The sequence below is a fragment of the Hymenobacter sp. BT491 genome (assembly GCF_014349165.1).
Classification (GTDB): domain Bacteria; phylum Bacteroidota; class Bacteroidia; order Cytophagales; family Hymenobacteraceae; genus Hymenobacter; species Hymenobacter jejuensis.
Map to the genome: position 1 here is coordinate 1,201,816 of NZ_JACSJJ010000001.1, position 57,671 is coordinate 1,259,486.

41 protein-coding genes and 1 other RNA gene (2 of these 42 only partly in view) are annotated in these 57,671 nt (G+C 55.8%); 22 read left to right on the top strand and 20 right to left on the bottom strand.

Annotated elements, in window-relative coordinates:
* Positions 1–1,116: the 5' portion of a sigma-54-dependent transcriptional regulator gene (locus H9I52_RS05150; RefSeq protein WP_187452953.1), read on the bottom strand. Its footprint begins 267 nt before the window's first position; only the first 1,116 of its 1,383 coding nucleotides appear in the window; the start codon lies at positions 1,114–1,116; its stop codon lies off the left edge, out of view.
* Between the two features lie 313 nt (positions 1,117–1,429).
* Here H9I52_RS05150 and H9I52_RS05155 point away from each other — a divergent pair, with 313 nt between their 5' ends.
* From H9I52_RS05155 to H9I52_RS05190, 8 genes are all read left to right on the top strand, one after another.
* Positions 1,430–2,689, top strand: coding sequence for an efflux RND transporter periplasmic adaptor subunit (locus tag H9I52_RS05155; RefSeq protein ID WP_187452954.1), 1,260 nt, complete (start codon positions 1,430–1,432; stop codon positions 2,687–2,689).
* A gap of 103 nt (positions 2,690–2,792) precedes the next feature.
* Positions 2,793–3,482: an ABC transporter ATP-binding protein gene (locus H9I52_RS05160; RefSeq protein ID WP_139513655.1), complete on the top strand. Its 690-nt coding sequence runs from the start codon at positions 2,793–2,795 to the stop codon at positions 3,480–3,482.
* 62 nt (positions 3,483–3,544) lie between these two features.
* On the top strand, positions 3,545–5,911 hold the full coding sequence (locus H9I52_RS05165; RefSeq protein ID WP_187452955.1) for an ABC transporter permease: 2,367 nt from the start codon (positions 3,545–3,547) through the stop codon (positions 5,909–5,911).
* 208 nt (positions 5,912–6,119) lie between these two features.
* On the top strand, positions 6,120–8,537 hold the full coding sequence (locus H9I52_RS05170) for an ABC transporter permease (protein ID WP_187452956.1): 2,418 nt from the start codon (positions 6,120–6,122) through the stop codon (positions 8,535–8,537).
* A gap of 130 nt (positions 8,538–8,667) precedes the next feature.
* On the top strand, positions 8,668–11,088 hold the full coding sequence (locus tag H9I52_RS05175; RefSeq protein ID WP_187452957.1) for an ABC transporter permease: 2,421 nt from the start codon (positions 8,668–8,670) through the stop codon (positions 11,086–11,088).
* 337 nt (positions 11,089–11,425) lie between these two features.
* Positions 11,426–12,031 (top strand): aminopeptidase, encoded by a 606-nt coding sequence (locus H9I52_RS05180; RefSeq protein ID WP_262385972.1) that lies wholly within the window; start codon positions 11,426–11,428, stop codon positions 12,029–12,031.
* Positions 12,028–12,600 carry an aminopeptidase gene (locus tag H9I52_RS05185; protein ID WP_187452958.1) on the top strand — a complete coding sequence of 191 codons (573 nt, stop codon included), beginning with the start codon at positions 12,028–12,030 and terminating at the stop codon, positions 12,598–12,600. Before H9I52_RS05180 ends, H9I52_RS05185 begins: the two co-directional genes overlap by 4 nt.
* 312 nt (positions 12,601–12,912) lie before the next feature.
* Positions 12,913–15,087, top strand: a complete 2,175-nt coding sequence (locus H9I52_RS05190) for a T9SS type A sorting domain-containing protein (protein WP_187452959.1) — start codon at positions 12,913–12,915, stop codon at positions 15,085–15,087.
* 11 nt (positions 15,088–15,098) lie between these two features.
* Here H9I52_RS05190 and H9I52_RS05195 read toward each other — a convergent pair whose 3' ends face one another.
* The 3 genes from H9I52_RS05195 to H9I52_RS05205 form a co-directional block, all read right to left on the bottom strand.
* Positions 15,099–16,310: an acetate/propionate family kinase gene (locus H9I52_RS05195; RefSeq protein WP_187452960.1), complete on the bottom strand. Its 1,212-nt coding sequence runs from the start codon at positions 16,308–16,310 to the stop codon at positions 15,099–15,101.
* Between the two features lie 56 nt (positions 16,311–16,366).
* A complete protein-coding gene (pta, locus tag H9I52_RS05200) occupies positions 16,367–18,460 on the bottom strand; it encodes a phosphate acetyltransferase (RefSeq protein ID WP_187452961.1) in 2,094 nt (697 codons plus the stop codon).
* A gap of 84 nt (positions 18,461–18,544) precedes the next feature.
* Positions 18,545–19,483 (bottom strand): NAD(P)-dependent oxidoreductase, encoded by a 939-nt coding sequence (locus tag H9I52_RS05205; RefSeq protein WP_187452962.1) that lies wholly within the window; start codon positions 19,481–19,483, stop codon positions 18,545–18,547.
* 220 nt (positions 19,484–19,703) lie between these two features.
* On the opposite strand from H9I52_RS05205, the gene H9I52_RS05210 reads away from it, so the two are divergent.
* From H9I52_RS05210 to H9I52_RS05240, 7 genes are all read left to right on the top strand, one after another.
* Complete coding sequence (locus H9I52_RS05210) at positions 19,704–20,342, top strand: (2Fe-2S)-binding protein (protein ID WP_187452963.1); 639 nt, start codon at positions 19,704–19,706, stop codon at positions 20,340–20,342.
* Positions 20,339–21,325 (top strand): FAD binding domain-containing protein, encoded by a 987-nt coding sequence (locus H9I52_RS05215; RefSeq protein WP_187452964.1) that lies wholly within the window; start codon positions 20,339–20,341, stop codon positions 21,323–21,325. The genes H9I52_RS05210 and H9I52_RS05215 overlap by 4 nt, the downstream gene beginning before the upstream one ends.
* A 9-nt stretch (positions 21,326–21,334) precedes the next feature.
* Positions 21,335–23,653 (top strand): xanthine dehydrogenase family protein molybdopterin-binding subunit, encoded by a 2,319-nt coding sequence (locus tag H9I52_RS05220; RefSeq protein ID WP_187452965.1) that lies wholly within the window; start codon positions 21,335–21,337, stop codon positions 23,651–23,653.
* A gap of 36 nt (positions 23,654–23,689) precedes the next feature.
* Positions 23,690–24,871: an XdhC family protein gene (locus tag H9I52_RS05225; RefSeq protein WP_187452966.1), complete on the top strand. Its 1,182-nt coding sequence runs from the start codon at positions 23,690–23,692 to the stop codon at positions 24,869–24,871.
* Positions 24,868–25,503: an NTP transferase domain-containing protein gene (locus H9I52_RS05230; RefSeq protein ID WP_187452967.1), complete on the top strand. Its 636-nt coding sequence runs from the start codon at positions 24,868–24,870 to the stop codon at positions 25,501–25,503. The genes H9I52_RS05225 and H9I52_RS05230 overlap by 4 nt, the downstream gene beginning before the upstream one ends.
* A 63-nt stretch (positions 25,504–25,566) precedes the next feature.
* Complete coding sequence (locus tag H9I52_RS05235; RefSeq protein ID WP_187452968.1) at positions 25,567–26,970, top strand: MFS transporter; 1,404 nt, start codon at positions 25,567–25,569, stop codon at positions 26,968–26,970.
* A gap of 36 nt (positions 26,971–27,006) precedes the next feature.
* Positions 27,007–27,519, top strand: coding sequence for a DinB family protein (locus tag H9I52_RS05240; protein ID WP_139513624.1), 513 nt, complete (start codon positions 27,007–27,009; stop codon positions 27,517–27,519).
* A gap of 137 nt (positions 27,520–27,656) precedes the next feature.
* On the opposite strand, the gene H9I52_RS05245 is transcribed toward H9I52_RS05240, so the two are convergent.
* Together H9I52_RS05245 and H9I52_RS05250 are read right to left on the bottom strand one after the other, a co-directional pair.
* Positions 27,657–29,312, bottom strand: a complete 1,656-nt coding sequence (locus H9I52_RS05245) for an amidohydrolase (RefSeq protein WP_187452969.1) — start codon at positions 29,310–29,312, stop codon at positions 27,657–27,659.
* 122 nt (positions 29,313–29,434) lie between these two features.
* Positions 29,435–30,208 (bottom strand): AMP nucleosidase, encoded by a 774-nt coding sequence (locus H9I52_RS05250; RefSeq protein WP_139513621.1) that lies wholly within the window; start codon positions 30,206–30,208, stop codon positions 29,435–29,437.
* A gap of 187 nt (positions 30,209–30,395) precedes the next feature.
* Between H9I52_RS05250 and H9I52_RS05255 the strand changes: the two genes are divergently transcribed.
* Positions 30,396–30,860 carry a type I restriction enzyme HsdR N-terminal domain-containing protein gene (locus H9I52_RS05255; protein WP_187452970.1) on the top strand — a complete coding sequence of 155 codons (465 nt, stop codon included), beginning with the start codon at positions 30,396–30,398 and terminating at the stop codon, positions 30,858–30,860.
* Between the two features lie 33 nt (positions 30,861–30,893).
* Here H9I52_RS05255 and H9I52_RS05260 read toward each other — a convergent pair whose 3' ends face one another.
* The 4 genes from H9I52_RS05260 to H9I52_RS05275 all read right to left on the bottom strand — a co-directional run bounded on the left by H9I52_RS05260 (position 30,894) and on the right by H9I52_RS05275 (position 35,651).
* Positions 30,894–32,810, bottom strand: a complete 1,917-nt coding sequence (locus tag H9I52_RS05260; RefSeq protein WP_187452971.1) for an LTA synthase family protein — start codon at positions 32,808–32,810, stop codon at positions 30,894–30,896.
* Positions 32,811–32,832: 22 nt separating this feature from the next.
* Entirely contained in the window at positions 32,833–33,432 is a 600-nt protein-coding gene (locus H9I52_RS05265) for an SMI1/KNR4 family protein (RefSeq protein ID WP_187452972.1), read from the bottom strand.
* A gap of 128 nt (positions 33,433–33,560) precedes the next feature.
* The gene (gene ald, locus H9I52_RS05270; RefSeq protein ID WP_139513613.1) at positions 33,561–34,688 is read right to left on the bottom strand and encodes an alanine dehydrogenase; all 1,128 of its coding nucleotides are present in this window, start codon (positions 34,686–34,688) and stop codon (positions 33,561–33,563) included.
* 177 nt (positions 34,689–34,865) lie between these two features.
* Positions 34,866–35,651, bottom strand: coding sequence for a DUF1573 domain-containing protein (locus H9I52_RS05275; RefSeq protein WP_187452973.1), 786 nt, complete (start codon positions 35,649–35,651; stop codon positions 34,866–34,868).
* 372 nt (positions 35,652–36,023) lie between these two features.
* Between H9I52_RS05275 and H9I52_RS05280 the strand changes: the two genes are divergently transcribed.
* The gene (locus H9I52_RS05280) at positions 36,024–38,438 is read left to right on the top strand and encodes an alpha-ketoacid dehydrogenase subunit alpha/beta (RefSeq protein WP_187452974.1); all 2,415 of its coding nucleotides are present in this window, start codon (positions 36,024–36,026) and stop codon (positions 38,436–38,438) included.
* 81 nt (positions 38,439–38,519) lie between these two features.
* Here the strand turns inward: H9I52_RS05280 and H9I52_RS05285 are convergent, their stop codons facing one another.
* On the bottom strand, positions 38,520–39,074 hold the full coding sequence (locus H9I52_RS05285) for a hypothetical protein (RefSeq protein ID WP_187452975.1): 555 nt from the start codon (positions 39,072–39,074) through the stop codon (positions 38,520–38,522).
* A 125-nt stretch (positions 39,075–39,199) separates the two neighbouring features.
* On the opposite strand from H9I52_RS05285, the gene H9I52_RS05290 reads away from it, so the two are divergent.
* Positions 39,200–40,201: an acyl transferase gene (locus tag H9I52_RS05290; RefSeq protein WP_187452976.1), complete on the top strand. Its 1,002-nt coding sequence runs from the start codon at positions 39,200–39,202 to the stop codon at positions 40,199–40,201.
* A gap of 144 nt (positions 40,202–40,345) precedes the next feature.
* Positions 40,346–40,684 (top strand): hypothetical protein, encoded by a 339-nt coding sequence (locus H9I52_RS05295; protein WP_222940405.1) that lies wholly within the window; start codon positions 40,346–40,348, stop codon positions 40,682–40,684.
* A gap of 147 nt (positions 40,685–40,831) precedes the next feature.
* Here the strand turns inward: H9I52_RS05295 and H9I52_RS05300 are convergent, their stop codons facing one another.
* Positions 40,832–41,989, bottom strand: coding sequence for a sigma-54-dependent transcriptional regulator (locus H9I52_RS05300; RefSeq protein WP_187452977.1), 1,158 nt, complete (start codon positions 41,987–41,989; stop codon positions 40,832–40,834).
* Positions 41,990–42,310: 321 nt separating this feature from the next.
* Here H9I52_RS05300 and H9I52_RS05305 point away from each other — a divergent pair, with 321 nt between their 5' ends.
* Together H9I52_RS05305 and H9I52_RS05310 are read left to right on the top strand one after the other, a co-directional pair.
* Positions 42,311–43,594 carry a PQQ-dependent sugar dehydrogenase gene (locus H9I52_RS05305; RefSeq protein WP_187452978.1) on the top strand — a complete coding sequence of 428 codons (1,284 nt, stop codon included), beginning with the start codon at positions 42,311–42,313 and terminating at the stop codon, positions 43,592–43,594.
* 8 nt (positions 43,595–43,602) lie between these two features.
* Positions 43,603–44,055, top strand: a complete 453-nt coding sequence (locus tag H9I52_RS05310; RefSeq protein ID WP_139513601.1) for a c-type cytochrome — start codon at positions 43,603–43,605, stop codon at positions 44,053–44,055.
* Positions 44,056–44,195: 140 nt separating this feature from the next.
* On the opposite strand, the gene H9I52_RS05315 is transcribed toward H9I52_RS05310, so the two are convergent.
* The 6 genes from H9I52_RS05315 to H9I52_RS05340 all read right to left on the bottom strand — a co-directional run bounded on the left by H9I52_RS05315 (position 44,196) and on the right by H9I52_RS05340 (position 52,389).
* Positions 44,196–46,841 (bottom strand): membrane or secreted protein, encoded by a 2,646-nt coding sequence (locus H9I52_RS05315; protein WP_187452979.1) that lies wholly within the window; start codon positions 46,839–46,841, stop codon positions 44,196–44,198.
* A 79-nt stretch (positions 46,842–46,920) separates the two neighbouring features.
* Positions 46,921–47,304: RNase P RNA component class A (rnpB, locus tag H9I52_RS05320), an RNA gene on the bottom strand.
* Between the two features lie 19 nt (positions 47,305–47,323).
* A complete protein-coding gene (locus H9I52_RS05325) occupies positions 47,324–47,857 on the bottom strand; it encodes a hypothetical protein (protein WP_187452980.1) in 534 nt (177 codons plus the stop codon).
* A gap of 32 nt (positions 47,858–47,889) precedes the next feature.
* Positions 47,890–49,761 carry a M1 family metallopeptidase gene (locus H9I52_RS05330; RefSeq protein ID WP_187452981.1) on the bottom strand — a complete coding sequence of 624 codons (1,872 nt, stop codon included), beginning with the start codon at positions 49,759–49,761 and terminating at the stop codon, positions 47,890–47,892.
* A gap of 439 nt (positions 49,762–50,200) precedes the next feature.
* Positions 50,201–51,289 (bottom strand): Smr/MutS family protein, encoded by a 1,089-nt coding sequence (locus H9I52_RS05335; RefSeq protein ID WP_139513595.1) that lies wholly within the window; start codon positions 51,287–51,289, stop codon positions 50,201–50,203.
* Positions 51,290–51,459: 170 nt separating this feature from the next.
* On the bottom strand, positions 51,460–52,389 hold the full coding sequence (locus H9I52_RS05340) for a DUF2279 domain-containing protein (protein ID WP_187452982.1): 930 nt from the start codon (positions 52,387–52,389) through the stop codon (positions 51,460–51,462).
* A 239-nt stretch (positions 52,390–52,628) separates the two neighbouring features.
* On the opposite strand from H9I52_RS05340, the gene H9I52_RS05345 reads away from it, so the two are divergent.
* Positions 52,629–55,493: an alpha-amylase family glycosyl hydrolase gene (locus H9I52_RS05345; RefSeq protein WP_262385944.1), complete on the top strand. Its 2,865-nt coding sequence runs from the start codon at positions 52,629–52,631 to the stop codon at positions 55,491–55,493.
* Between the two features lie 81 nt (positions 55,494–55,574).
* Here the strand turns inward: H9I52_RS05345 and H9I52_RS05350 are convergent, their stop codons facing one another.
* Both H9I52_RS05350 and H9I52_RS05355 read right to left on the bottom strand, forming a co-directional pair.
* Entirely contained in the window at positions 55,575–56,426 is an 852-nt protein-coding gene (locus H9I52_RS05350; protein WP_139513593.1) for an N-acetylglucosamine kinase, read from the bottom strand.
* Between the two features lie 377 nt (positions 56,427–56,803).
* Positions 56,804–57,671 carry the 3' portion of a SusE domain-containing protein gene (locus H9I52_RS05355; protein WP_187452983.1) on the bottom strand. 194 nt of this gene lie beyond the right edge of the window, so the window shows 868 of its 1,062 coding nt (coding positions 195–1,062); its start codon lies off the right edge, out of view — the gene reads right to left on this strand; it ends in the stop codon at positions 56,804–56,806.

Consider the following 57,671-nt stretch of genomic DNA (forward strand, 5'->3'; position numbering starts at 1 on the left):
CTGCAACTCGCGGATGTTGCCGGGCCAGTTGTGCTGCTTGAGTTTTTTGAAAGTAGCTGGCTCAAATTCCGGCGTTGGCTTGTGGTTGCGGGCCGCGTACAGGCCCGCAAAGTGCTTGGCCAGCAGCAACACATCGTCGCCGCGCTCGCGCAGGGGCGGCAACGTGATTTCGACGGTGTTGATGCGGTAAATCAGGTCTTTGCGAAACTGGCTTTTGGCAGCCAACTCGTAAATGAGCACGTTAGTAGCCGAAATCAGCCGAATGTCGATGGGCACGGGCGTATTGCTGCCCAGCGGAATCACCTGCCGGTTCTGCAACGCCGTCAGCAATTTGGCCTGCTGCGGCAGCGAGATATTACCGATTTCATCCAGAAACAGCGTGCCGGTCGAGGCGGCCTCGAAGCGGCCTACGCGGTCGTCTTTGGCGTCGGTAAACGAGCCTTTCTTGTGCCCAAACAGCTCGCTTTCGAAAATGCCTTCGCTCATGGCCGCCAAGTCCGCCGTGACGAACGGTTTGGTGGCGCGAAAAGACCGTTGGTGCAAGGCCTTGGCGGCCAATTCTTTACCCGTGCCGTTTTCGCCCAGCAACAGCACGTTGGCCTCGGTGGGCGCTACCTTTTCAATTTTATGGAAAAGGTCCTGCATGGGCTCCGAGTTGCCCAGCATGGCCGCGTCGGCGAAAGAGGCCGGACGCTTGGGCGCGTTGCTGGCGGGCCCGGTTTTGCGGATCTTGTTTTGCAGCGTGGCTTCCAGCGTTTCCAGGAATTTCTCGTTGTGCCAGGGCTTCACGATGAAGTCGGTAGCGCCAGCTTTGAGCGACCGCACCGCCGTGCTGATTTCGCCGTGCGCCGTGATCATGATGACGGTGGCGTCTTTGTCGCGCTCCAAAATGCGGCCGAGCCAGTACAAGCCCTCGTTGCCGGTGCCCAGATTGCTTTTGAAGTTCATGTCCAGGAAAATGACATCGAACGCCTGCTTGCTCAACACCGACAGCAGGTTCTCCGGGTTACGCTCCGTGACGACTTCCTGCACCTCTGTTTTGAGCAGCATCTTGACCGCAAACAGAACATCTCTGTCGTCGTCGACTACTAGAACGCGCGCCTTATTAAAAGCCATTGGAACTACTGCGATTGAAGAATTAAATATCTGCTTTGGAAGCGTGAAAGCTCTGTTTCCAAAAGCCTATCATAAACTGTACTAAGATAAAATAACCCGCTTTGGAGCTTTCTGAGCCGGATTTTTCTTGACCCGTCCGCTTGGGTGTATCGCTACCGGACAGCAAGTTGTATCAAAAGCGAACACTACAACCATCGGGTGCAAAGCCTTGTTTCATAATATATTGATAATCAAGTAATTATACAAATGGCATAATCCTTACTTGATGCAGCAGGAAGGCGTTTGCGAAGACAAGCAAAGCCTTCGGATAATCATGGACGTACCCATTCAAAAGAAAACCTGGACGCTTCGCAAGCTGCTGCTCTCGGGGGGCGTGATTTTGGTGCTGGCGCTGCTGGCCGCAAGTTACTTTTCCACGGCGGGGCCCAGCAAGCTGAACGTCGACCCGGAGCGCATCACCATCAGCGAAGTTACGAAAGGTAGTTTCCAGGAGTTTATCCCGATTGACGGCACCGTGATGCCGATCAAAACCATCTACCTCGACGCCACCGAAGGCGGCACCGTGAAGAGTATGCTGGTAGAAGACGGTGCCACGCTCACGCCCGGCCAGCCCATTATTCAGCTCGCCAACACCGACTTACAGCTGGAGATGGTGAACCGCGAGACGGCCGTGTTCGACCTGATGAACAACCTGCAAAACACGCGCAACCTGATGCAGCAAAACCGCATTCAGCAGCTCAACCAGTTTGCCGATGTGGAATACCGCCTCAAGGAAGCCAAGCGCATTTACGAGCTGAACAAGACGCTCTACGAACAGAAGGTGATCTCGAAGCAGGAGTTTTCCGAAAGTCAGAACAACTACCAGTACCAGGTGCGCAAACGGCTGCTCACCCAGCAAACCCTCAAGCAGGATTCGGCGGCGATGCGCCAGCAAATCAACCAGATGCAGGAGTCGGTGGGACGCATGCAAAGCAACCTGGCCCTGATGCACAAGAAGATGGACGACCTGACCATCAAGGCGCCGGTAGCCGGCCGGATCACTTCGCTGAATGCGGAAATCGGCGAATCCATTTCGCGGGGGCAGCGCATCGGCCAGGTGGATATGCTCAACGGCCTGAAGGTGCGCGCCAACATCGATGAGTACTACATCTCCCGCATTTTTCCGGGGCAGAAAGGCGAGTTTACCCTCGATGGCAAGCGCTACGAGCTGAGCGTCAAGAAGATATACACGCAAATCAACAAGGGCCTGCAAGTCGATATGGAGTTTGTGGGGGCGGCTCCACAGGGCATCCGCCGCGGCCAGACCTTGCAGGTGCGCCTAGCGCTCAGCGACCAGACCCAGGCCGTGCTGGTGCCCAAAGGAGGCTTCAACCAGAAAACCGGCGGCAACTGGATTTTCAAGGTCAATGAAAGTGGCACCAAAGCCTACAAAGCCGACATCCGGCTGGGCCGCCAAAATCCCGAATACTACGAAGTGCTCGAAGGCTTGAAGCCCGGCGATAAAGTCGTGACTTCCAGCTACGAAGGCTACGAAGACATGGGCGAACTAGTGCTCAAGGAGAAGCAAGAATAAAAATCCAACGGCACCGCGCCGTTTTGAGCCAACTGATAAACTACTGATCATAAGATCCTTATAAAACATCAACCTACGCCAACCCACAGTAACGCTGACCGCCATGATTCAGATTGAAAACCTCGAAAAAGTATACCGCACGGAGGAAGTAGAAACCAAAGCGTTGAACAAGGTATCCCTCGCCGTGAACGAAGGAGAGTTTGTCGCGATCATGGGGCCGTCGGGGTGCGGGAAGTCTACCTTGTTGAATATCATTGGGTTACTGGATGAGCCTGATGGCGGCAGCATCAAGTTTGCGGGCACCGAAATCGCGCATTACAGCGAGCGCAAGCGGGCCGAACTGCGCAAGAAAAACCTGGGGTTTGTGTTCCAGAGCTTCAACCTCATTGATGAGCTCACAGTGGTCGAAAACGTAGAGCTGCCGTTGATTTACCTGGGGGCGAGCGCGGCCGAGCGCAAAGAGAAAGTCGATCGGGTGCTGGAGAAGATGCAGATCATGCACCGGCGCAATCACTTTCCGCAGCAACTCTCAGGCGGTCAGCAGCAGCGCGTGGCCGTGGCGCGGGCCGTCATCAATTCGCCCCGCCTGATTCTGGCCGACGAACCCACCGGCAACCTCGATTCGACCAACGGCAACGAGGTGATGGAGCTGCTCACGGAGCTCAACGAAGCCGGCACCACCATCATCATGGTGACGCACTCCGAGCACGATGCCCGCTACGCCCACCGCGTCATCCGGCTGCTCGATGGCGAAGTGGTGATGGAAAACGTGCACAAGCAGTTTACGACTTGAGTGCCAAGGGTTTTTAGTTAAAGCTCTTATTGTGAGCGGCTTATATTTTATTCATACGGCGCATGTTTAAGCACTCGCTTTTGCTCATCTACCGCGGCTTTGTGCGGTCTAAAACCACGTTTTTCATCAACCTAGTCGGGTTGTCGACGGGTTTGGCGTGTGCTTTGGCCGTGTACCTGTGGGTAAACGATGAATTGAGCTTTGACAAGTACCACCAAAACGAGGGCCGGCTTTTTCGGGTGATGGAAAATCAGCGCACGCCCGAAGGAATAAATACCCGCGACGGAAATACTCCACTTTTGGCCGAGGCGCTACAGGCTGAAATGCCCGAAATTGAGTATGCTGCCGCCGCTACGCCCCCTAATTTCTTTCCCAAGTTTACCCTGGTAGGCAAGGAGAAAAGCATCCGGGCCGTCGGGAAATATGCTGCCAAGGGCTTCTTCCGCATTTTCACTTATCCGCTGATTCAGGGCAACCCAGACCAGGCATTGGTAGACAAGAACGCCATTGTTCTTTCCGCTGAGTTCGCCACCATGTTGTTCGGAACCCCGGCGAATGCCATTGGAAAGTCGCTCGAATGGCAATTGGCCGATCTCAAGCAGACGTGCGTGGTGTCAGGGGTTTTTGACCGCATCCCACCCAACTCTTCCGAGCAGTTTGACTTTGTGCTGTCTTTCGATGCCTTCAAAGACATCATGAAAATAGGCCACAATGTTGACTGGGCTGATGCAAACGGCCCGTTCAGCACCTTTGTCGTGCTGCAGGAAGGCGCTAATTCAGAGCAGTTTAACAACAAGATCGCGGGGCTGCTCACGCGTAAATCGGCCAAGAACGCCAACCGCACGCTTTTCATCGAGCCATATTCGGCTAGTTACCTCCACGGCGAGCACAAAAACGGCGTGAGCGCAGGCGGACGCATCGAGTACGTCAAGCTGTTTTCGGCCGTTGCTGCTCTCATCTTGGTGATTGCCGGCATCAATTACATGAACCTTGCAACGGCGAAAGCTTCGCGGCGGCTCAAGGAAATAGGCGTCCGCAAAACATTGGGCGCAAGTCGGGCCACGCTCGTAGTGCACTTTCTGACCGAATCGGTGCTGACGGCCTTTTTAGCCCTGATTATAGCTGTGGTGCTTGTGCAAATAGCGCTGCCTCAATTCAATGAAATTACCGGCAAGCACCTGACGCTTGCCCCGAAGCTGAGCGTCATGGCTGCCTTTCTGGCAATTGCGCTGCTCACGGGGCTGCTGGCGGGCAGCTATCCTGCTTTCTATTTGTCGGGGTTCAAGCCGGCTGCCGTATTTCGAGGCACCTTGATGAATTCGGTAGCCGACTTATGGACGCGCAAAGGACTCGTTGTGTTTCAGTTTACGCTGTCGGTGCTGTTCATCGTGTGTGTGCTGGTCATCCATCGGCAAATCGCGTTTGTCCAAGCCAAAAGCCTCGGCTACGACAAAAGCAACGTCATTTATTTCGAAACGGGTGGTAAGTCAGCTCAGCAGCCGGGCGCCTTTCTGGCCGAACTCAAGCGGTTGCCAGGTGTGGTAAATGCGTCGGGCATGTGGGGCTTTTTTGTGGAAATGGGTCCGCACGGGCCGGGGCCAGAGGTAGAGTGGGAGGGCCGGAAAGTAGCCACGAACAACCTAGGCGTAAACTACGACCTGCTTGAAACGCTGGGTATTCAGATCAAGGAAGGGCGCAGCTTTTCGCGGAAGTTTCGTTCCGACAGCCTAAAAATCATCGTTAATGAAGCTCTAGTGGCGAGGTTGGGGTTGCAGCACCCGGTCGGTACAGCCCTGGGCACGGCGCAGATTGTGGGGGTGGCCAAGGATTTTCACTATGCCTCGCTGCACGAAAAAGTAGAGCCCTTTATTTTTCGCTTGGAGCCCCAAGCAGCTGGTACCGTGCTCGTTAAACTTGCCGCCGGGCAGGAGAAAGAGACCATCAACCGCCTTCGTCGATTCTATCAGCAATTCAACGCTGGCATGCCCCTGGATTACCAGTTCCTCGATGCAGCTTACCAGGCCCAATATGCTTCCGAGCGGCGTGTTGCACTGCTTTCACGCTACTTTGCCGGCTTGGCGATTGTCATCTCCAGTTTGGGCCTTTTGGGCTTAACCACTTTCACCGCCGAGAAAAGGCGCAAAGAGATTGGCGTTCGCAAAGTGCTAGGAGCCAGCCAAGTAAGCATTGTGTATTTGCTGTCCATCGACCTGGCCAAACTTGTGATAGTGGCGATCGCACTGGCCTTGCCCCTCAGCTACCTGGTGGTACGGCAGTGGCTGAACAGCTTTGAGTATCGGATACCCTTGGAAATCTGGTACTTCCTCGGCGCAGGCTTCCTGGCGCTGCTGGTGGCATGGATTACTGTCGGAACGCAAGCTGTGCGTGCCGCCCGAGCTAATCCGGTGCTCTGCTTGCGAGACGAGTAAGTCGGCTTTCTTGTTGATGTAATTGCTTGATGATAAGATCTTTATAAAAAGATTTGTGATGTTGCTTGTCAGGTAAGGATTTGCAGTACTGACATGCGGACCGCCAAGGCCCTTCTCTCAAGGGGTTATACAGCCAGCTTCAACAAAATCACTAGTCAGTTTTGACGTGTGCCTCCGGCGCCACGCTACACCTTCAAGCATCCTGGTTATGTTTAAGAATTACCTAAAAGTTGCTTACCGCAACTTGGTCCGGCACAAGGGTTTCTCGTTTCTGAACATTGCCGGCTTAGCGCTGGGCCTTACGGCTTGCCTGCTCATTGGCCTGTTCGTGCACGACGAATTGCAGTACGATAAGTTCCTGCCGGGCGGCGAGCGGGTGTACCGCGTTTATACGGAAGGCACCGAAAGCGAAACGCCCGCAACCATGGCCTCCGTCCCGCCGATGTTTGCCACTGCCATGCAGCAGGAGTTCCCGGAGGTAGAGCAGAGCACGCGCATCTTGATGTATTCGGGAATTGGCCTGCTTGAGGTAGGCGACAAGAAGCTCTACATCGAAGATGGCCTCATCGCCGATTCCACATTCTTCGATGTGTTTCCGCTGCCCTTCCAGTATGGCGCAGCGGCGCACGCCTTGGATGCTCCGGCCTCGATTGTGCTGGCAGACGACGTGGCCAAACGGTTTTTCGGCAACGAAAACCCCGTTGGCAAAGAAATCAAGATGAACAAGCAAACGCTGCTGGTAAAAGGCGTGTTGCAGAATACCCAGGCCAAATTCCATCTCAAGGTTAACTATGTCGTTCCGTTATCGCTAGCCGAGATACCCGCCAAGCGCATGAAAAGCTGGGGTTGGCAGCAGTTTTACACCTATGTGCGCCTCAAGCCGGGTACCGACAGCAAGCAAACCCAAGCCAAGCTACAGGACTACATCACCCAAAAGGTGCAGCCACAAATGCCTAAGGATGACCCTATTAAGTTTGTGCCGCACTTGCAGCCGCTCCAGGATATTTACTTGTATTCGGCCAGCTTCAAGTATGACTTAGGGCCCCGAGGCAACATCACCTACGTCAAGGCGCTCAGCATCATCGCGGCCTTCATCCTGCTGATCGCGTGCTTCAACTTTGTGAATCTGGCTACCGCCAAGTCGGTGCAACGGGCCAAGGAAGTCGGCATCCGGAAAACCATTGGCGCCAGCCAGCAGCAGCTTATGCTGCAGTTTTTGATTGAAACCGTGTTGCTGACCTTCATCAGCGTGGTGATTGCCACAGTCCTGACTTCTTTGTTGCTGCCAACGCTCAATGAGTTTACCGGCAAACAAATGACCTTCAATCTGTTTGCCAACCCCACTATTGCCCTGATTCTGTTGGTGCTAACGGTGGTGGTAGGCGTGGTGGCCGGCTTTTATCCGGCCTTGGTATTATCGGGTTTCAAGCCGATTAAAGTATTGAAGACGGCAGTCGTAAGTGAAGGCATGTTTGGGCGCGTGCAGTGGCTGCGTCACGGATTAATTGTTATTCAATTCTCGCTCTCTATTTTCTTAATTGTAAGTGCCATTATCGTCTTTTTGCAAGTAGAATACTTATATAATAAAGATTTAGGTTTTAATCGGGATCAGATTATGTTTTTCCCCATGCGCGGCGAAAACATGAATAAAAATTATGAAACATTTAAAAATGAGTTGCTAAAATCTCCGGGCGTTACTTCGGTATCCATCGGGTATGGATTTCCGGGCGATGCCGTTGCTGGCGACGCAATTACCGTCCCGACGAAAGGCGAGCAGAAGCCTTATCCGGTTACCCAATTGATGGTGGATTATGATTATCTCAAAACCCTGGGCTTGCAGCTCGTAACCGGCCGGAATTTCTCCAAAGAGCTCACCACCGATAAAGATCACGCTTTCATTATCAACGAAACGGCGGTTAAGGAATTGGGCTTTGGCACGCCGGAGCAAGCTTTGGGCAAAACGCTCCTGTGGGAAATTAAGCCCGATTCGCTCAAGAAAGGTCAAATCATTGGCGTGGTGAAAGACTTTCATTACAAAAGCCTGTACGACCGCGTAGAGCCGGCCGTGCTACAAATTAATTCCGCGGATTACTGGAAAGTAGCGGTAAAACTAAGAGCCGATAATATTACTAGCTCAGTGAATGGCGTGAAAGAAGTATGGAATAAATTCGCACCCGATTATCCGATTGAATATAAATTCTTAGACGAGAATTTTATTAAAATGTATAAGGCAGAAGATAAGCTGAAATCACTGCTTTGGGTATTTACGGGCATTGCGGTTTTTGTAGGCTGCCTGGGCTTATTTGGGCTGGCTACGTATGCGGCCGAACGTCGGAAAAAAGAAATTGGCATTCGCAAAGTACTCGGGGCCGATACCTCAACCATTGTGGCTTTGCTGTCGAAAGAATTCCTGAAGCTGGTGATGGTAGCGGCAATTATTGCCTTTCCCGTAGCGTGGCTGGTGATGCGCAAATGGTTGGAAGACTTTGCATACCGCATCAATATTCCGCTGTGGGTTTTCCTGGCAGCGGGCGTGGCGGCGGTAACCGTGGCGTTCTTAACCATTAGCTATCAGGCCATTAAGGCTGCTACCACTAATCCCATCAAGAACTTAAGAACCGAATAAAACATAAGTATTTGGTTAACAAGTATTTGTGTTCTGTTCAGTGGGATAGCGCATGCCAGAGATGCGCTGCGCTGCTCCTGATTTTCTTTATCAACGCTTGGGTTTGAGCCCACCTTCAGTTTCCACTGCCATGTTCAGAAACTATATCAAAATCGCCTTCCGCAATCTGTGGCGCAACAAGGCGTTTGCGGCTATCAACATTTCCGGGTTGGCCCTTGGGATAGCTACTTGCCTGATAATCATGCTGTTTGTGCGAAACGAGCTGAGCTACGATCGCTATAATGAAAAGGCCGACCGGATGGTGCGGGTGGTGTTTCGGGGCTCGGTGCAGGGCGAGAAAATGAAGGAATCGAGCGTGATGCCGCCCGTAGCCCGGACGCTGCTCGCCGAATACCCGGAAGTAGAGCAGGCCACGCGCTTGAGCTTGGGTGGGGCACCGCGCATTACCTACGGCGACAAGTCCTTCAAGGAGCGGGACATCGCCATGGTCGATTCCAACTTCTTCCAGGTATTCACCATCCCGCTGCTGCAAGGCGACCCCAAAACGGCTCTGGTTCAGCCGAATAGCATCGTTATTTCGCGGGCCACGGCGCAGAAGTATTTCGGCAAAGCCAATCCCATGGGCAAGGTGCTGACCTTCAAAGACTGGAACAAAACCTACAAAGTGACGGGTGTTTTCGACAAGGTGCCCATCAACTCGCACTTCCATTTCGACATTTTCGGGTCCTTGGCCAGCGTTCCGGATGCCAAGTCATCGTCGTGGATGACATCTAACTACATCACTTACTTAGTGTTGCCCGAGGGCTACGAGTACAAAAAGCTGGAAGCCAAGCTCCCGCAGATGGTGGAGAAATACCTGGGGCCGCAGTTGCAACAGGCGATGGGCATGAGTTTCACGCAGTTCCGGCAGAAGGGCAACGACCTCGGCCTGTTTCTGCAACCCCTGACGGATATCCACCTACGCTCTGATTTTACCAATAATCTGGAGCCGGGCGGCGACGTGCGCTATGTGTACATTTTCGGAGCCATCGCGGTGTTTATGCTGCTGATTGCCTGCATCAACTTCATGAATCTTTCAACAGCGGGCGCCTCCCGTCGGGCACGCGAGGTGGGGGTACGGAAGGTATTGGGGTCGGTGAAAAGCCAGCTGGTAGGGCAGTTTCTGCTGGAATCTATCCTGCTGACAATGATAGCGTTGGCGCTAGCACTCGTGCTGATCGTGATGGCGTTGCCGGTATTCAACGAGTTGGCAGGCAAAGAATTAGGCCTAGACTTCACTACTGATCCGTGGCTGGTGCCGGGATTACTACTGTTTGGGGTGCTGGTAGGCATTTTGGCCGGCAGTTATCCGGCTTTTTTCCTGTCGTCCTTCAACCCGGTGGCAGTGCTGAAGGGGAAGTTTACGTCGGGTAAAGGCAGCATTGGGCTGCGAAGTGGGCTGGTGGTATTTCAGTTCTGTATTTCGATAGTGCTAATTATCAGTACCACAGTGGTTTACCAGCAGCTTCACTACATCCAAAACAAGAAGCTGGGCTACGACAAAGACCACGTATTGGTGCTGCCGGAAACGTGGGTGCTGGGCAAGCACGCCGAAGCGTTTCGGCAACTGCTACTGCAAGACCCCAGGGTGGTGAGCGTGAGCACTTCGGGGTATCTGCCGGCGGGCCCGAGTTTCTCCAACAACTTCTTTGTCTCGACGGATGACAACCCGGCGCAGCTCACCAAGACACTTCGCTACGAAGTTGATCCCCAATACATTCCGACGCTAGGCATTCGGCTGGCGGCGGGCCGCAATTTCTCCAAAGCGTTTTCAACCGATACGGCCGCGGTTATTCTCAACGAAATGGCCGCCCGGACGTTTGGCTGGGGGAAAAATGCACTCGGCCACACGCTGTCGCGCTCCGACAACCAAGGCAAAAAGCGGACGTTTCGGGTGATCGGCGTCATCCGGGATTTCCATTTCAAATCGCTGCACGAGCCTATTTCGCCCTTGCTCATGACGCTGGGCGACAACTCTGGCTCCGTGATTGCGAAAGTCAAAACGCAGGACATTGCGGGCTTACTAGCTTCCCTGAAAAAGCAATGGAGCAGCTTTGTACCCGAAGAGCCTTTCTTGTATTCGTTTATGGATGAGCGCTTTATGCAAACCTATGAAGCGGAAAGGAAAATCGGGCGCATCCTCTACATCTTCGCCGGCCTGACCATTTTCGTCGCCTGTCTGGGCCTGTTTGGGTTGGCTACGTTCACGGCCGAGCAGCGCACCAAAGAGATCGGTATTCGCAAAGTGCTAGGCGCTTCGGTGACCAACATTGTGGGCCTGCTGTCCCGCGATTTCCTCCGGCTGGTGCTCATTGCCAATCTCGTGGCGTGGCCGTTGGCTTGGTGGGCCATCAACAAATGGCTCCAAGATTTTGCCTACCGCGTCAGCATCGGATGGTGGGTGTTTGCATTGGCGGGCGTAGCCGCCTTACTTATCGCGCTGCTTACAGTTAGTGTTCAAGCCACGCGGGCTGCCATAGCTAATCCAGTAAAGTCGCTGCGAGCTGGATAGAAATGGGTTAAAATATTGATTATTAACGGTTTAAATATATAGCTGGTGCACTGTAAGAATCCATTTCTATCGTTGTTTGGGTTTGACAATGTATATCGTTATTTATACTCACTAAAAAATGTTATAAATTAAAACAAATAAATGCAATATTTAATAAGTGTATACATTCGGCCATCAATCTGGCGTTTCCATCGGCTGGCCTGAGAACCTTCTGTTAAAGGCCATTGGTCAAGGAAAGTCGGTGGGGGCATCGTGTTGGAGCGTTGGGTTTTTCACAACCTAACCCACCCATAACACGGTACAAAAACTACTGCCCATTGCCACTGCGCTGGGTCTGCTGCTATTAGCCAGCCCGGCCTTTGCCCAGCATTACGAGAAGATTGCCAAACAGATTGTAAACGCCTCGGCCGGCGTGAAGCCTGGAGATGCCGTTATTATCTCGGGCGGAGTGCATACCCTGCCGCTGATGGAAGCCGTGGCCGTGGAAGTGGCCCGCGCGGGCGGTCAGCCCAACATGTGGATCAGCACCGACAAAACAGTGCGCGCCGTGAATATGGAGACGCCTGAGGCGGCCATCCAAGCCAACAAGTTTAGCAACATGTCGCTGCAGGCAGATGTGCTCATCAGCTTGCCCAGTGTGGAGGATAGCCGTGCAGTAATGGCTGGCATGACTCCGGCCCGAGGAGCTAAATTCAGCCAGGCCGCTGCCGCATCCGGCTACGCGCAGGAACTTGACGCCAGCAAGCTGCGCGGCGTGTCGGTGAGCTATCCGAGCAAGAGCCTCGCGGCAGCGCAACAGCTCGACTACGCCAGCCACGAGCAAATGATATGGAGTAGCATTGGAGCCGACTGCTCGTCCATCGCCATGCAGGCAGACAAAATAAAGCAGCTACTGGCCACTGGTAAAAAATGCACATTACCTCGCCAGCCGGCACAGACATGACAGTGGATCTTGCCAGCCGCCCCGTATTTGCCGATGATGGGAGCCTATCGGCTGCCGATCAGCAAGAAAAGCTGATCCTGAACCGAACGGCAAGCTTGCCCGACGGACTAGTTTATGGTACCTGCCAGGAAACCTCGGCTACGGGCCGCCTGGCGTTTGCCAACGACGAAATTTCCGCAGGCAAGCCCCTAAAAGGCTTTAAAGCAGACCTGAAAAATGGGCAGGTTGAAAATGTACGGGCCGAGGTGGGCGCCGATGCTTTCAAAGAAGGGTTTGCTACTGTGGGGGCTTCGGGATTACAGGTAGGAAGGTTTTCCATTGGGCTGAATCCGGGGATGAAAATAGACGACGAGAAGGTATACCATCCGGCTTCGGCAGCAGGCATGGTGTTCGTGAGCACAGGCAATAATGCCCTGTTCGGCGGCCAGAACAAAACGCTGGGTGGTTACAGCTTCCCCATCGCCAACGCCACAGTTGACGTCGACGGCAAAGTGATCGTGCGCAACGGCCAGCTCGTGTCGCCGACCATAGCCAGCTCGAAGCCCGCGCCGAAGAAAAAACAGAAGTAACTAGCAGCACGCACTCTGCCGCGTTTTAAGGGCCATCTGATGTTTCATTGGCTGGCCCCTTTTGTCGTTTAGATGACTATGGAGTTATCCTAATGCTAACCGGGATGCAGTTGACGAAAGGCCGCTGCTCAAATGACGTAGCTTACAAAGCATTAAAGAGAGGGCGCAAACCCAATCTTTGTCAAATAGATAGCTCCCACTATAGATATATTAGCTACTCTGCTATCAAAACTATGAAAAAAAATTACAAAATATTTATATTATATGCAGCTAAATATCCTTTATTTTACATAATAATCTTGAAACATTACTATGCGCAGTTTTTTTGTCTTTATAGTTTGCCTTTTTGCTAATGCCCTGATTTTAGTCAATTCGGCTTATGCTACCACCTATTACGTAAGCACAAATGGCAACGATGAAAGCGATGGCACTTCCGTTGGGAGTGCGTGGAAAAGCGTTAATAAAGTGAATCAGGCAACGTTGCAGCCGGGGGACCGGGTATTGTTTGAAGCAGGCCACACCTTTTCGGGGTCGTTACAGCTGCACAATAGCGGTACTACCGCTCAGCCAATTATTGTTAGTTCGTATGGCAAAGGCCCTGCAACAATCAGCAGTGGCAACGATCAAGGGTTTGGGGCCTATAATGTGGCTGGAATTGAGCTGCGGCGGATAAATTTTATGGGTGCAGGCCGGCTTGATAATGCAGCAGTGGGTGTGTATTTCGCGGTCAGAAGCGCTGATACCCATCTGACCCACCTTGTGCTGGACAGTGTAGATGTATGTGGTTATCAATCCCTTGGAATTTTCATCGCCGGTGAAAACGGCACCAGTGGCTATGCTGACGTGCGAATAACCAACTCCTCTATGCACGAAAACGGAGACACTGGCTTGTACGTCTATGCCAAGGAATTGGGAGCGCATCGCAATTGGTATGTGGGCAACTGCAAATCCTACGATAATTCCGGTATAAGTACGATCACATATACAAATACTGGCAGTGGCATAACTTTAGCCAATATTGATGGTGTGCTCGTAGAAAAATGCGAAGCGTACAACAACGGGTGGCTGAACGTGCAAGCTGGTTCCGGACCGATTGGGATTTGGGCTTACTGCTGCAACAACCTCATTATACAGTTTTGTGAGTCCCATCACAACCGCACGAGTACCATTGATGGCGGTGGATTCGATCTGGATGGCGGCTGCACGAACGCTATCATGCAGTACAATTATTCGCATGATAATCAGGGCGTGGGATATGTTCTGGCCCAATACGAAGGCGCGCCCCCCTGCCATGACGTAACTATTCGCTACAACATAAGTGAGAACGATGCACGCAGTTATGCGGCATCCATTACGTTATGGGCATCGGGAAATAGTAGTGGCATAGACAGAGCCCACATCTACAACAACACCATCTACGTTACGCCTTCGCCTAACAAGCAACCGGTAGCCATATGGATTTTGAGTTCGGGCATTAGAAGCACTGCATTCCGTAACAACATTATTCAAACGACTGGCGGTCTGCCATTTGTGTTTGACGAGGGCGGCGAAGCTGTATTTCAGGGAAATTGCTACTGGGGTAGTGGTTCGGCCGGATGGTGGCGGCAGAAGTCTTCGGTATTTCAAAGCCTCGCCGATTGGCGCACCAGTACAGGTGCCGAACGCATCGGCAATACCGACATCGGCCTAGAAACCGATCCGCAGTTGGTTGCTCCCGGCGCAGGGGGAACCAATCCGGGCGATCTGAGCCGGTCGATGAATGCCTGGAAACCTTACCAATTACAGCCCACTTCGCCAATGATTGGGGCCGGGCTGGATTTGAACCAGTTTGGCATTTCGCCGGGGCCACGCGATCTCTACGGCTTGCCTACACCAGCTGCCGGCTTGCGCGGAAATATCGGTGCTTATGAAGGCAGCGGGCGCCCGTTGCCGGTCGAGCTAATTAGCTTTCAAGCCGAAGTAAAATCCAGCCAGGCATCATTGCGGTGGGCGACGGCCAGCGAGCGAAGCAGCGCTTTTTTCGAAATTCAGCGCTCTCTGGATGGCAAAACGTTCAGTGGAGTAGGGCAACTGGCAGCTGCCGGCACAAGCTCCACCGTGCGCTTCTACCAATGGGACGATTCGCAGCGGCTTACGCAGGCCACGTATTACCGCCTGCGGCAAATCGACCTGGATGGCTCTTCGCACTACAGTAAGGTGGCCGTCGTTTCGCCCAATTCCTCCGCGCAACATGCCATCAGTGTGTTTCCCAACCCCGCAGCAAAAGGGCAGTTGCTCTACCTCGACCTAGCTAAGTTTTCGGGCCAGAGTGTGCAGATCCGCGTTGCCGATTTGATGGGGCAAACTATTCATCATCAACGGGTTGCAGCGGACAATACAGCAGCAAACGTACCGCTCCAACTGCCCGCCCAAACTTCGCCAGGAACCTACGTTCTCTCTGTAACTTCCGGCAAGCAAACAATCCATGCCAAGTTTATAATAAATTGATATACAAATAGTTACGGAGCGGTGGTGCTGGATAGCAACGCCTGGCACTGCTTGGCGATTTCCAACTCCTCGTTGGTCGGGATTACCAGGATTTTGGCCCTCGAATCGACGGTGTTGATTTCTCGGTTTTGCTTGCTGCGCACCTGGTTTTTTACTTCGTCGAGGTGCAGACCCAGGAAGTCGAGGTTTTGGCAGACGCGGTGCCGCAACAAACTGTCGTTTTCGCCTACGCCAGCCGTAAACACGATGGCGTCGAGGCCGTTGAGCACAGCCGCGTAAGCTCCGATGTACTTGCGGATGCGGTACGCATACAAATCATAGGCGAGGTTGGCCCGCTCGTCGCCCTGCGCGATGGCCTGGCTGATGTCGCGCATGTCGCTTAGGCCGGTGAGGCCCAGCATGCCGCTGCGCTTGTTGAGCAGCGTGCTCACTTGATCGGCGTCGTAGCCAAGCTGGGTAATGAGGTGAAAAATAACCGACGGGTCGAGGTCGCCGGACCGGGTGCCCATCACCAACCCACTAAGCGGACCAAAGCCCATGCTGGTATCCAAAGAGCGGCCGCCAGCCACGGCGGCCATGCTGCACCCATTGCCCAAATGAATGGTAATAAGCTTAGCATCAGACTTCCGTAAATACTCTGCGGCTTGTTCGGCCACGTACTTATGGCTGGTGCCGTGAAAGCCATACACCCGAATTCCGTAGTCGGTATACAAGGTTGTGGGCAAGGCGTAGCGAAAAGCCGGCTCAGGCAGCGTCTGGTGAAAAGCAGTGTCGAAAACGGCCACTTGCTGGGCCTGGGGGAAAATCTTTTCGGCCACTTCAATGCCCATATAATTGGCCGGGTTGTGCAGCGGCGCGAGTGGAAACAGCTTTTTAATCTCCTCTTTCACCTGCGGCGTAATGACTGTGGTCGCGGCAAAGTGCTCGCCGCCGTGTACCACCCGGTGCCCCACCACCTCAATTTCTTCCGGCTTCCGGATAACGCCGATCTCGCTGTTAGTCAGTAGCTCGACGGCTTCCCGCAGGCCCGCTTCATGGTCGGGCAGGTCGAGCGTGCGCTGCACTGCTTGCTCTTGTTCGCCCGCAAAAACCTTGTGCGTGACCAGCGAATTCTCCAAGCCAATCCGCTCGATCAGGCCGCTGCAAATGGGTTGCTCAGTAGGCAGCCGAAAAAGCTGGTATTTGATGGAACTGCTGCCCGAATTAACGACAAAGATATTCATTTGATAATCAAGGGTTTGTGTGGTGTATGGGGCTGTTGCATGGGTCTCACCACTACTCACTCTTTTTGGCTTTGGATGGCCGTGATTATCACTGTGTTAAATACATCTTCCACGGTGCAGCCGCGGCTCAGGTCATTGACGGGCTTGTTGAGCCCTTGCAGTACGGGCCCAATGGCCAAGGCGCCGGTTTCGCGCTGCACGGCTTTGTAGGTGTTGTTGCCGGTGTTCAAATCCGGGAAAATCAGCACGCTGGCTTGGCCCGCTACCTCCGATTCGGGCAACTTTTGTTTGCCCACGATAGGATCGACGGCGGCGTCGTATTGGATCGGGCCTTCTACCTTCAAATCGGGGCGTAGTTGCTTAACGAGTTGCGTCGCACGGCGCACTTTTTCCACATCGGCGCCTTCCCCGGACGTGCCGGAAGAGTACGAGAGCATCGCAATACGGGGCTCAATACCAAAGCGTTGGCTGCTTTCGGCCGACGAAACGGCAATTTCGGCCAGTTGCTCGGCCGTGGGGTTGGGGTTCACGGCACAGTCGCCAAACACGGCCACGCGGTCGGGGAGGCACATGAAAAACACCGACGACACGATGGAAACGCCCGGCTTGGTTTTGATGAACTGCAACGCCGGCCGGATGGTGTGCTGCGTGGTATGCACCGCGCCCGACACCATGCCGTCGGCGTGGCCTTTGTACACCATCATCGAGCCGAAATACGACACGTCGCGCAGCAGATCGCGGGCCATGTCGAGGTTCACGTTTTTGGTTTTGCGTAACTCATAGAAGGTCTGCACATAGTCGTCATAGTGCTCAGAATGAGCCGGATCGACAATGTGCAAATACGCCGTGGGCATGGTCAGGCCGAGCCGCTTGAAGGACGCCGTGATCTCGCTGGGGTTGCCCAGAATGGTCAGCTCCACGATTTCTTGGTTGAGCAAATGAGCAGCTGCTTTCAGAATGCGGTCGTCGTTGCCTTCGGGCAGCACAATGTGGCGCCGTTGCTGCTTGGCCCATTGCAGCAGCCGGTATTGAAACATGTGCGGCGTAATGCCCGCCGACTGGAAGTTGATCATTTTCTCTTCCAGCGCCCGCACGTCCACGTAGCGTTCGAAGGTGCTGATAGCCAGCTGAATCTTCTTAGTATTGTCGGGCGTAATGCGCGACTGAATGTTGCCCAACATCGTGGAGGTCAGGAAGGTACCGGTCTTGACGGCGATAATCGGAACCACCGTTTGCAGACCTTTAATCAGGCGCAGTACAGGCTCATCGGGCTCGGTGTCGGCGGAGAGCACGATGCCCGCCACGCGCGGATAGCTGGCCGAAACATTGGCCTGCAAAGCGCAAATGATGATGTCGCCGCGGTCGCCGGGCGTTACAATCAACACGTTGTCCCGCAGGTAGTTAAGAAAATTTGGCACCTGCATGGCACCCGTCACGAAGTTATCTACCTGATTGTCAAGCAGTTCTTCGCCAAACAACAGCTTCCCGCCCAGATTCTCATAAATCTCGCGCATGGTGGGATTGAGCAGCTTTTTGTCTTCCGGGATAACGGCCAGAATCACGTCGGAGGGCAGCTGCGCCCGCAGCAGGGCTTGTACATCTTCGATTTGGGCGGGCTGCACTTTGTTGGCAATGGCCGCCAGCACCTGCACTTCGCGGGTTTCGAAGCTGCGCAGCACCGTCAGCACGGCGTTTACGATCTGCGCGGTGGTTTTGCCCGCGCCCGAAATCACGATGACCACCGGCGTGCCCAGGTTCTTGGCAATCGAGATGTTGGTATCGAATTCAAAGGCTGTGCCCTCGCCTACGAAGTCGCTGCCTTCCACCACAGTGAAATCGTAGCTGTCTTCTAACTGCTTGAATTTGTAGATGATACGGTCGATGATCTCGCCCTGGCTACCGGCTTCCACGAGGCTCATCGCCTCGGCGCGGGTGTAGGCGTAGGTGGCGTCGTAGGCGATGGGCAGGTTGAAATGGGTCAGCACCGTATCGATGTGCGCGTCCTTCTTCTCGCGTGGGTCGTCGTTGATGATCGGTTTGAAGTAGCCAACTTTTTGCGCCTTGTTAAGCAGCATATTCACCAGCCCCAAGGCAATGATCGACTTACCGCTAAAGGGCTCTGCCGTGGCAATAAAGATGGTTTTGGTCATACCGAAAGTCGTTTGTTCGCGGAAGTTTGGCTATACGTAGGTGCCGTTGAGCAGGTGCGGGCGCGCCACTATCCTGGAAGCGGGTCAATATCCTCTGGCCAACTCAACTGGGTTTTCCAGGGGCTCGCCGTGGCGGAAGTGGTGCAGGTTGCGCCGCAATATCGCAATGCGGCCTTCGTCTTCGTAGGGTTGGCCGCCGGCGGTGTGCTGGGTCAGGATGACATTGGGCAGGCGCCACAGCGGACTGTCGGTCGGCAGCGGTTCGGTAGCCGTTACGTCAAGCACGGCCCCGCCGAGCTGGCCGGCTTGCAGCGCAGCTAGCAGGGCCGCTTCGTCGGTGGTGTTGCCCCGGCCTACGCTGGCGTACACGCTGCCTGCGGCCATGGCGGCTACCAGCTCGGCCGAAAAGAAATTTTCGGCACTTCCTGGTAAGCAGTTAATAATCAGATCAATATGTGGAAGCGCATTTTGCAGTTCTTCCTTCGAATGCAAGTGCGCCTGCGGATTGTGGCGGGCCAGCAGCTGCACCTCGCACCGAAAGCCGGAGAGCTGTTCGCGCACGGCCTGCCCGATGGCGCCGGCGCCCAGAATCACCACGCGCTTGCCACGTAGCAGGTTTAGCTTCGCCCGGATCGGGGTGCCTACCCAGTGTTGTTGGGCCTGCAACACAGCCAGCTCGTTGAGGTGGCGATACAGCCCCAGAATGCCCGCCACGATGGTTTCGGCGCAGGGCCACGCGAAAAAGTCGCCCATGTTGGCCACCGCGATGGGCAGGTGCAAGTCGCGGTAGCGTTCAAAACCCGCCGAATCTATCTGCCAGAACCTCAGGCCTTTGGGAGCGCCATCGGCAAACCACGCCATCGGCGGGTTGCCCAGCAGCAGGGTGGCGCTTTGGAAGGCTGATTTTTGCTCTTCCTCCGGGAGTTCATTTCGAAAAATTGCGGTAATGCCTTCAGCAGCAAGCTCTTGGCGCAGGTGGTTGCGGCGGGCTTCGGAGAAAACGGAGTAAACAAAAAGGCGCATAAAAAGCAAGCTACAACCTGAGAATCAGGCTTTAGATGAGTTTATCCTTACGCAGGCGTCCGGGCTGCGACTGTGTAAGATTTGACCGCAGACCGCCTTGGCTAGCCAAAACGACAATTTCTTTGTTAAGCTTCCAATCGGTTTCCTGCAATCCGCGAGGCAAATTATTATCTTCGGAAACCCAGCTTTCCTTGTGACCTTACTTTAAACTGCTTCCGCTATGCAGAACGATTCCGATTTTGGCGCTACTTCGGCTGCGGCTCCCAACGACGGGACGCGGCGTACGTTTATCAAACAAGCATCGGGCATCCTGGGATTGGTGCTGGCGCCGCCCGGCCTGGCGGAAGTAGAGCGGCTGGCGGCTGCCGACTCGAAAGAGGTGAAAGGCGTGAGCGAAATGTCGCTGAAAGTCAACGGAGCGACCCACACCTTCCGCGCCGAGCCCCGCGTCACGTTGCTGGATGCGCTGCGCGAAAATCTCGGCCTGACGGGCAGTAAAAAAGGCTGCGACCACGGCCAGTGCGGCGCCTGCACGGTGCTTGTAAATGGCCGGCGCATCAACTCCTGCCTCACGCTGGCGGTGATGAACCAAGGCAAGGAAATCACGACCATCGAGGGCCTAGCCGACGGCGACAAGCTGCATCCGGTGCAGGCGGCATTCATCGAGCACGATGGCTTCCAGTGCGGTTACTGCACCCCCGGCCAGATTATGTCGGGCGTGGCGTGCATCAAGGAAGGCCACACCAAATCGGACGACGAAATCCGGGAGTGGATGAGCGGCAATCTGTGCCGGTGTGGGGCGTACCCAAACATTGTGGCGGCCATCCGCGACGCGCAGCAAAAAGGAGGGAAATCATGAACAACTTCAGCTACCTACAGGCGACCCGAGAGAAAGCCGCCACCGAGGCCCTCCGCAAAAACGAACAGGCCGCTTACATTGCCGGCGGCACCACGCTGCTCGATTTGATGAAGCTCAACGTGGAGGTGCACCCGCAGCTGGTCGACATCAACCAGCTACCGCTTACCGGCATCGAGGCGGGTGCGAAGGAACTACGCATCGGGGCAATGGAACGCATGAGTGATGTGGGAGAGAATCCGCAAGTGATTGATAATTACCCGGTTATATCAGAGGCTTTATTAGCCAGTGCCTCGCCGCAACTGCGCAACATGGCCAGCATTGGTGGCAACCTGTTGCAGCGGACGCGCTGCGGCTATTTCCGCGACACGGCCTTTCCGTGCAACAAGCGCGTGCCCGGCTCCGGCTGCCCCGCGCAGCAAGGCGACAACCGCAACCTCGCCATTCTGGGGACTAGCGAAAGCTGCATTGCTACCAACCCCGGCGATTTGGCCGTGGCGCTCATCGCCCTGGATGCCGTCGTGCATCTGGAGAATGCCAAAGGCAAAAAGCGGAGCGTACCGCTCGTCGATTTTCACCTGCTGCCCGGCAGCACGCCTCATCGCGAAACCGTGCTGGAGCCCGGCGAGCTGATTACAGCCGTGACCGTGCCCAACGCGCCGCACGCCCGCCGTTCGCATTACCTGAAGGTGCGTGACCGGGCTTCGTATGCGTTTGCGCTGGTGTCGGCGGCCGTGGGGCTGGACGTGCAGGGCGGCCAGATTCGGAGCGCCCGCGTGGCGCTGGGCAGCGTGGGCACCAAGCCTTGGCGCTCGTTGGAGGCTGAGAAAGTGTTAACCGGAGCCCCGGCTACCGAGGCCACTTTCCGTGCTGCCGCCGCCGCTGCCGTACGCGACGCTCGCCCTCGTCAGGAAAATCAGTTTAAGGTGGAATTGGTGCAGAATACACTGGTGCGGGCTCTCACTACCGTAGCCGCCAAAGCATAGGCCATAGCCATGAGCGAATCTAATTTCTTCGATTTTGCGGCGCCTGCGGGCGGCGTGGTAGGTCAGCCGCTCGACCGCATCGACGGCCGGGCCAAAGTGACCGGCGCAGCGCGGTACTCGGCCGAATATCCCCTCGGTGGGCTTACGTACGGCGTGTTTTCGACCAGTTCCATTGCCAAAGGGCGCATCGCCAGCATCGATACCACTCTGGCGATGAAGGAGCCCGGCGTGTTGGCGGTGTTTACGCACCTCAACCTGCCCAAATTGGCCAAAATGCCCGATAGCCCCGAGCGCAATAATTCTTGGTCGCCGGGCCAGAGCTTTTTGCCGCTTATGAGCGACGAAATTTTCTATAGTGGGCAGCCCGTGGCCTTGGTTGTGGCCGACACATTTGAGCGGGCCACGCACGCGGCCTCGCTGGTGCGCGTCAGTTATCAGGCCGAAAAGCCGGTGGCTGGCATCGTCGATCCTCGGGCCGAAGTATACGAAGCGAAAGCAGTACAGGGCGGGCGCATGCCGGGGCGCACGCGGCGCGGCAATCCGCAGGCCGCGCTCGAGCAAGCCCCGGTGCGCGTAACGGCCACGTACACGCACGCCATGAACCACCACAACCCCATGGAACCGTCGGCGACGACAGCCGTGTGGGAAGGCGACCGCCTCACCGTGTACGAGTCGACCCAAGGCGTGACCATGACGCAAAGTGCCCTGTCCGACATGCTGGGCTTGCCGCGCGATAAAGTGCGCGTTGTGACGCAGTTTCTGGGCGGCGGATTTGGCTGTAAGGGTTCCAGTTGGCCCCATACCGTGCTTACGGCGCAAGCGGCGCGGGCCGTGGGGCGGCCGGTGAAGCTGGTGCTCACGCGTCGGCAAATGTTTACTTCCGTAGGCCACCGCGAAGACCAGCGCCAGACCATCACGCTCGGTGCCACCAAGGAAGGCAAACTCACGGCCATCCTGCACGAAAAAACCTCTTCCACGTCGATGTTTGACGAATGGGCGGAGTCTAATGGCAAGGTAATCAGTATGTTGTATGAATGCCCCAATTTTGAGACTTCCTACAAAATTGCGCGCGCCAACATCATGACTTCCACCTATACCCGTGCGCCCGGTGAGGCGCCCGGTACGTTTGCCATCGAGTGCGCCATGGATGATCTGGCGTATCAATTGGGCATCGACCCACTGGAAATCCGGCTGCGCAATTACGCCGAGCGCGACCCTTCTAATGGGCAGCCGTGGTCGAGCAAATCGTTGAAGCAATGCTACGCTCGTGGCGCTGAGCTATTTGGCTGGAGCAAGCGCAACCCGAAAGCGGGAGCAACCCGCGACGGCCGTTATTTGGTGGGCATGGGCATGGCGAGCGCTACTTACCCGGTGCACAACTCCCAAGGCATGGCGCGGGTGCGCATCTTCTCCGATGGCCACGCCGTGGTGCAGAGCGGTGCTACCGACATGGGCGTCGGCACGTACACCGTCATGACGCAGGTGGCGGCCGATGCGTTGGGCCTGCCCGTGGAGCGCGTGCGCTTCGAACTCGGCGACACCACGCTGCCAACGGCTCCGCTCTCGGGCGGATCGGTGACGGCCGGTACTGTGTCGTCGGCAATCTTTATGGCGGCCCAGGACGCCAAGCGCAAGGTGCTCGAACTCGCTTCAGGCAATAAAACGTCCCCGCTGTTCGGGGCCAAACCCGAAGATATTACGGTCGAGAACGGCCGGGTTTTCCTCACCAAAAATCCGGCAAAAGGCGAGACGTACGCCACCATGCTGGAGCACGCCCGCCTGACCGATATCGAAGGCAGCGGAGCCGGGCGCTATGGCGGGGGCTACACTTCGCCGGGCGTAAACGCCGACAGCAAAGGCCAGGGCACCGAGAAATACTCGATGCATTCGTTCGGGGCGCATTTCTGCGAGGTGCACGTCGATCCGGAGCTGGGGCGGGTGCGCGTGACGCGCTGGGTAGGCGTGCACGCAGCCGGCCGCATTCTCAACGCCAAAACGGCCCGTAGCCAAGTACTCGGTGGTGCCATCTTCGGCATCGGTGCGGCCCTGATGGAAGCCACCCACCGCGATCCTTCGTGGGTACGCTACACCAACGCCGATCTGGGCGATTACCACATTCCCGTAAGCGCCGATATTCCGGATATGCAGGTGGAGTTTATCGACGAGCACGACAGCCATATCAACGCCATGGGCGTAAAAGGCATCGGCGAAATCGCGATGGTAGGAGTAGCGGCGGCCGTAGCCAACGCCATTTTCCACGCCACCGGGCGCCGCGTGCGCGAGCTGCCTATCACCCCCGAAAAACTGATGGGTGCGGGCTCGGTCTAATGGGTAATTACATAAGTATTTGATAAATAACTGTTTATGAGTGAGCTTCGTCGCTTATTAGCAGCTTACGATGTGCACCGCACCGAGGCCAGAGCATGTGCGCTGGCCACGGTGGTGCACGTCGATGGCTCTTCGTACCGCCGCCCTGGTGCGCGAATGCTCGTCACGGCCGATGGGCAGCTGACGGGCGCCATCAGCGGCGGCTGTCTCGAAGGCGACGCGCGTCGCCGCGCCCGGCAGGCCATTCAGCGCGGCCGGCCCACGCTGGTTACCTACGACTCGACCGATCCTGACGACGACTTGCGGCACGGAGCTGGCTTGGGCTGCCAAGGCGTTGTGAAAATACTGCTCGAACCGCTCGATTTCAACGATTCGGCCAATCCCGTAGAGCTGTTGCGCGTGTGCGCTGTCCAGGATGTAGTGGCTGTGCTGGCCACCGTATTCAGCTTGCCCACCAATTCGGCAGTGAGCGTGGGCGAGCGCCTGCTGTTGACTGCCGACGGCACCGAGCTAGGCGGCCTGACTGCCGAACCGGCTCTGCACGAGGCGATTATAAGCGACGCCCGGCAAGTGCTGCATGCTCAGCAACCTGCCACTTACGATTACCAGATTGCCAACGGAACGCTGCGGGTATTTTTGGAAGTAGTGCGGCCCGCTGTGCGGTTTACCATCTACGGGGCTGGCAACGATGTGCAACCCCTGGTGCGCTTTGCCAGTGCGCTGGGCTGGCGCGTGACCGTGATTGACGGCCGCCCTAACCTGACAACTGCGGCACGTTTTCCGGAAGCCGAAAGTGTGCGCGCCGTGCCGCTCGCCGAAGTCAGCCGCCTCCCTGCCGACGACAGCCTCGCCGTGCTGATGACGCACAATTATCACTACGACCAAGCCGTATTGCGGCATTTGCTGACGTCCCGCACGCCCTACATTGGCATCCTGGGGCCGCGCAAAAAAACCGAGCAGTTGCTCAGCGGGTTGCGTGCCGAAGGCTTAAAACCCGATGCCCACCTGAGAGGCCGCTTGTACGGCCCCGTTGGCCTGAACATAGGTGCCGAAACGCCCGAAGAGATTGCGCTTTCGGTAGTGGCTGAAATTCAAGCAGTTCTGACGCAGCGTTCGGCGGGCTTCCTACGCGATTCAACTCAGCCCATTCATGCGCGCACGGCCGCTTCGCCGGTGCGCGCCGTCACCCCGGTTTCTGCGCCCGATTCGGCGATATGACTGCGGTTGGCAACGAGCGATCTGCGTCGGTAGGGCTGATGTTGTTGGCGGCCGGTGCCTCATCGCGCTTGGGCCAGCCCAAGCAGCTGGTGCAATTTCAGGGCAAATCGTTGCTGCGGCGGGCTGCCGAGGCGGCCGTGGCTTCGGGCTGCCATCCCATTATAGTCGTGACCGGGGCGCTGCACAGCGAGTTGTTGCCCGAGCTTGAGGCCTTGCCGGTGGCGGCCGTGCCTAACCCGCAGTGGCAAGAGGGGATGAGCAGCTCAATTCGGGCGGGATTGGCTGCTTTGGAAGCCCAAACAGCTTCCGGTGCGCTGGGGGCCGTGGTGGTGATGCTATGCGATCAGCCCTTTGTTAACGAATTGATAATAAAAGGGTTAGTCGACGGGTTTGACTCCGCCAAGGTGCCCGCCGTGGCCTCTGCGTATGGCGGTCGGGTGGGAGTGCCGGCTCTGTTTGGGCAGCAGCTGTTCCCGGCGCTGCGCACGCTTGCGGGGCCGGAAGGTGCCCGCGATTTACTCCGTCAGCATGCGGCTGATTTGTTGCGCGTACCTTTTCCCGAAGGGGCAATTGACGTGGATACGCCGGAGCAATACCGGCAACTGCTCCAACAAGCTGCCCCGCCGCAGTAGCAACCCGACGGCATCGACAAAAATCCCGTTATCTTGGTCGTTGCCACTTTTTACCTCTTTGGTATGACCCCTGCACCTGCCGCCACGGCGGTTACTTCGGCTCCGGTCGAGAAAAACAACAAGCGCATCACCCGCGGCTGGACCATGTACGACTGGGCCAACTCCGTGTACCCGCTCGTCATCTCCAGCTCCATTTTTCCCATTTATTGGGGCACCCAGGCCGTGGACGCGCAGGGCCGCGACATTGTAGACTTTCTGGGCTATCGGTTGCCAGGCTCGTCGCTGATCACGTATGCCATTTCGGCTGCTTTTCTGCTCATTGCCATTGTCAGCCCATTCCTGACGTCGCTGGCCGATTATTCGGGGCGCAAGAAGCTGTTTCTGCAAACATTCTGCTACATCGGGGCCGCTTCGTGCGTGGGCTTATTCTTTTTTACAAAGGACACACTTACGATCTCTACGTTCGTGTTTATCGCGGCTACGGTAGGCTTCTCAGGTTCTATTGTTTTCTACAACAGTTACTTACCCGATATCTCAACTGAAGACCAGTACGATTCGCTGTCGGCCCGCGGCTTTTCAATGGGCTACGTAGGAAGCGTAATTCTGCTTATTATATGCTTGATTATCATTACGTTCAATGAAAATTTAGGTCTGACCAAAGCCTTCGCTACGCGGCTTTCGTTTCTGCTCACCGGTATCTGGTGGGCAGGCTTTGCACAAATTCCGTTTTTCGCCTTGCCGAAAGATCCCGGGCGGCCCGCCGATGCAGTTGAATCTGATAGCGGATGGGTACTCAACGGCTTCCGCGAGTTGGGAAAAGTCTGGGACCAGCTCAAAGTACTTCCCAATTTGAAGAAGTTTTTGCTGGCGTACTTCACCTACAACATGGGCGTGCAGACGGTGATGTACGTGGCTACTGTTTTTGGTGACAAGGTATTGCACTTGGAAAGCACTGCGCTGATTATCACAGTACTACTACTGAATATCATTGCCATTGTGGGAGCTTATCTGTTTGCCAAGCTCTCCGAGCGAATTGGCAACACGCGCGCTCTGAGCTGGTCGGTCGTGATTTGGGCTTGCATCTGCGTGGCCGGCTACTTCGTGCAGGCGGGTTGGAGTTTTTACGCGCTGGCTTCTGCAATTGGCCTCACGATGGGCGGCATTCAGTCGTTGTCGCGCTCGACGTATTCCAAAATCATCCCCGAAAACACCCCCAACACCGCCGCTTTCTTCAGCTTTTTCGACGTCACCGAGAAGCTCAGCATCGTAATCGGTACGGCCTCTTTCGGCCTGATCGCCCAAATTACCGGCTCAATGCGCAACAGCATTCTGGCCCTGATCGTGTTCTTCGTCCTAGGCTTGCTGTTCCTGTTAACGCTCCGTGGCAAAAAGCTGCGCGAAGACGTGTACGAGGCCGAGCCCGCGTTGGCCACTGGTATGACCGGAGGCTCTGAAGGGTCCTTTTAACTATTTGTCAATCAGTTACTTCCACCCAAAGCTTTTATGCCTCCCGAAACCTCCCTGCAAGCGGAATTCAGCAAAGAGTTGAAACGTGAGCTGCATATTACGCGGCGCGTACTGGAGCGCGTGCCCACCGAGAAATTCGATTGGCGTCCGCATCCTAAGTCGATGAGTCTCGGCGCGTTAGCTGGGCACATAGCCAACATCATTGGCTTTTTGGAAATGTCGCTGCAAGGTCCCGAAACCGATCTTGCTGTTTCGCCTTGGCCTGCTTCTCCTACTACTTCAGACGGAGTGTTGCAGCGCTTCGACGTGAATGCCGAAAACATCCAGAAGGCGCTCGCCCAGGTCGACGACGAGACTTTTCACGCCCCCTGGACCATGCGCCGGGGCGAACAAGTGTTCATGACCCTGCCCCGCGCCGCCATAACACGCAATCTGGTGCTTAACCACCTCATTCACCATCGCGGCCAAATGAGCGTGTATCTGCGGCTGCTGGATATTCCCGTGCCCGCCATCTACGGCGGTTCTGCCGACGAAGCCCCGCGGAGATAATATACCGCTGAGTAAAGATTGGAAGAAAAGCAACCCAGCCGCTGCAACTCGTAATAAACAAACAAGCCCTTTTCTACTGGTTCATACAGTGGAAAAGGGCTTGTTGCATTTGCCTACTTCGTTCGGCGAAGCAGCGTTTACTTCTGCTCAAACACCTGCTCGCCGGCGATGAACGTGCGCAGCACTTTTGCGCCGCGTAACTCGGGTGCGGGGGCAGTGAGTAAGTCCTTGTCCAGCAGCACGAAGTCGGCGGCCATGCCGGGTTTGATGCTGCCTTTCTGTTTCTCTTCGAAGGCGGCATGCGCGGCCCAAGTGGTCATGCCGCGCAAAGCATCGGGGCGAGAGAGCGCGTTTTCGGGCTGAAAGCCACCGGCGGGAAAGTTCTTGGCATCCTGACGGGCAACAGCCGAATGAAAGCCATACAGCGGGTTGATGTCTTCGACTGGAAAATCGCTGCCGAGTGCTACCTGGCCGTATTGCTTGCGCAGTTCTTCGTACGCGTACGCCGTTTTGAGGCGCTCTTTGCCCAGCCGTTCGCCCGCCCAGTACATGTCGGAAGTGGCGTGCGTGGGCTGCACCGAAGGCACAATGCCAAACTGCCCAAACTTCGGCATGTCGGCCGGGGTGATGACCTGCGCGTGCTCGATGCGCCAGCGCCGGTCTTTCTGACCCTTCAACGCCTCCCCGTAAATGTTGAGAATAACGCGGTTTGCCGAATCCCCAATGGCGTGGGTATTCATCTGGAACTTGCTGTTAGCAAGCTCCTTAGCCAAAGTGCGGTATTCGCGTACGGTCGAGAGCAGAAAGCCAGTTTCCTTCGGCCGGTCAGCGTACGGCTCGACCAAGCAGGCGCCGCGCGAACCCAAAGCGCCATCGGCGTACACCTTGAACGAATTGATTGTGAGGCGGTCGTGGAAAACGGGCCCCTGCTTGAGGTAGTAGGCTTTGTTCTCGGCCGTGGGGTTGAGCATGGCGTAGAGGCGCAGCTTCAGTTTGCCTTGCTTCTGCAAATTCTCCATCCTGTCGATGTTGCCCTTGTCGAGGCCGGCATCAGCAAGGCTGGTCAGGCCGACGGCAACGCACAGATTCTGAGCTTGTAACAGAGCCGCATCGGCTTCGGCGGGCGTGGGTTCCGGCACTTTGGCGCCCACCAGATCCACTGCGTTATCGACGAGCAGGCCGGTGAGCTTGCCCTGCGCGTCGCGGCCGATGACGCCGCCGCTGATCGGAGTGCGCGCCGTAATGCCCGCCAAATCCAGCGCTTTCTGGTTCACCAAAACTGCGTGTCCATCGACGCGGGTGATGGCCACGGGCGTGTTGGGGAAGAGCACGTCCAGCGTGTCCTTGGTCGGAAACTGCTTTACTTTCCAATCGTTTTGGTCCCAGCCGCGGCCCATCAGCCAAGCCGCTTGTGGGTATTGCTTGCGTTGCGCCGTAAGCTTGCTCACAACCTCCGCCCACGACGTGGTGCCTACCAAGTCAGCAGAACGCAGACCCAGCGCGTAGCGGTAGAAATGGCAGTGCGCGTCGTAAAAACCCGGATAAATGAACTTGCCCTGCGCATCGACTTCCTGCTTGCCCTTGTACTTGCCGCGGATATCATCGGCGCTGCCCACCGCCAGAAACTTGCCGTCTTTCACCGCGAAAGCCTGCGCCTTCGAGAACGTAGAGTCGACGGTGTACACGGTGGCATTATATACCACCAAATCAGCGGGTTGCTGAGAAGAAGACTGGCAGCTGAAAAAGCCGAGCAACGGCAACAGCAGCGCGTAAGGGCGGAAAATTCGATTCATGCGGGCAAGATGCGCAAGAATCAGGTTTTTATATCAACAGCGCTTGCCATGAGCAGAAAGTAAAAGCAAAACGGCCAGCCGTCCGTGTGGATGACTGGCCGTTGCATGCGGGCGCTAAAGCCCTATTCGAAGCGCATGTGCTTCACCGATTCGCCGGAGTTTTTCAACTCAATCAGCGAGTCGATGCCGATTTGCAAGTGCGTTTGCACGTAACCGGCAGTCACTTTCGAGTCGCTTTCGGCAGTTTTCACTCCTTCCGGCGTCATTGGGTTGTCCGACACCAGCAGCAGCGCGCCGTGCGGAATTTCGTTGATGAAGCCCACCACGAAAATGGTGGCCGTTTCCATGTCCACAGCCATCGCCCGAATCTGGCGCAGGTACTCCTTGAAGTTGTCGTCGTGCTCCCACACGCGGCGGTTGGTGGTGTATACGGTGCCGGTCCAGTAGTCCTTCTCGTGCTTCTTAATCATCGAAGACACAGCGCGTTGCAAGCGGAAGGAGGGAAGGGCCGGAATTTCCGGAGGCAGATAGTCATCCGAGGTGCCTTCCCCGCGAATGGCGGCGATGGGCAGAATCAGATCGCCCAGCTTGGTCTTGTTTTTCAAGCCCCCACACTTACCCAAAAACAGGGCTGCTTTGGGCTTAATGGCTGATAATAAGTCCATTACGGTAGCTGCCATCGGCGAGCCCATGCCGAAGTTGATGATGGTGATGCCGTTGGCCGTAGCCGACTGCATGGGTTTATCCAAGCCACGAATCTCGACGTCGAACTGCTCGGCGAACATCGTCACGTAGTTGATAAAATTCGTGAGCAGAATGTACTGCCCAAATTCCTTGAGCGGCACGCCGGTGTAGCGCGGCAGCCAGTTTTCGACAATCGTAGACTTGTCTTTCATGTATTGAGATGGGTTGAGTAGTAAAACTTAAAACGTATGGGTGGGAGAACTTTGTGGAATCGGGGAAAGCAGCGCGTGATTAAAGCTCAGCTAAAAAACTAGGTAATAAAAATGCCGTCGCGCAAACTGTACGACGGCATCCGATTGAAAAGCGAAGCAGTTGCTTCGGGCCGTACCTTTGTAGGTGATGCACGTATTGAACCTGCCGCCTTTCGAATACAAAGTTACGCAATTAGGCCCGAATCAGTTGATCTGGGATGTGTTGCGCCGCAAAAACGTGGTGCTGACGCCCGAAGAATGGGTCCGCCAGCACGTCGTACATTACCTCGCCGATCACCTCAGCTATCCCAAAGGCCTGCTGACGCTAGAGCGCGGCCACGCCTATAACCAACGGCAAAAACGCACCGATCTTTGCGCGTTTGGCCCCGAGGGCAAGCCGTTGCTGCTGGTCGAGTGCAAAGCCCCCAAAGTGCCCATTACGGCGGCCGTAGCGCACCAGGCGGCTACCTACAACCAAACCATCGGCGCACCTTTTCTGCTGCTTACCAACGGGTTACAGCACTTTTGCTGGCGCGTCGATTTTGAGCAGCGCCGCAACGAACAGCTCCACGAGATTCCGAGCTACGAGCAGGCTCTGGCTCTGATCAATTAGCGTCGTCGGAACCGAAAGAAAGATAGCGCTAGGTTATTTGTATAACCGGTTGTCTGCCAAGCCATTAACAAAGAATTGCACGCAGGCGCGCAGCTCGGCACCGTATTGCTGCACTTTCTGCGGGTCGGGCGTGGGTAGGGGCGTGGCCGGGATATAATGCGTACGATACGGGTAAAGACGGATGTTGTCATCGGCGGTAAGCTCCGTGACAAAGTCTTGATGCACAAGGAAATACGACCCGCCGCTTAGGAAGAATGCCCGACCGGTGGCGCCGGAGTCGAACACGGAGTACCCGAAAGGCAGCATCTCCTTATCGCCCGGCAGCCCCAAGAAGTTGAGCACCGTAGCTGGCACATCGGACTGCTGAGTGATGCGGTGTACGTCGGCGGCCGGCAGGGCGCGGCCAGGATGGAAAAGCAGGAGCGGCGTTTTGTAGTTGCCCAGCGCATTCTGGTAGCCCGGCCGAATGGTCTGGGAAGTATGGTCGGCCAACAGAATGAACAACGTATGACGATACCACGGCTGCCGCGAGGCTGCTTTGAAAAACGCCTGCAACGCGTGATCGGTGTAGCCGATAGTAGGGTGAATGGGCAGCTGACCGGCCGGAAAGCGCTTAGCGTATTGCTCCGGAACGGTGAAGGGCTCGTGGGAGCTGAGTGTGAAGAGCGTCGTGAAAAAGGGCTCGCGCTGCTGGCTGAGCTGACGGCTAAAGTACTGAAGATAAGGCTCATCGAAAATTCCCCAATGGCCATCGTAGTCGGGGCTTTTGGCGCCTCTGGGGTATTCATTTAGGCCAAAATAACGCTGCATGCCCGCCATGCCGGCAAAGGTGTTGAAGCCCATCGTGCCATTTTGGGCGCCGTGGTACATGGCCGTGCTGTAGCCCTGGCGCGCCAGAATTTCGCCCAGGCCGTGCAGTTCGTCGGTCTGAAAGTTGGATGTGATAAATGGCCCGTCCATTAGCGAAGGCAGGCCAGCCAGCACCGCCGGCAACGCCTCAATGGAGCGCCGTCCGTTGGCGTAGTGCTCGCGAAAAAACAGGCCTTTGGTAGCCAGCGAATCAAAGAAGGGCGTGTAGCCTTGGCCGCCGTTTTCGATGCCGGTGTATTCCGAGGCGAAGCTTTCCAGCAGCAGGATGACCACGTTGTCGCGAAGCGGGGGTTTGCCAGCGGGGGCAGGCGGCAACGGCCGCACGTTCAGGGCCGCCCGAAGCGCGGTTTCGGAGGCGAAGTACTGCTTATGCTCAACGGTTTGGTAACCCAAACTTTTGATGAACGTGAACGTGCTGTTGAGCGTCAGATGGCCCAGCACCGCCGGCTGCTGCACAAACGCGTGGCCTGTTCGCAGAGGCTTTAGCTGCAACCCGCCCCGAATACCCAGCACCGCCGCCAGCGTTACTGCTATCACTTCAATCGCCAGTTGCGTGTAGCGCCGCGCCCGAGGTTGAAAAGCCTCTTTTTCGCGGTTCAACTCCAAAGTCGTCGGCTGGGGCATGGGGTATACCCACCCAACCACAACCAGCAGCAGCACAAACGGAATCAGCAGGTACCAGTAGTGGCCCAACAGCTGCCCGGATTGTCGCTGCACGTCGGTGCCAATGGTGGTCAGCTCGTTGGACGTACGGCGGCCTATGAACTTAAAGTACTCGGTATCAATAACATTAAGAGCAAAGCCTAGCGAATTGATTATCAAATAGATACCTCGAAGCGTTCGTTGCCAGAGCCGCCCGTAGTTTGGCACAAATGACAGCGCCACAAACGGCAGGTTGAGCAGCAGCAACCCAGCGATATCGAACCGAAAGCCGTGCCAGAAGGCCCACGCTACTTCCGTGCCCGAAGCCTCCCGGAAAGTGGTTTGGTTGAGGATGTAAAAGCCAAGGCGCAGCAGAAAATAGACGCCCAGCAGCAAGGCAAACCGGCGCAGCAGCAGACGCAACGTGAGAGAGGGCATTCGCGGAATGGATCGTTCGGGGCTAGTCCTGAGAGGGCTTCAGGCGAAGGAATTGACCGTCGGGCAAGTCTTTGATTTGGCGGTAGAAATCGGCCAAGGAAGCGAGCCGTTCGGTGGCCGGCACGGGCTTCAGCTTGCGCTCTTCCTTCGATTTGATACACACCGGAGGATATACACTCAGCAGGTGGCCGGGTTGCAAGTAACCGCCCTGCTGCTGAAACTTTTGCAGTGGCTCCAGCCCCAGTGCATCCACCGGAAACTTCTCTATTCCGAACATAAAATGCTTGAAGTCCACGTCCAGATCGGCGATTTCGCCCGTTTCGGTATCCAGGAAAAGCACGGCATCGTTGCGCAGCAAAAACTGGTTGCCCACGCAGTCCTGCGCGAAAGGCACGTCCGTCGGTTTGACCGCCGCATACACTTTGTGCAGCGCCCGCTCGCCTTTCCAAACTGCGGCCAGCGAGTGCCACGCGGGCTTCTGGCAGCAACCCCGAATGTGCAGGCCACCGAAGTACGCAACCACGCCGTTTTGCTCGAGCAAAAACTGTTGCAAGAAAGACGGTAGTAGCGTAAAAGTAACCAGGTCAGTAATGGATTCGCCAGTATAAAGGACTCCCTTCATAAAAGGTAAAGATATGTTAATCAATAAGATATGTACAGGCTAGTATGGCTTACCAATACACTGCCTGAGAGCAAAAAAGCCTTCCCGATGCATAGTCGGGAAGGCTTTTTGATAACGGCTCGCGCTGCTTACGCGTGCGCGGCTTCCATTACGGATTCAACGCTCACCAGCGGCAAGTTCCAGGCTTCGGCAACGCCTTTATAGACGACTTCGCCGTTTACCACGTTCAGGCCGAGGCGCAGATCGTCGTTTTTGCGGCACGCTTCCTGCCAGCCGAGGTTGGCCAGCTTCACCACGTAAGGCAACGTCGCGTTGGTCAGGGCCAGCGTGCTGGTGTAAGGCACCGCACCAGGCATGTTGGCCACGCAGTAATGCACTACGTCGTCGATGATGAAAGTAGGGTCTTCGTGAGTCGTGGGTTTGCAGGTTTCGATGCAACCGCCTTGGTCCACGGCTACGTCCACGAGCACAGTGCCGGGGCGCATGGTCTTGAGCATGTCGCGGGTGATGAGGTGGGGAGCCTTCGCACCCGGAATCAGCACGGCACCCACCACGAGATCAGCCGTTTTGATGGCTTCGCGAATGTTGTACTCGTTGGAATACTGCGTCACCACGTTCTTCGGCATGATGTCGTCAAGCTCCCGCAGACGGTTCAGGTTGATGTCCATTACGGTCACCTGCGCACCCAAGCCCGCGGCTACTTTTGCCGCCTGCGTGCCTACAATGCCACCGCCCAACACAAGCACATGCGCTGGCTTCACGCCGGGCACGCCGCCTAGCAGAATGCCGCGGCCTTTCAGGGGCTTCTCGAGGTATTTGGCACCTTCCTGGGGAGCCATGCGGCCAGCTACTTCGCTCATCGGGATGAGCAGGGGTAGGCTGCGGTCGGCGCGCTCAACGGTTTCGTAGGCGAGGCAAGTAGCCTTGCGCTCGATCATGGCGTGGGTGAGGTCTTCGGAAGATGCAAAGTGGAAGTACGTAAACAGCAACTGGCCTTCTTTGATCAGGCTGTACTCTTCCCGAATTGGCTCTTTCACCTTCACAATCATCTCGGCCTGGTTGTACACGTCGGCGATGGTAGGCAGAATTACGGCCCCGGCTTCTTCGTACTCGGCATCCTGAAAACCGCTGCCCTGGCCCGCAGTGGCCTGCACATAAACGGTGTGGTTGTGCTTGCGCAGCTCCGCTACGCCGGCAGGCGTGAGGCCCACGCGATTTTCGTTGTTTTTGATCTCTTTCGGAACGCCGATTACCATGGCAAAAATTGAGAGTGGGTGGTGGAAAATACTAGCTGAAAAACGGGTGCAAATATAGACAATGCCAACGGCTGCGGCATGAAATCAGTTCGCCGTTTTGCAAACCATCTCGCGCAAAAAGCAAAAAGCACCGAGCGTTGGCCCGGTGCTTTTTGCTTTTTGTTGGTGCAGGTAGTTCTACTTAAACGGTACTACCGAGCCGCTTTCTTTGACCATGCTGGCCGCGTTGAGGTCGCGGACGACGTTGGCTTTGAGCGTCAGTTTGGCGTCGCCGCTTAGGTCGTTGGACGTGATGGTTACTTCGTCGGTGGCCGGCCCGAGTTTGCGCTGGCTGTAAACGAGCTCTACTTGAGCGCTTTCACCGGGCTTAACGGGCTGTGGTACAGTTTTGTAGCCTACGCAATAGCAGGGCGAGGATAAAGCCCCTAACAGCAAATCCGATTTGCCGGTGTTCTTCACTGTGAAGCGCGCTACGGGCTGCTGGCCGGCCTCCATCTTGCCAAAATCATGCACCCCGCGATCGAGCGTCAGGCGCGGTGAAGCGGCTATCTGAGCGGGTGTGAGCGTCTTTTTTACTTCGTCTTTGGTAAGCACATTCCCTTTGATCGACAGCACCACACTCGGCGAGGCGGCGTTGCTGGTGACGGTCACGGTTTTGTTGAAAATACCGGGCCGTCCGGCGCTGCTGTACACGGCTTTCACCATGCCGGTTTTGCCGGGCATGATGGGGGTTTTGGTCCAGTCGGGCGTGGTGCAGCCGCAGGAAGCCTGCACGTTGGCAATTACAACCGGCTGGTTGCCCGTGTTTTTGAATTTGAACTCGTGCGTAGCCATGGTGCCTTCGGGCACGTTGCCGAAGTCGTGCGCATCTTTTTCGAAGGTCATAACGCCTTGGGCGCTCGCCCCAAAATGAGCCAGCACCAACGCCAAGCCCAGCAACAGCGAAGTAAAAGATTTAGTCATCACGCAAAGCAGTTAAGCAGCAAAACAAACCAGAGGCGCCTTGTAGCAGCGACGCTCACAAATATAAGGCTTTCGACAGCCGTTGGCGCACGTAAGCAGGTAACTTATTCGGCAGTAGTCGTTGGGATTAGCTGTACCGGAGGCGTAAGGTTCGATTTGCATCTATTTGATTATCAAATAGATGCAAAAGGGTGGTGTTGGTGCTTACACTAGCCCGATGTAAGCTTCACTCGCAAGCGCAGCGCTTCTGTGAATGCAGCCGATAAGGCAGCTTGGACCCAGACGGGCGGTTTTACGTACTTTTGTGCACCCACCCACCCAGCCGGCTTTTGCCGGGCGTTTCCTTTTTTCGTTTTTCCCTCCAAACCACCTATGCCCACCGCCGAAACCGCAGTAGCGGCCGCTGCCGCTCTCAGCAAAGAAGATCTGCTTCGTGACTATCGCCTGGGCTGGGAAAGCCGCCAGGCCTCGCTCGCGGGGCGCAAGGAAGTATTCATGGGCAAGGCCAAGTTTGGCATCTTCGGCGACGGCAAAGAAGTGCCGCAGCTGGCCATGGCCCATGCCTTTCGCGTCGGCGACTTTCGCGCGGGCTACTACCGCGACCAGACCTTTATGTTTGCTGCTGGCGAACTGACGCTGCAACAATACTTTGCGCAGCTCTACGCCCATACCGACATTGAGGCGGACCCGGCCACCGGTGGCCGTTGCATGAACGGCCACTTCGCCACGCGCCTGCTCGACGACGACGGCAACTTTAAGAACTTGGCTGAGTTGAAAAACTCCTCGGCCGACGTTTCGCCCACGGCCGCCCAGATGCCGCGCTTGGTGGGCTTGGCCTACGCTTCAAAGCTATATCGGCAAAACCCGGAGTTGCACGAGTTTAAGCAGTTTTCGGTCAATGGCAACGAAGTGGCTTTCGGTACCATTGGCAACGCCAGCACGTCGGAAGGCATGTTTTTCGAGGCCATTAATGCGGCCGGCGTTCTGCAAATCCCGATGCTAATAAGCGTGTGGGACGACCACTACGGAATCTCGGTTCCGGCTGAATATCAAACAACTAAACAAAGCATTTCTGAAATTCTCAAAGGCTTTCAGCGGGAAGGCGAAGGCCAGCAGGGCTTCGAGATTTTTGTGGTGCGCGGCTGGGATTATCCGGCATTGGTAGAAACGTACCAGCGCGCCGCTGAGCTGTGCCGCACGCAGCACGTGCCGGTACTTATTCACGTTACAGAAGTAACTCAGCCTCAAGGACATAGTACTTCGGGTTCGCACGAGCGCTACAAGAGCAAGGAGCGCCTTTCGTGGGAAGAAGAGCACGATTGCCTGCGTAAGATGCGCGAATGGCTGCTCACCGAAGGCTACGCCAACGAAGATGAGCTGGAGCAAATCGAAGCCGAATCAAAAGAGGTTGTAAAACAGGCTCGTCTGGCCGCTTGGGAAGCGTTTTTTAACCCCATTAAGCAAGAGCGTGACGAGGCGGTAACCATGTTGCAAAAGCTCGTGGCCGAAGATGGGCAGGAAGGCGCTTTGAGCGAAATGGTAGAGCAGCTTCGCCACAACACGGCGCCCATACGTGCCGATATTGTGCGGACGGTGCGCCGGGCGTTGCGCCTCGTGCGCGGGCAGCGTAGCGCCGCCCGCCGCGACCTGCAACAATGGCTGGAGCAGGCTTTGGCCGAGAATTCCGATCGCTACAATTCTTACCTCTACAGCCAAAGTGAGCAGTCGGTGCTCAACATTCCGGAGGTGAAAGCCGAGTTTGCACCGAACACGCCGCAAGTCGATGCACGCGAAGTGTTGCAAGCCTGCTTCGATGCCAACTTCCGCCGCGACCCGAGCATTTTTGCCATTGGCGAAGATGTAGGCCGCATTGGCGATGTCAATCAGGCGTTTGCGGGCTTGCAGGAGAAGTTCGGCGAACTGCGCGTGACCGACACGGGCATCCGCGAATGCACCATTGTGGGGCAGGGCATCGGGGCCGCTATGCGCGGGCTGCGGCCCATCACCGAGATTCAATACCTCGACTACCTGCTGTACGCCATCCAGATTCTCTCCGATGACGTGGCCTGCCTGCAATACCGCACCAAGGGAGGTCAGAAAGCTCCGCTGATTGTGCGCACCCGCGGACACCGGCTAGAAGGCGTGTGGCATTCTGGTTCGCCTATCGGCATGATACTCAACAGCATCCGCGGCATGCACGTACTCGTGCCCCGCAACATGACGCAGGCTGCTGGCTTCTACAATACCCTGCTGCGGGCCGACGAACCCGCTTTGGTTATCGAATGCCTGAACGGCTACCGCTTAAAAGAGCGCATTCCTGCTAACGTAGGTGAATTCACGGTGCCGCTCGGTGTGCCCGAAGTGTTGCAGCAAGGCACCGACATTACGGTGGTGACCTATGGCTCCATGTGCCGTATTGTGATGGATGCTGCCAAGCAACTAGCCGAAGTTGGGGTATCAGTGGAAGTGATTGATGTTCAGACGCTTCTGCCATTTGACTTGCAGCACGTAATCACCGATAGCGTTCGCAAAACCAGCCGTGTTCTCTTCGCCGACGAAGACGTGCCCGGCGGGGCTACGGCCTACATGATGCAGCAGGTCCTCGACGACCAGCAGGCGTACCGCTACCTCGACTCGCAACCGCGCTGCTTGGCTGCCCAGCCGCATCGGCCGCCCTACGGCTCCGACGGCGACTACTTCAGCAAGCCCAACGTGGAAGATGTGTTCGATACGGTGTACGAGGTGATGCAAGAAGCTGATCCTAAGCGCTTTCCTGCTATTTATTAGGCCACCAAAAGCCACAAGGCCCGTCTGGATGTTCATCCGGACGGGCCTTGTTTATGAAGGAAAGCGCAGGCGCTTGTGTTCTTAGCGCGGAATAATAATCGGGTCGGTCGTGACCTTGTTGCTCACGTGCAGGGCGCGGTCGGCAATGCTAACCTGAAAACGCACGGTAGCGCCGGGCGGAAAGGTGCCCACAAAAAACTTCTGACCAAAGCTCAACGTGCCCTTGAGCGGGGCCGAGCGGTTGTCGGGGGCCAGGCGTGGAAAACGGCTGTTGTAATTGTTGTCGGGGTTGGGTAACGCAATGGGCTCAAACGCTTTGCTTGACTCATTGTAGATCTGGGGCTCAAAGAAATAGTTGTCTTTGAAGATGTTGACTTTGCCTTGGCTGTCGCGGTCGCTGTAAGGCGGGTTTTTCTCGTCGCTGCTCAACCCCAGATCCCCGTTTCCATCTTTAAAATTGACACTTACCGTAATGGTGTCGTAAGTACCCGTAATCTTATCAACGCGCTGCGACTGAATGCTTTTAAACTCGATGCTGGGCTCATCGGGATAATTTGGTGGCTCGATGCAAGACGTAACCGCAGCGCCTACCAGGGCAACTATGGCGCAGATAGAAAGAGTACGAATGGGTGTCATATCGGTAAGGATAAAGCGGTGTTTACGGCTAATAGGCTAACCATTGTGCTCCAAAGAAAGGTACAAATTCTCAACGAAGCGCCGCCGCATTTGTTATATCACTTCGCTAACCACGCTACCTGCTAATGAGTTTCCGCGACGAATACCTGCGCGATCTGTTTTCTATCCACGATTCAAATGCTGACGCCCTGGCGCTGAGGCTCTTCCGGTATCAGGCAGTGCATTGCCCGCCGTACCGCGAATACCTGACGCTGTTGGGCCGCAAGGCCAGCCAGGTCAATTCCGTAACCGAGATTCCGTTTTTGCCCATAGAGTTTTTCAAAACCCACGACGTGCGCACCGACCCGCAAGAATGGGCCCCGCAGGAGTTGTTTTTGAGCAGCGGCACGACCCTACAACAGCGCAGCCGTCACAGCGTGCGCGAGCCGGAGCTGTACCGCCAAAACGCGGCCCGTATCTTCGAGCAATACTACGGCCCACTCGCCGGCTGGACGTTTCTGGCGTTGTTGCCTTCGTACCTGGAGCAAGGCAACTCGTCGTTGGTGGCGATGGTGGAATACTTTGCGCAGCAATCGGGGCAGGCGCAGGTGGCATTTTTCCTGCACGATCACGCGGCGTTGTTGCAAGCCCTGGCGCAAGCCAAACGCGAATCAGGGCGCCGGATTATGCTTATTGGCGTTTCGTATGCTCTGCTTGATTTAGTTAGTGCCTACGGCAACGCGTCTGAATTACAGGATCTTACCGTGCTCGAGACCGGTGGCATGAAAGGGCGGCGGCGCGAAATGATTCGCGAGGAGTTGCACGATGAGCTTAAGCAGGCTTTTGGCCCGGCGGGCATTCATTCGGAGTATGGCATGACGGAGCTGCTCTCGCAGGCCTACAGCCTCGGCGACGGCCGTTTTCACAGCCCGCCGCAGCTGCGTGTGCTGCTCCGCGACCCGTCCGATCCGTTTGCTGTTTCCACTACCCGCCCCGATGGCGCCATCAACGTCATCGACCTGGCCAACGTGGACAGCTGCGCTTTCATCGAAACCAAAGACCTTGCCCGCCAACACCCCGATGGCTCTTTTGAAGTGCTCGGCCGCATGGACAACTCCGATATCCGCGGCTGTAACCAGATGGCGTAGTTGCTAGCAAAGGGACATAGCAATACCATGTTCTGCAAACTCGACGGACTATAGCTATCTTCTCGAAAGGAAAGAAGCTGGACTCTCGATAATACTGCCGTGAAGTGCTGTTTTGTAGAGCCAGCCTTAAATACAGAGGAAGCAATGAAATACAAGCGAACGAAAGGAAACGAAATCGAAGGGTCTTTAGACATTGTTATTTCTCACAATGAAGTAGAAGATGATGGAGAAATAATTAAATGGGACGAAGTGCTAATCCACGGAACTCCAGAAGGGCTGAAATCTTTTGCAAAACTTCTAATAGAAATTGCTGACTTAAATCAAGAAAAAGTAGATGATAGGTACTTGCCAATTGGGGCAAGAGAACATTATCATTTAAGGCCGGGAATTGAATTATCAAAAAGTTCAGACCAAGTAATTGTTGGCAGGCTTGATGCGAAAGGCACAGGTGCTTTTCACAATAATTACATTCCAAAAGAGTAAAGCAAGTAATGGGATTGACTTAGTAAAATATGCTCATTACCGGCAAACTTTGGCCGTTGCAATTAGTAACACAAAAAAGCAGCGCCAGAATCTACAGATTCTGGCGCTGCTTTTTTGTGTTATCTACTGTATGCGAAGAAAAGGCTGCTACTTGCCAGAAAACACCTTGGCGTCTTCGGCAGTAATAGTGTCGTCGCTCATGATGACGAGGCGCTCGACCACGTTGCGTAGCTCGCGGATGTTGCCGCGCCAATCGAGGCCTTTGAGGTATTCCAACGCAGCGGCATCAATGGATTTGGGCTTGTTGCCGTAGTCGCGGGCGATGTCCTGTAGGAATTTCTGCACCAGATCCGGGATGTCCTCGCGGCGGTCGTTGAGGGCAGGCACTTGAATAAGAATTACCGACAGGCGGTGGTACAAATCCTCGCGGAAGTTGCGTTCGGCAATCTCCTGCAACAGGTTTTTGTTGGTCGCCGCCACCACGCGCACGTCCACCGAAATCTCTTTTTCGCCGCCTACGCGCGTGATTTTGTTTTCCTGCAAGGCGCGCAGCACTTTGGCCTGCGCCGAAAGGCTCATGTCGCCGATTTCGTCCAGGAAGAGCGTGCCCCCGTGGGCTTGCTCAAACTTGCCGATGCGCTGCTTAATAGCCGAAGTAAACGAGCCTTTTTCGTGGCCAAACAACTCACTCTCAATGAGTTCTGAGGGTATGGCCGCGCAGTTGACTTCTACCATCGGGCCGTTGCTGCGGTTGCTTTGCTCGTGGAGTTGGCGGGCCACCATCTCCTTGCCGGCTCCGTTGGGGCCGGTAATGAGCACACGGGCATCGGTGGGGGCTACCTTCGAAATAGCTTTGCGCACTTGCTCCAGCGCGGGCGACGAGCCCACCATTTCGGAGCTTTTGGCGACCTTTTTCTTCAGCGTTTTGGTTTCGGCCACAAGCTTGGTGCGGTCGAGGGCGTTGCGCACCGTTACGAGCAAGCGGTTCAGATCCGGTGGCTTTTGCAGGAAATCGTAGGCGCCTTTTTTGGTAGCGTCCACGGCCGTCTCGATGCTGCCGTGCGCCGAGACCATAATAAAGGCGGCGTCGGGAGCCAGCGTTTGGGCGCGCTCCAACACCTCAATGCCGTCCATTTTGGGCATTTTGATGTCGCAGAGCACCACGTCGTATTTGTCTTTGATGAGCATGTCGAGGCCGGTGGGGCCGTCTTCTGCCTGATCTACGGTGTAGTTCTCGTACTCCAGAATCTCCTTCAGCGTGTTGCGGATGGCTCTTTCGTCGTCGATAATGAGAATTTTGGGCATGAGCGGAAATAAGAAGCTAGGTGCGGACTCAGAGAGGAGCGAAGGTAACGAAAAGCAGTACGTTGTACTTATACGCGGTGAAACCTGCGCAGTAGCATACAACTGATATATTCGCCGCTCCGAAGCGCAGGCGCTGTTTCAGAAAGACGCAACCTCAGGCTGCTGAATGAAGTAGGTACAACGCCTAACGCCACGAAGAGTAATCTGTTATGCCACTGAGGTGCCTTGCCTCGTTACGCAAACCTACGCGGCGCCCTTGGCCCCGGATTTTCTGCCCGAATTTCACCGTAAAAACCAGGTTTCTTGAACCAGCCTCAACCCATGAAACACAACGTAGCCCGCTACCTGCTGCTCTCGACGGCCCTTGTCGGGAGCCTGTCGCTATACGCCCTGACCAATGAAAGCAAGGTAGTGCCCGACGCCGACAACGCGGGGCTGAAGCTCCCCGCTGGCTTTGGCGCCCTGAAAGTGGCCGAAACCGGCGCCCGCCCGCGCCACCTGACCGTAACGCCGCAAGGCAACATCTACGTCAAGCTAAACCGGCCCAACAAAGAAGGCAAGGGCATTTTGGTGTTGCGCACCAACAGCACTGGTAAGGCCGATGTGGTCGGCGGATTTGGCAACTACGGCGGTACGGGCATGTACAGCAAGGACGGCTACCTGTACGCGTCGTCCGACGAGGAAGTGTACCGGTACAAGCTCAACGAAAAGGGTGAGGTAGCGAACCCCAATCAGCCCGAGAAAATCATCACCGGCCTGATCAACCGGAAGCAGCACGAAAGCAAATCGGTAGTGCTCGACAACGACGGCAACGTGTACGTCAATATCGGGGCCTACTCGAACTCGTGTCAGCAGCAAGACCGCCAGAAAGGCTCGCTGGGCATCGCCAATTGCCCAATTTTGGATTCGGCCGGCGGCATTTGGCAGTTCAAAGCCAACAAGCTCAACCAAACCTACAAAGACGGTGTGCGCTACACAACGGGCTTGCGCAACGTGGTGGGTCTCGACTGGAATCAGCAAGACAATCAGCTCTTTGTGATGCAGCACGGCCGCGACCAGTTGCACGATATTTTCCCAAACCTCTACGATGCCAAGCAGTCGGCGCAACTGCCAGCCGAATGCATGTATGCGCTCAAAAAAGGCGATAACGCCGGCTGGCCTTACATGTATTACGATCAGGTGCAGCACAAGAAAATCATGGCGCCCGAATACGGCGGCGACGGCAAAAAAGAGGCCGACAGCAAATTCATCGATCCGGCCGCCGCTTATCCGGGCCATATGGCACCCAATGGCCTGTTGTTTTATACCGGCACCATGTTCCCCGAGAAATACCGCAACGGCGCTTTCATCGCCTTCCACGGCTCCTGGAACCGGGCTCCCGAGCCGCAGGCAGGCTATTTTGTTGTGTTTCAGCCGTTTAAAGATGGGAAGCCATCTGGCAACTGGGAAGTGTTTGCCGACAACTTTGCGGGCTCACCCGAGAAGCTGGCATCCGGCCGCGCCGACCACCGCCCGTGCGGCCTCGCGCAAGGCCCCGACGGCTCGCTCTACGTCACCGACGACGCGAAGGGCACGATTTACCGCATTGTTTACGCCAAAAAGTAGTGCTCTCCATGAAGCGATTTCTGCTGCTATGCTCCCTGCTCGCTTGTTTTGCGGCATCGGCCAGCGCCCAAAAGAAACCGGCTCCGAAACCCAAGCCGAAAGCCCCCGCCGCAAACGCCGACTTAGCGGCGTCGATTACGCGCGGCAAACAGGTATACACGCAGGTTTGCCTAAGCTGCCACCAAGCCGACGGCGGTGGCGTGCAGAACATGAACCCGCCGCTTATCAAAACTACTTATGTGCTGGGCGACAAAACGCGCCTGGTGAAAGTACTGCTCAACGGCTTGCAGGACGTTGACGTCGATGGCGAACCGTATTCCAACGTGATGCCCGCGCAAGTCGACCTCACCGACCAGCAAATCGCCGACGTCCTGACTTATGTGCGCAATAGTTTCGGCAACAAAGCCGTCGCCGTGAAAGCGCCGGAAGTCAAAGCCATCCGCGCCGCGAATAAGAAGTAACCTAGAGTAGAAGTTTCTCTCCACACTGTCTTCTTGAGCCGAGCGAAGGATAACAGATACGCTTGAGGCCCTTTACACAAGTAATTGACTAGTAATTACTTGTGTAAAGGGCCTCTTCTGGTTATTAGCCGCTGCTTTGCTTATCGCAGATACACCGATTCAATATCCAAAAAGGGTCGTTCTGTGCCGGCAGGAGCAGACGTTGCTCTGTCGAGAAGCACTTGCAGCACTTCTGCCTGAGCCAGCGGCAGCGCAGCCGGTCCCGGCGCCTGGAAAGTAAGCGGTAAGAAACCCGGATAAGGCCGTGGCAACAGCACCTGCGAACCCAGCCGGAAGGCCGTCAGCGGAACCCGTACTTCCTGCATTTCGCCACTCAGTTCGACATCTGCCACGTAAGCGGCCGCGTCGCGGGTGATCAGCACGAGCCGAACTTGGCCGGCGCCGGCACCGCGCCGGGCGCGCACCACAACCTCCCGGAAATTGCTCGCGTCAGGGGTGCGCGTCGCGAGCCGGTCGCCGAAATAGGCGCGCAGGAAAGCAGCGGGCGCAGCCGGATCAGGTGCGGGGGCGTTATCTCCTGTTGGGGGTGGGCTTTGCCGCAGACGCAGCGCCAATTGCCCGTCGTTGCCGGTAACGTAATCGGCCCAGCCGCCTCCCGTAATGCCTCCGGCTTCCACCTGAGCTTGGTCCTGCGCGGCGCGGAAAAGCGGCAACGCAGTGCCCGTGGCCACAATAGGAGCTTCCCAGTGCTCGCGCGGGGCGTAGTCCCAGTCGCGCGGGCTGCCCGCGAAGCTACCCGGAAAAGTGGTGTTCCGGCCGTTGTGCTTCACCACCACCCAATAGCGCAGCAAGCCAGGATACAGCAAGTCGGCGGGCACCGTGGCTTCGGCCGAGGTAAGGGTAAGGCGACGCATCGGAAGGGTGCGGGTTTGGCCGTAGAAATGCTGCGCCACCAGTAGCACCGAGTCGGCGGCTTCGGCGCCGGCTACGGTGGCGCGCAGGGTAACCGGTTGCCCGGCTTGCACCTGAATCGGCGCCGTATGCATCACCTGCACAGGGAGTTGCGTGGGCGGCGGGGCCACAAACTCACCTAGTTTGATAGCGCCAAGTGTCGTTTGAGCGGTGAAAGCCGTCGTGTTTTTGCCGCGGGCTGCCACTACGTACACGCCAGGACGCAAACGCACGGTGCCGTCGGCTGCCTGGGCTTGCAAGCTGTTGCCTTCGTTCAGGCCGCGTACTGCGAAATCATTTCCCAATCCGGGCAGCGTCAGGCGCAGCGGCTGGGTGTTCCAAACGATGCGCGTAACGGGCTGGCGTAGGGAGGTCGTTGCAAACGGGTCGCGTACGGCGATGGCATCGGGCATTACCTCCAAGCGCCAAATGCCGGGAGCCAGCCGATCGAGAAAATAGGCGCCGGTTCCTTCGTAACGCACTACTGCTGAAGAACCTGTGCCCGCAACACGCCGCAGCGCCGTTGGCTTGCGGGGCTTGGACGTGGTGGTGCCGGTATAGAAAAATTCCTCTGGCGTGTTCAGCTCACTTACTCCGGCGCGGTAGCTCACTCGAAAATCATTGAAAACCGAATCGGCGGGGAAGGCCGGGAACTGCTGGTTGCGCTTCACCTGACGGAACACTTTGCCCGCAATTAGCATGCTCAGCGCCTTACCGGGCGTGTAGGCGAGGTTTAGATAATGCGTTTGGTATTCGGTGTTGGCGTAAGCCAGGGCCAATGGGTCATAAGCAAACTGCGTGGCCCACTGAAAACCGGCGGCCCGAAAGCTGCGGGCCATCATTGGGTACATCAGCGGCTGCAAAATATCGGCCGATTCAAACTCGTACACCAACCGTGGCTTGCTGGTGAAGCGCGAATCTTGGCGGTACGGAATCGGGTACTGGTTTACGTACGGCAGCGGGTTACCGCGCAGGGTATGGCCGTTCACGAGCCCCGAGGGGTACCACTGAAACGTAAAGCCGTCCACGGGGCTGCTCAGGATGGCATTCGACACCGAAGGGCTTTCGGCCAGGTTGTAAAAAATGGGCTTGCGGTAGCCCGTAGCCCGCATGGCCTGCACCATCCGCTGGATAAACGTGGTCACCTCCGACTCCGGCTGACGGTAGTGCGGCTCGTTGCAGACTTCGTAGGCAATAATATCCGGATCTTCGCGGTTGAGCTGGCCGGTATATTGGTTGCGGTGGTTCAGAAACTGCGTCAGGTAGTTTTCCTGCGCCTTGATTGCGCGCGGATTATTATAAGCACGCCCTTTTGGGTAAATGCTTGAAAATCCGGTCATTAGCGTGTCCTGCTCCGGATACCCGTTGCCCCAGTAAGCAATGGGCGTGAGCACGATTTTGATGTGCCGCTGCTTGAGCTGCTGAATCAGGTAATCGAGCAGGCGCAGGTGCTCGTTGGCCAGCAAGTTGCCCAGCGTATCCGTGATTTCGACGTCCCAGACGTGCAGGCGAAACGCATCGATGCCTAGTCGCGAAAGGTGATACACGTCCTGATCAATGGCCTGCTCCAGCTTCACACCCAGCTTCTGATGCGCCCGGTAGGAGTAAGCAAAAGGAGCCGTATAATTTACCCCAAACAGTGCCACTTCCTGCTTGCTGCCCTGCCAGCGCAGCACCCCGGCCTTATCGATGTACACATCGGCTTTGGCGGGCGGTGGGCTTTGTGCCTTCGCTTGGCTAGCGCCTAGTGTCAGCAGAAAGGCCAGCACCAGGCTGACTGTGAGGCTCATCCGGCGCCAAGTGCCAGCGAGAAAAGCGGGGAAAGAATAGAGCATAGGCGAAACGTTTACGCGAAGTAACACTACGCAGGCACAAAAACGGCCGCCGCATCCGAAGTTGCGGCGGCCGTTTCAAGCCGGTGATGAGTCTGTAAGCCGGGTTTTGTACGCGTTGCCGCGCCTCCACCATTTATCTAGGCCAGTCCTCGCGGAAAAGCTCCATCAACCTACCCGCGGACGCCGGACGAGCCGCCCGGTGCCAGCTGTTGCCAGCGTGCCCGCTTATTTGGTCTTTCAACCCCTGAGGTTTACCCAGCCGGACTAGTCGCCTAGCCGCTGGTGCGCTCTTACCGCACCTTTTCACCCTTACCGGCCGCCCGAAGGCGACGTAGGCGGTAGTTTTCTGTGGCACTGGCTGTCTGAGCCTTGCGGCCCATCCTTCCCGTTAGGAAGCAGGGTGCTCTGTGTTGCCCGGACTTTCCTCGTCGCACGAAAGCGCCGCGGTGGAGCGACCCATCACGGGTGCAAAGGTAGGGCATTTAATAAGATGTATTCCTAGTGTGTAGAAGCTGTTTAAGTTCGATTATATGCTTATCTGTAATTTCGCTTTTGAACCCACTTAAGGTTTCCAACGCTTGGATAGCAGCTTCTAAAAGTACATTGTGCCTCTTGCCTAATGTTGCGACAGCAACAATAGCCGCGTCTTGAGATGCGGCTCCAACGGGAATTGGAATAACGGCTTGAGAAAGCAAATGACTTAAATCTAAATTTCCTTTTGTAGCGATCAATGAAAGAATAGTTTCTTTCTGAAGTAACATTTCAACTGCTTTTTCTGATACCTGATAATTAAGTCTTGCGTGAGCAATATTCATTAACTTGCTAAAAGCTTTAAGTAATTGAATATCAGCTTCGATTTCAGCGGCTTTTGTCAGTCTGATTTCGGACAAGACCTTTAACCTATATTTCTTTAGAGAAAGCCAAATTGCTAAAGCAGTAGAGATAATTGCTATTACTGTTGTAATAGGTATGCCAATTTGCTTAATAATTAATGATGCTATCCTTATCGTTTCCATAGACACCTTCTTTTATTTTTATTTGATAATGCCTACTTCCACTCCCACACATTATTCTTCTTGTTATTATCCGGCACATACGTACTTCCCAACACCACTTTCTTAACCACCTTCTCCGCCGGGAAATTAACCTCCACCGTCTTATTCCCCTTCTCCCAAACCCCCACATTCCGGTGGATTTTCTGCGTTGAATTATCCGCGAAAGTTACCGTCAGATCTACCGGGAGGGGCTTGGTGCCTTTGGCTTCGACAGTCACTTGGTACTGAGTTCCTTGCTTTGCCACATTGGCGATGGCCAGATCGGGGTAGCCGTTGTCGAAAAACCAGCGTTGCCAGAACCAGTTTAAGTTTTGGCCGGCCCCGGCGTTCATAGAGTTGAAGAAGTCGTAGGGCATGGGGTGCTTGCCGTTCCAGTTTTGGATGTAGGTGTGCAGCGCTTTGGTAAATAGCTCATCACCAAGCAGATCCTTCACGTAGAGGTAGCCCAGGCCGGGTTTGGGATAGGAGTTGAGGAAAAACGCAGTGCCGGTTTGCTGGGTGCTGAGCGTAGTGATGGGCAAGTCGACTTCGGAGGCCGCGGCACGGGCGTAGGGCTCAATACCGTATTCGTCCACGTAACTAGGCTCGATCAGGGGCGAAATCAGCCACTCGCCGATGGTGGCCCAGCCTTCGTCCATCCAACCGTATTTCGTCTCGTTGATGCCCATGTAAAACGGAAACATCGTGTGAAAAATCTCGTGATCGGTGAGCGTAATCACGTCCTCGCGCTTGTCGAGTGGGTTGTCGTTCACCATCATCGGGTATTCCATCTGGTCGAGGCCATCGAACACGGTTTCGTGGGAGTAGGGGAAGGGCCACTTCGGGAAGGTGTAGCTCATGGCTTCCACCGTTTTGCGCCCAAACTGCGCCACCTCCTCAAAGTCCTTGTGCTTCGGGTTATACACCGCATCGACGCGGGTGCGGCGTTTCGTCTTCGGGTCCACGACGAGGCTGGTGGCCTGCCACACGTAGTGGTCGGAAGTGGCGAAGACGAAGTCCGTTACGTTCTGGGCCGTGAAGTGCCAGGTGTTGGTAGCGTTTGCGGCCGTAATGGTATGTTGTTGTAAATCAACGGCTTGTATAATGGCCGTAATGCCGTCTTTTTTCTCGGCGTCGTGCAGGCGCTTCACATACTTTTTGGCGAGCACCTGCTCGGCGTTTTGCAGGTCGCCGGTGGCCCACACCACGAAGTTGCGCGGCACGGTGATCTCGGCGTCGAAGTTGCAGAAGTCGTTGTAGAACTCCTGCGAGCCGTTGTAGGCAAACTTGTTCCAGCCGTCGATGTCGTCGTACACGGCCACGCGTGGGAAGAAATACGCCACAAAATCGGCGCCCGGCTCAATTTCGCCGGTGCGGGTGTGCGATCCTTGGTTCAGAATGTAGGAATAGGTAATGGCAATGTGCGCCGATTGCTTTGGGGCCAAGGGCTTGATTTTCAGCACCATGTTAGTGCCCGAAATCGGCAGCTTGGCCACGTCGAAAGCTTCTTCGCCGACGCTGAGTTTTTGAATCTGCATGCCTTCGCCGGCGTCCGTGGCCTTGATGGCCGAAGCCCGTGCGGCGCCGTTTTGATAGAGATTAGGATAGAGCTTAAACCAAATCTGCTGCAACGAATCGGGACTGTTGTTGACGTAGGTAATCAGCACAGTGCCAGCCACTTTGCGCGTAGCCGGGTCGAAGTCTACTTTCAGGTTGTAGTCGGCGGTATTCTGCCAATATTTCGGGCCCGGCTTGCCATCCTCCGAGCGGGTGCCTTTGCCATACGTGGCTTGCAGATTGAGCGGTACGGGCAGCGTTTGCTGGCCAAAGCTTCGGGTACTGAAACAAACAAAAACGGTGGCAAGCAGAAGGCGAAAAGAAAGCATGTACGAAGCGCAGGAGTTAGATAAAGCAATCAGATTGCAAAGTGGGGATTAGCAGCAAGGTTTGCTGCATTTTAGGAGGCAAAGAGTAGGCTGCGTTTTGGGCTGTACGTGTTCTGATACATATAGAAATTGTTTTCATATTTGTCTGATAATCAATATTTTATGCATTAATCATAAAAGTTCATAAGGCCCAAAACAGTATAAAATAATTTCATCAGCACAAAAAAGTCTGTTCATCGGAACGCAACACATGAAATTCACCTGCAAATGAATTTATCAATCATAGCTGGGGGCGTTTTTCTCGTCTTGCTCAGGAAATTAGATAAGGAGGAATTGTAGGTAAAGGGGAAATAATGGCTGCGAGCCAACTGAAAATCAGACCAAACAAAAAGGTGGGCAAGCTGCAAAGCTTGCCCACCTTTTTGTTATCGAACGCTTCTTACTTCAGGCGAACGAGCGTAGCGCCGTAGCCGAATTTTTCCTTGCGGGCATCCTCGAAAAACTTGATGTCGCGGTTGCGGCTCAGCTGCTTGTGGATCTCTTTGCGCAGCGTGCCGTTGCCGGTACCGTGGATAAAGACGATCTCGTGCATGTTGGTGGCCAAGGCGCGGCTTAGCGCGTCCTCAAACGCATCGAGCTGGATTTTGAGCATGGCAGTATTGGTGAGTGCCGGCTCTTCGGAGGCCGCATCGGGGCGTAGGGCTTCGAGGTGCAGGTCTACTTCGTGAGGTGGCGCCGTAATGGCTTTGGCAGGCTCGGGAGCCGGCGCGATGGCGGCGGGCTTGGCGGGCGCATTGCCGCTGAGCTGCTGCTGAAGCTGCGAGGCCAAGGCCTCTGGCGCAATCGCTACGGGCGCAGCTGGTTTCTCATCGAGTTGAAACAAATACGCATCGCGCTTCAAAACGGGAGCTTCCTGCCGGCTTTTGTAAAAAGTAGCGGCCCGAAACTGCGTGCGCTTGGTGATCAGCTCGTAGGCGGTGTGGCCATTGACCTGGTGGGGAAGCAACTGCACAACCACCGTGGGCCAGTGGTCGAAATCTTTAAGGTGCAGGTGCGCGAGCGGGCGGCTCACGGCTTTCGGGCCGAGCTTATCGGAGGCCAAGCCGCGGTATTGTTCCTGCTGATCCTCGCCGTAAGTGAACAGCACATCCGACTCGGTGTTGTTAATCAGTTGCAACGCCAGCAGCTCTGGCGACTGGTGCACGAGCGCCAAGTACAAACCTTTGGCGGCCGCTACCGGCGCAGGCCGTGGGGGCTCGGGTGTGGCGTTAGCTTCTTGTTTTTTCTGCGGGGCGGGTGCCGTTTTGGGGGCGCCCGAAGCAGCGGCTTTCTTTTCGGCCGCTACGGCGCTGGCGCTTTGGCCGAAAGCTTTTTGCTCCTCGGCCGCTACCACAACCACTTCGCGGCGCATGACCGGAATGGTAAAATCATTATCGATGGCTACTTCTACCAGGTCGTTGTCGAGCAGGCGGGTGATGATGCCTTCCTCGCGGCCGGTGAGTAAGCGAACTCGGTCTCCTACGTTCATATAAATCGGGAAATTATGGGAGCTATGTTGGTAAAGGTAACGTCAACGGACTTGGAAACGTCGCAGGTGCATTTCTCCAGAAGGTCGGGGAGGCAGCAGGACCAGCGCCTCGGCACCCCGTCCCCAGAGTTCGTGACAGCCGCCGAATCAGTCGAAATCCGTGGCTCAGTTCAGTAATAAAGGCCACGCATGACGAAGCCACGGCGGGAATTGAACTCCAGAGCGGGAGCGGGCAGGTGGAAAATACTAGCTACGTAAAATACGCGCCGCAGGAGTTTGCTGCGGGTCGGGATGCGCATCAGATTGACGTCGAAAGTGAGGTAATACTGGCGGTAGGGGCGTAGGCCCAGCGCGGCGTTGGCGTCGCGGTCGTTGTATACCATTTGCTGTGCGCCGTAGCCCACAGCGGGCTGGAGCCACTTGGGCCAGCGGCTTTCCGGCGGGAGCCACGCCGCCAGATCGGCGCAGAGCCAGTAGGTCTGGCCGTTGTAGTCTTTGAGGTACTGCTCACCCAGGCTCCGCCCGAGCACGTTGGGGCGCAGCTTTGCATAGCGCGTGGTGTGAAACGAATACTTGGGCATCAGCCGGACTTCGTTCCAAGCCAGCTGCTGCCCGACCAAGGCCGCGGACCCTAAGAAATTGGCCGCCAAGTCGGTAGCCGATGCCCCGTATTGCGGGTCGCGGCCGTCGAGCAGCTCGATGGGGCTTTGCAGCAGAAACCCCACAAACCCACCGTACCACGTGGCTCGGCGGTCGGGGATGCCGGCCCAGCGCAGCATGTCCACCGCGCCCCGGCTTTCGTGGAAAGCTCCCCAGAAATGTCCCGCTTTATCGAGTTGTTTCCATTCTGGTAAATCATTGAACCAGTGGAACTTATCTTTTTCGCCCGTATACCAGCCTTGCCCGAGCAGGTATAAGGTGCTGGTGTAGCTTACCGCCAACCCAGCGGCCAGGACGGGCAAGCGCCGGTTGAGCAGGCGTAGCGTGTCGGCCGCTTGGGTTGGCCGGGGCCGCACAGCCGTGTCGGGCAGTGCAGCTGAGGCAGGCCCTGCCGCCCAATCGTGCGATGACGGTTGGGCCCAGCCGGTTATGGCCAGCAAAAAGGCAAGAAAAAAGGCTGCAAACCCACGCACTGATACAGATAGTCAAAAAGCCAAAAGTAACCTTGATCACCACCCAAAGAGGTGCCCCGGAAGGGCCGCAAAACTACAACAAAATGCACCCTTGCTTCGGGTAAGCTGAAGCTTACGGCGTATCTTTCGTACCTGGAAGGATGCAATTATTGTCGCATTCTGCCATTTGCTCGTTTCTACTTTTTCCCCACCACTTTTCCTTTTCTATGCAAACACTTCAACGCGCTTGGCGGCTGCTAGCCGTACTATTATTGATGGGTCCGGCTGCCTGGGCGCAAGTCGTTACTACTCAGCCGAGTCCGTTTCGGGATACCGACCAGGTGACGATTACTTTCGACGCCACCAAAGGCAACGCCGGACTGGCGGCCTATGCCGGCGACGTGTACATCTGGACGGGCGTGATCACCAACCTGAGCGCCAACAACTCCGATTGGAAGCACGTGAAAGGCACGAGCTTCGGGGCGCCCATTGCCGAGGAAAAAATGACTCCGCTGGGCAATCACAAGTACAGCATCACCTTTACCCCGCGCTCGTACTACCCTGGTCTAGCTTCCTCTACCGAGAAAGTGCTGAAGCTGGCCATGGTGTTTCGCGGCGCAGCGGGCACGCCCGAAGGCAAAGGCGACGGCAACAGCGATATTCTGGTAGATGTCGCTCAGGATCAGTTCAATCTGAGCTTCACGAGTCCGGCGGGTGCTGGGCCGTTCTACGTTACTCAGAACGCTTCGCTTACCGTAACCGGCACCGCTTCCACTGCTGCCGACCTAGCGCTGTTTCTGAACGGCACGCAGGTAGCGCAACAGGCTAATGCTACGTCCATTACTGCAAACGTTCCCATTGCGCAGGCTGGGGCCAACACGCTCCGCCTTACGGCTACTTCCGGCGCTACTACGGCTTCCACTGAGATTCAGGTGCTTACCCGGCCCACAGTGGTCGAAGCCCCGTTGCCAGCGGGTGCCAAGAAAGACGGCATCACGTATCTGGCCGGCGGTACGTCGGCCATTCTGAGTTTGTCGGCGCCGAATAAGCAGTTTGTGTACGCCATCGGCGAATTCAACAATTGGCAGCAGTCGGATGCTTATTTCATGAAGCATACCGCCGAGCGCACGCCCGAAGGCGACCGCTGGTGGATACAGCTTGATAATCTCACGCCCGGTCAGGAATATGCTTACCAGTATCTGGTTGATGGTCAGCTGCGTATCGCTGATCCGTACACCGAGAAGATCCTGAGCCCAACCGACGATCAGTACATCAATACGGCTACGTACACCGTCTATCCCAACCTGAAGGCGTACCCCACGGGTAAAACCACCGGCAACGTGTCGGTGCTGCAAACCAACCAGGCGGCCTACCAGTGGCAAGTGACGAACTTTCAGCGCCCAACGCGTAAAGACTTGGTTATCTATGAGTTGCTGATTCGGGATTTTGTAGCCCGTCACGATTACAAAACCCTGACCGACACGCTCAACTACATTCAGCGCCTGGGCATCAACGCCATCGAGCTGATGCCGATCAACGAGTTTGAAGGCAACGAAAGCTGGGGGTATAACCCGTCGTTCTTCTTTGCGCCCGACAAATACTACGGCACCAAAAACGACTTGAAACACTTCATCGACGAGTGTCACCGCCGCGGCATTGCCGTGATCCTGGATATGGTGCTGAATCACTCGTTTGGCCAGTCGCCGATGGTACAGCTGTATTTCGATGGCAGCAAGCCCACAGCCGCCAGTCCGTGGTTCAATGTCGATGCCAAGCACCCGTATAACGTGGGCTACGACTTCAATCACGAAAGTGCTTATACTAAGTACTTTACGAAACAAGTAATGTCGTTTTGGCTGCAGGAATACAAGATCGACGGCTATCGCTTCGACTTGGCCGGCGGCTTCTCGCAGCGGCAAACTACCGAGGCTACTTACGGCACTTACGACCAGTCGCGCATCGATATCTGGAAGGATTATTACCAGCATTTGATGAGCGTGGATGCCAAATCCTACCCGATTCTGGAGCATTTTCCGGAGAACAGCGAGGGCAAAGTACTGGCTGATTACGGCTTTATGCTGTGGGGCAACCTGAACTACAACTACAACGAAGCCACCATGGGTTACGTGAGTACCTCCGATTTGAGCAGCGGCTATTATGGCCAACGCGGCTGGGCCCAGCCCAACCTGATTACCTACATGGAGAGCCACGACGAAGAGCGCCTGACCTTCAAAAACATCACTTACGGCAACGCTACGGCGCCGCCTTACAACGTGAAAGACCCCAAAACTTCGCTGACCCGCGACGCGATGGCAGCGGCGTTCTTCTTCACGGTGCCCGGCCCAAAACTGGTGTGGCAGTTTGGCGAACTAGGCTATGATTTCACCATAAATCGCTGCACCGATGGCACGGTAAACAACGATTGCCGCTTGTCGAACAAACCCATCCGTTGGGACTATCAGCAGGACGCGAATCGCAAATACCTCTTCAACGTGTACCGCAGCCTGATTGAGCTGAAAAAAATGCAGCCCGTTTTTGAAAATCCCGTGACGTATACCCAGCAGCTGACCGGTGCCGCGAAGTCGATTCACCTGAGCGATGCCGATTTGAGCGTAACCATCATTGGCAACTTTGATGTGACGGCCACGGCCATCAATCCGGCTTTCCAGAGCACGGGTACGTGGTACGATTACCTCACCGATGGCACGCTCAACGTGACGGATGCCACGGCTCAGATCACGTTGCAACCGGGTGAGTTTCGGGTACTGACGTCCAAGAAAATCAACCGGGCGGCGGGCGTAACGCTGCCCAACAAGCGCAGCGCTGACGCCGCCTCCCTGCAACTGCTAGCTGTGCCAAACCCAGCGGGCCACTCCGCAACGCTGCACTACGAGCTGACTGCTGCCTCGCCGGTGACAGTAGCCGTGCAAAACCTGTTGGGCGCCACGGTGCGCACCGTGCCTGCTGCCCGGCAAGGTGCTGGCCAGCATGATCTGACGCTGCCCGTAGGTGATTTGAGCAACGGTATCTACCTGATCCGCTTGAGCGCTGGCAACCGCCAGCAAACGACGCGTTTGGTCGTGCAGCACTAAGCCGCACTACTTTTACGGCCACAAAAAAGGCGACTCACGAAAGTGAGTCGCCTTTTTTGTAAGCGCTTATTAGTTAGATGTTTATACTCCGCCTGCCGTTTCGTGGTAGGCTACTAAGTCGTCGATGGGGGAGCGGATGATCTTACCGACTTCCATGCCGTGGTTGTGGGCGACCTGCGCCAACGCATCGCGGAAGTTGTAGCCGACCGAGCCGATGCAGTTGAAGGTATAAGTCTGGTAGTTAGGGTAATGCGCCACGATGTTCTGGAAGAAAGTCTCGAAGCCTTCGAGCACGATCTGGCGGCAGTAGCTGATGTTGTTGTTGTCGTAGGCAAACTTGGCGAAGCTGGCCAGAAAGCGGTTGGGCAGCGGCTGGTTGTACAGCTTATCCAAGATTTCCTCGCGGTTGAGCTTGTAGGTTTCTTTGAAAATATCCTGCAAGCCATCGGGGAGAAGGTTGCGCAAATAATCGCGCAGCAGGCGTTTGCCAATAAACGAGCCACTGCCTTCGTCACCCAGGAAATAGCCCAGCGAATCCACGTTCATGGTCACCTTTTTGCCATCGTAGAGGCAGGAGTTAGTGCCTGTGCCCAAAATGGCAGCAAAGCCCGGCTGCGTGCCCAGCAGGGCATGCGCGGCGGCCAGCAAGTCGTGGTCGACATGGACTTCGGCCTGCGGAAAAATCTGGCGCATGGCCTTCGCAACTTCCTCCGCTTTAGCCGCCGACGAAACGCCAGCGCCGTAGTAAAACACTTCCTTTACCTGCTCACGCGGCAGCGTATCAGGGAGGTTTTTGTCCAGTGAAGCCGCAATGCCTTCCGTTGAGATGAAGTCTGGATTGTAGCCTTCGGTATTGAAGTAAACGCGGTTTCCAGCATCATCCAACTGACACCAGTTGCTCTTGGTTGAGCCGCCATCGGCAATAAGAATCATATTTGATCGGAAAGGTATGAGAGATGGGATTTGAGGCAGGCGAGTTTCCCGGCGGGCCGGAAGAGGCAGTAAAGTTCGCAGTTAACCGTAACGAAACACGGAAAAGATTTTGTTACAAAAAAATGCCCTTTCGTTTGTCTGTGCTCACGCAAGAATGTACTAGCGTTTCCTACGTAGCCCCAGTGCCACCGGCTGAATGTAGCGTATTTCTCCTACGAAAGCAGTATTGATAGAATACCTACATAAGTATTTGATAATCAACTAATTATGCAGGTGGCATGCGATTTTAAGAAGCTGGCTACTTTTTAAGTAAAGCGATAAAAAAAGGCTGCCATATGGCAGCCTTTTCTGTGACAGAAAATAAGCGAAAACGAGGCTTATTTTTCGATAGAGTAGCTGTAGTTACCAGCGCCTTTGCTCAGATCCAGCGTAACGGTGTACGTGCCAGCAACGGCTACTTTGATGTTTTTGCCGCCGTTATCGGGCTGGCCATCAGGTTCGTTGTCGCCGAGGTTGATGTCCCAGGCGTTGTTGGCGCGGAACTTCAGTTCGTCGGCCTTCAGCGCCAGCGTTACTTTCCAAACCTGTTTGGTAGCGTCAAATGTCATGGGCGTCTCGTTGTCCCAGCCGCCTGGCGTTGCGGCGCCAATGACCGCCCACGTCGTTTTGGTGAACGTGTACTTCAGGGCGTTCAAATCGACATTCAGGCGATAATAGCCAGCCGCTGGCAATTTAAAGTTATCGCCTTTGGCTTTCAGGGTGCCAGTTTGGGTACCTGGCGTAGTAGCAGGGTCTACAACGGCCGCGCCAAAGTCGTTATCCCAGTTAGGAGCAGGCGTAATTTTGAACTCCGGGCTTGGGTCACTGAAATTGACGAAGCCTTCGTAGGTCTTGTCGTTGGCTACCGAAGCCAAGAAAGGAGCCTTGTCAGGAGCCCAGCCTTGGTAGTTGCCCGGTACGTACACAGAAGGGTACTGGATGAATACCAGATACGGTGTGCCCGTAAAGGTTGTAACAGGAGAGATCATGGGGGCCACTGCGGCACCCACGCTGGCTGCTACCCGCACATCGGCGCTGCCGGTAGCCCCGGGCGATACTTTCAGGCGTAGCAGGATGCTGTTCAGCTCGGCTACGGTCAGGGAAACCGAAGTGGCGCTACCGGCATCTACTTCGATTGGCGAGGCGAATGTGCCGCCCTTCTTATCAAATTGCAGCGTGTACTTCACGGCTGCCTGGTAGCCGAAG

Bases quoted from the DNA above. Each gene is read 5' to 3' on its own strand.
- H9I52_RS05155 (WP_187452954.1), top strand. From the start codon at position 1,430: ATGGACGTACCCATTCAAAAGAAAACCTGGACGCTTCGCAAGCTGCTG.
- H9I52_RS05160 (WP_139513655.1), top strand. From the start codon at position 2,793: ATGATTCAGATTGAAAACCTCGAAAAAGTATACCGCACGGAGGAAGTA.
- H9I52_RS05165 (WP_187452955.1), top strand. From the start codon at position 3,545: ATGTTTAAGCACTCGCTTTTGCTCATCTACCGCGGCTTTGTGCGGTCT.
- H9I52_RS05170 (WP_187452956.1), top strand. From the start codon at position 6,120: ATGTTTAAGAATTACCTAAAAGTTGCTTACCGCAACTTGGTCCGGCAC.
- H9I52_RS05175 (WP_187452957.1), top strand. From the start codon at position 8,668: ATGTTCAGAAACTATATCAAAATCGCCTTCCGCAATCTGTGGCGCAAC.
- H9I52_RS05185 (WP_187452958.1), top strand. From the start codon at position 12,028: ATGACAGTGGATCTTGCCAGCCGCCCCGTATTTGCCGATGATGGGAGC.
- H9I52_RS05190 (WP_187452959.1), top strand. From the start codon at position 12,913: ATGCGCAGTTTTTTTGTCTTTATAGTTTGCCTTTTTGCTAATGCCCTG.
- H9I52_RS05195 (WP_187452960.1), bottom strand. From the start codon at position 16,310: ATGAATATCTTTGTCGTTAATTCGGGCAGCAGTTCCATCAAATACCAG.
- pta (WP_187452961.1), bottom strand. From the start codon at position 18,460: ATGACCAAAACCATCTTTATTGCCACGGCAGAGCCCTTTAGCGGTAAG.
- H9I52_RS05205 (WP_187452962.1), bottom strand. From the start codon at position 19,483: ATGCGCCTTTTTGTTTACTCCGTTTTCTCCGAAGCCCGCCGCAACCAC.
- H9I52_RS05210 (WP_187452963.1), top strand. From the start codon at position 19,704: ATGCAGAACGATTCCGATTTTGGCGCTACTTCGGCTGCGGCTCCCAAC.
- H9I52_RS05215 (WP_187452964.1), top strand. From the start codon at position 20,339: ATGAACAACTTCAGCTACCTACAGGCGACCCGAGAGAAAGCCGCCACC.
- H9I52_RS05220 (WP_187452965.1), top strand. From the start codon at position 21,335: ATGAGCGAATCTAATTTCTTCGATTTTGCGGCGCCTGCGGGCGGCGTG.
- H9I52_RS05225 (WP_187452966.1), top strand. From the start codon at position 23,690: ATGAGTGAGCTTCGTCGCTTATTAGCAGCTTACGATGTGCACCGCACC.
- H9I52_RS05230 (WP_187452967.1), top strand. From the start codon at position 24,868: ATGACTGCGGTTGGCAACGAGCGATCTGCGTCGGTAGGGCTGATGTTG.
- H9I52_RS05235 (WP_187452968.1), top strand. From the start codon at position 25,567: ATGACCCCTGCACCTGCCGCCACGGCGGTTACTTCGGCTCCGGTCGAG.
- H9I52_RS05240 (WP_139513624.1), top strand. From the start codon at position 27,007: ATGCCTCCCGAAACCTCCCTGCAAGCGGAATTCAGCAAAGAGTTGAAA.
- H9I52_RS05245 (WP_187452969.1), bottom strand. From the start codon at position 29,312: ATGAATCGAATTTTCCGCCCTTACGCGCTGCTGTTGCCGTTGCTCGGC.
- H9I52_RS05250 (WP_139513621.1), bottom strand. From the start codon at position 30,208: ATGAAAGACAAGTCTACGATTGTCGAAAACTGGCTGCCGCGCTACACC.
- H9I52_RS05255 (WP_187452970.1), top strand. From the start codon at position 30,396: ATGCACGTATTGAACCTGCCGCCTTTCGAATACAAAGTTACGCAATTA.
- H9I52_RS05260 (WP_187452971.1), bottom strand. From the start codon at position 32,810: ATGCCCTCTCTCACGTTGCGTCTGCTGCTGCGCCGGTTTGCCTTGCTG.
- H9I52_RS05265 (WP_187452972.1), bottom strand. From the start codon at position 33,432: ATGAAGGGAGTCCTTTATACTGGCGAATCCATTACTGACCTGGTTACT.
- ald (WP_139513613.1), bottom strand. From the start codon at position 34,688: ATGGTAATCGGCGTTCCGAAAGAGATCAAAAACAACGAAAATCGCGTG.
- H9I52_RS05275 (WP_187452973.1), bottom strand. From the start codon at position 35,651: ATGACTAAATCTTTTACTTCGCTGTTGCTGGGCTTGGCGTTGGTGCTG.
- H9I52_RS05280 (WP_187452974.1), top strand. From the start codon at position 36,024: ATGCCCACCGCCGAAACCGCAGTAGCGGCCGCTGCCGCTCTCAGCAAA.
- H9I52_RS05285 (WP_187452975.1), bottom strand. From the start codon at position 39,074: ATGACACCCATTCGTACTCTTTCTATCTGCGCCATAGTTGCCCTGGTA.
- H9I52_RS05290 (WP_187452976.1), top strand. From the start codon at position 39,200: ATGAGTTTCCGCGACGAATACCTGCGCGATCTGTTTTCTATCCACGAT.
- H9I52_RS05295 (WP_222940405.1), top strand. From the start codon at position 40,346: ATGAAATACAAGCGAACGAAAGGAAACGAAATCGAAGGGTCTTTAGAC.
- H9I52_RS05300 (WP_187452977.1), bottom strand. From the start codon at position 41,989: ATGCCCAAAATTCTCATTATCGACGACGAAAGAGCCATCCGCAACACG.
- H9I52_RS05305 (WP_187452978.1), top strand. From the start codon at position 42,311: ATGAAACACAACGTAGCCCGCTACCTGCTGCTCTCGACGGCCCTTGTC.
- H9I52_RS05310 (WP_139513601.1), top strand. From the start codon at position 43,603: ATGAAGCGATTTCTGCTGCTATGCTCCCTGCTCGCTTGTTTTGCGGCA.
- H9I52_RS05315 (WP_187452979.1), bottom strand. From the start codon at position 46,841: ATGCTCTATTCTTTCCCCGCTTTTCTCGCTGGCACTTGGCGCCGGATG.
- H9I52_RS05325 (WP_187452980.1), bottom strand. From the start codon at position 47,857: ATGGAAACGATAAGGATAGCATCATTAATTATTAAGCAAATTGGCATA.
- H9I52_RS05330 (WP_187452981.1), bottom strand. From the start codon at position 49,761: ATGCTTTCTTTTCGCCTTCTGCTTGCCACCGTTTTTGTTTGTTTCAGT.
- H9I52_RS05335 (WP_139513595.1), bottom strand. From the start codon at position 51,289: ATGAACGTAGGAGACCGAGTTCGCTTACTCACCGGCCGCGAGGAAGGC.
- H9I52_RS05345 (WP_262385944.1), top strand. From the start codon at position 52,629: ATGCAAACACTTCAACGCGCTTGGCGGCTGCTAGCCGTACTATTATTG.
- H9I52_RS05350 (WP_139513593.1), bottom strand. From the start codon at position 56,426: ATGATTCTTATTGCCGATGGCGGCTCAACCAAGAGCAACTGGTGTCAG.